Here is a 41,540-nt window from a genome sequence, read left to right as displayed (position 1 = left end):
CTGAAGACTCGTGGAGTTGACTGGTACTAATAGGCCGAAGGCTTACTTTTCAAGATAATGTGTTTGCGTTCACTGTATGGTTTTTGGATAACAATCCCGTAGGTTTGCGGTGATTATAGCGAGAGGGAAACGCCTGGTTCCATTCCGAACCCAGAAGCTAAGACTCTTTGCGCCGATGGTACTGCACTTTTGTGGGTGTGGGAGAGTAGGTTGTTGCCGCTTTATTGTTGAGTAGCCCCGGCTTTGCCGGGGCTATTTTTGTTTGGGGAAGACCTTATAGGTCTTCCCCTCTTTTTGTGTACCCAAAAACTCCTCGAGCGAAAGCCCCATAACTCAGCAGAGGTACAGAGACGCAGCAGAGAAGCAGGGGAACATGGTTGCAGAGCCAGCCCGACAGCGTGCCAGCCTACTGCAGAGGTAACGAGATGGGGAGTTCACAGATCCGCCTGAATGACGAACTAGAGAGCACAGTAGAGGAACTCTTGGTACCTTAACAACAAGAGCAATCCACATCTCTACCCGAACGAGTAGAGAATACGCAAAGGAGCATCATCATGGCTGATGAGAAGAACATCTACGAACGCTGGAGCGAAGAACGCCTCGACCCGCCCTTCCCCAAAGAATGGGGGCTGGATGAAGAAGACGAAGCCGAGTTGCTCTGGCCCATCTGGCCCCTGCTGTTCATGGGTGAATCTGATACTGAACAGTACGTAGAAACGATCACCGATTATGTGATGGACGTACTCGGTCTGGAATACGATGGGGAGAACGAAGACAGCAAGCTCTGGGAAAAGCGCGTAGAGGACTACGTGGAAGAGCTCATCAAGCGTCGTCGTGCCTTTGCTGCTGAGCTGGGCATTACCCCCGAAATGCAGAAGAACTCCAACCTCAACCGTGCCTTCGCAGCCCTGGAAGAAGAAGGAGTTATCGCACGACAGAACTTCACCTGCTGCGGTACCTGCGCCTCCGCAGAAATCTGGGACGAGATCGACGACAGCCGTGAATGGAAGGGATACATCTACTTCCACCAGCAGGACACCGAAAGCCTCGCTGAGAGTGGCGGCACCTACGTTGGGTTCGGTTCCTTCCTCGCCTACCCCAGGGACGAAAATGAATGGAACGCGCTGAGCGATGCGCAGAAGGAAGAGATTAGTGCTCTTCACAAGAAGCTCTCCGTGGAGCTCATGAAGGACACCATTATCCCCGTACTGGAGAAGCACGGCCTGAACGTGAAGTGGAACGGGAACTTCGACACCCGCCCGTTCATTGGGGGAGTGGAAATCTACAACATTCCCTAGCAGCTGGTGAGCTGAACCGGATGGGAGCCTAGCGGCATACCTAGTGGGGGAGGAACGCCTCCCAATGCTACAGAAGTTTACAAGGAAAATAAGCTGAGAGCGTGAGAATACACCTCACAGCATCTCAACCAGGGTATTAACTAGCCGATAAGGCACCCATTCGGTAGGCTAGACGGGTAACGCGGTACATCCACGAGATAGACCCCACGACAGAGCGTGAGTAGAGCCAGCCTTCACGGTGGCACCTGCTCGACATGACTTTCAGCTCTTTCAAACGGCAGGAAGCTAGACCCCTGGAACGCCCCGTAGAGAAACGGATATGCCCAGCTCAGCAGAGCTGAAGCACATCTGAAGCTCTACTCGGGTGGGTGTGTACTCCATAAGGAGTAGGCTAGAACAGTGGATGAACCGCCACCCATATTCCCAACCAAAGGAGCAGGCATGTCGACCGACGCCCGCGAAAAAGCCCGCCAGATTGCGGCACAGCAGGCCAAGAAGAGCCCCAGCCAGGCAAGCCGCCGCTGGCTCCAGCTCGGCGTACTCGCCGTGGTCCTCGTTATCGTAGGTATCATCGGTTTCGTCGTAGTCAACGGCAACAAGAACACCAAGGTAGCAGAAAGCGGCCCCGTGCCCGCCAGCGCCAACGAATACGGTGGCATTGTGCTGACCAAGGACGGCATCGTCCAGAACTCCTCCACCCAGGAGACCCGCGACTTCAAACAGCTCGCAACCTCGACCTCCTCCGTGACCCCCATGGTCAACGGAACCGCAGCAGCTGTCAACACCCTGCCCCCGGGCGTGCAGACCGCTGAAGAGGCAGCCAAGAACGGTCAGCCCGTACGTGTGACCATCTTCCAGGACTACAACTGCGTGCACTGTGCAGAGTTCGAGAAGAAGTACAGTGAGGAAATCCAGAAGCTCGTCGAAGACGGTACTATCACCCTGGAAATCCGCAACCTGACCTTCCTGGACCGCTCCTCGCCCACCGCATACTCCGCACGTAACGCGGCAGCAGCATACTCCGTGGCAAACCAGGTCAGCACCAGCGACTTCCTGAACTACCAGCGCGAAATCTTCTCGCACCAGGGTAGCGGCGACATGAACAACCAGCAGATCGCCGACATTGCTTCGAAGTACCACGCCTCCATTGGCTCCGACATGAACGATGGCAAGTGGCGTCCCTTCGTGGACGTGGTCAACGCTGAATCCGCAAAGAACGGCATTCAGGGTACCCCCACCGTTTTCGTTGATGGCGACCAGTACACCAGCAACGACTTCAGCGCTTTCCTGAAGCAGAAGATCGAAGCTAAGAAGAAGTAACCTCTTCGATACAGAAAAACCCGGTAACCTTCGCGTGAGGCTACCGGGTTTTTCTGTATGTATCCGAAGCTCTAAAGAACGAGTAAAGGAACGTGAGGGGCAGGAAGAAGACTCGGCAAAGTGCTGGACAAGGTGCCCGGGAGCCCCTGTAGCCGAGGTATTCGGAAAGGGTAAAACGAAGGAAACGAACGCATCAAACCGGCATAATCCAGAAGCATTCTCAAGCAAACCGCCAAAGAACAACTAAGCAGATTCAACCACCAGAATAAGGTACACTGGACAAGTTGCCTCCTTAGCTCAGTTGGCCAGAGCATCTGTCTTGTAAACAGAGGGTCACCGGTTCGAATCCGGTAGGGGGCTCAGAAAAATCCTGGTTCGCACCAGCCTCATAGCAGAGGTGCGAATCAGGATTTTATTGTAGCGAGTGTCCTCGAGTGTCTAAGGGACCCGCACCAACACATCGTCTACCCGCCCTGAGGAACCAAGTATGTCTGAAACCTCCGGAACCCCGCAGGCCACCGCCTCGCAGGGCACCCGTACCGCGGCGCTGCGCACCGTCAAAGCCCGCGAAACCAACGACTACCCCCTCGAAGAATTCATCGAATCGCGAGGATTCCGCCCCGAAATCCAGGGCCTGCGCGCCTTCGCCGTGCTCCTCGTGGTGCTCTACCACGTCTGGTTCGGCAAAGTCTCCGGCGGCGTGGACGTCTTCCTCTTCATCTCCGCCTTCCTGCTCTCGCTCTCCTTCATGCGCAAGATCAACGAAGGCAAACCCCTCAACCTCCTCAACTACTGGCTGCATGTCTTCCAGCGACTGCTACCTGTAGCCACCGTGGTTATTGCGGGTACCACGATTGCGTCCTTCTTCGTGCTCGCGCCCAGCCGCTGGTCGCAAACCGTCACCGACGCAACGAGCTCCCTGTTCTACTTCCAGAACTGGAACCTCGCGTTTAGCTCCGTGGACTACTACGCCCAAAACGCCTCTGTGAAGTCGCCCTTCCAGCACTTCTGGTCGCTCTCCATCCAGGGGCAGATCTTCATCATCTGGCCCCTGCTCTTCGCCGCAGTAGCCTACGTCGTGCACCGATTCCGCGGGAACCTCTTCACCACCGCGGTATTCATCTTCAACACGGTGTTCGTCGCATCCCTGACCTTCTCCATCGTCGAAACCGACACCAACCAGGGATTCGCCTACTTCGACACCCGCACCCGCCTGTGGGAATTCGCCATCGGAACCCTGCTGGCGATGCTCACCCTCAAGTGGAAGGCACCCGAAAAGGCACGAGTTGTCATGGGCTGGGTCGGCATTATCGGCCTGGTCACCTGTGGCGCAATCCTGCCTGTTGAACGAGCATTCCCCGGCTACCTGGCACTCTGGCCCGTAATCTCCGGCGCGCTCGTCATCATGGCAGGCCGCACCAACAGCCGCTGGGGCATCGATCGACTATTGGTCTCCGCACCCCTGCAGAGCCTCGGTAACATCTCCTACGCCCTGTACCTGGTGCACTGGCCCATCCTCATCCTCTACAGCAGCGCCGTCGGTACCTCCCGCGTGAACGTCATCGAAGGCACCATCATCATCCTTGCCTCCATCGGCCTGGCATGGCTGCTCATCCGCTTCGTGGAAAAGCCGCTGCGCTACCGCAAGGATCCCTTCGTACCCTGGCTCATGATGAAGATGCGCTTCAAGACCGTCTTCTCCGTCAAGACCTGGGCAGACCAGCTCGCCTTCATCCTCGCCATCTTCCTGGTCGCCGGTGTACCCCTGACCGCCGCACAGACCTGGATCGGCTACCGCAACGCCCAGTCCGAGCAGAACGCCGAACTGAAGGTACAGACCGTCACCGAAAACTACCCCGGCGCCCGCGCAATCGGCGGCGCCCAGCAGGGACTCATCGACAACCCCATCCCCTCCGGTGGCGACGTCAAAGCTCAGTTCGACGGACTGAGCGACCCCTGCACCGGCGGCTTCGCGCCCTCCGACCCGGCACTCGCCAAGTACTGCACCGTGCAGAAGTACGGCCCCGAGGATGCACCACTGACCATGGTCGTCGGTAACTCCCACGCGGAACAGGCGCTGAGCATCTTCAAGCCCATCGCCGAGCAGACCAAGACCAACCTGCAGACCTACCTGCTCGGTGGCTGCCAGTACCCGGTCCGCGCCGTCAACGCCAGTAACGAATGCTCGGAATTCAACACCAAGATGACCGAGGAAATTCTCAAGCGTAAGCCGCAGACCGTGGTGCTCATCGCCACCGTTGCCCAGGCACGATCGAACGACGAACGAGTCGACCCGAGCCTCGACGAGACGGTCCGCCGCCTCACCGAGGCAGGGGTCCAGGTCATCGGCCTGCGCGATAACCCGCGCTTCGAGTACAACATCTACGAATGCGCTCAGAAAGCCGGTGCCGACAAGAGCTCCTGTGCACGACCCGCAAGCGACAAGTACGCCGCAGAAAACCCCGCGAAGGAAATCTTCGACAAGTACCGCGACCAGGGCGCCGTCATGGTTGACCTGAAGGACGTGTACTGCCCGGACGGCACCTGTAGCCCCGTGGTCGGAAACATCTACGTCTACATCGATGACAACCATGTCTCCAAGACCTACAGCCGCACCATGGCTCAGGAAGTTTTCCAGCGTGCAGCGGAAGGCGGCTGGCTCGTCAACGGAAAAGTGAACTTCTAAAGTTCACCAATACAGCGGATCCCCCGAACTGTTCTACAGAAGTATGAACAGAGCGGGGGATTCGCTATTTTCTGACCCGAAATTAGGATAGGCTAAGTTAGGAGGCTCCCGGGAAAAGCCTTAGAGAAGAAAGGACGCCATGAAAGAAATCACCGAACGCACCCTCAAAGTTGAGAACGTCAGCCTCGGCTACGGCGAAACCACCATCGTCAAAGACCTCTCCCTCGAATTCCCCAAAGGCAAAATCACCGCCATCATCGGCCCCAACGGCTGCGGCAAATCAACGCTCCTACGCGGTGTCTCCCGACTACTCAAGCCGCTCAACGGCGACTTCACTCTCGACGGAAAATCCACCCACGAATACTCCATGAAGGGCTTCGCCCGGATGGTCGGGCTCATGCCCCAGCATCCCATCGCACCCGAAGGCATCACCGTAGCCGATCTGGTCTCCCGAGGACGCTACCCCTACCAGGGGCTCTTCAAACGCAATAGCGCCGAAGACGACGAGGCCGTCGCCTGGGCACTTGAAGCCACCGATACCATGTCCCTCGCCGAACGACAGGTCACCGAGCTCTCCGGCGGCCAGCGTCAGCGCGTCTGGATTGCCATGGCGCTTGCCCAAGAAACCGACATCCTACTGCTGGACGAACCGACCACCTACCTCGACCTGGCACACCAGGTAGAGCTACTCGACCTGCTCTCAGAACTCAACGAACAGCGCGGCACCACCATGATCATGGTGCTGCACGAACTGAACCTCGCCGCCCGAGTCGCCGACTACCTTGTGGCCATGAAGGACGGCTCCATCGTCGCCCAGGGCGAAGCACACGACGTGCTCACCCGCGAGAACCTGCACACCATCTTCGGGCTGAAAGCCGAGGTCGCCGACCCGTTCAACGACGGTAGCGTGGTGGTTGTACCCCACCCGCGGAGCGCATCCGCAGCTGCCGGTGCGACTGTCGGATCCTAAGAAACCCCCTCCATATCTGATGAAGCGCCCGTAACAGTGGGATACTGGAAAACAGGACGCACCGAAAGCTAAGCGAAGAAGCCGGTACACCGCGCTGGTGTACCGGCTTCATCCATAGAAGGGCCAAACTCTGCAGAGCCCGGAAAGAAGAACACAATGACGACCCCGCTCCTAGACTCTAACGGCAAGCTCAATGGTGAATCAGTACGCTACGTGGCAATCGGGGACTCCTTCACCGAAGGCGTGGGCGACGTTGACCGCCGCCGCCCCAACGGACTGCGCGGCTGGGCAGACCGCGTTGCCGAAGGTATCGGCGCAGTAGACCCGCAGGCGCAGTACGCAAACCTCGCTATCCGCGGCCGCCTGCTCGGTCCCATCCTGGATGAACAGCTGCCCCGAGCCCTGGACCTCTGCCCCAACATTGTCACCTTCTACGGCGGGGGCAACGACATCATGCGCCCCAACGTTGATATCGACCAGCTCATGACCCGCGTGGACGAGGCCTTCGCCGCCATGCGCGCCCAGGACATCACAATCCTGACCATTACGGGCCTGGATGTACAGGGCCAGGGTCCCTTCGCCCGCACCCGCGGCCGCACCGCCACCTACAACGAACTGCTGCGCGGCATTGCCGAAGACCACGGCGCACACATTATCGACTACTGGCGCTGGAATGACTTCCTCGACTGGCGCCTGTGGGCTGATGACCGTCTGCACATGAACGACCTCGGCCACGAACGCTTTGCATCCCGCGTGCTGGCGCAGCTCGGTCTGCCTGGCGTGGTCACCGAATCGGTACTGCCTCCGGAGGTGCAGCTGACCGCTCGCGAGAAGATTGAGCAGGAGGCGCGCTGGGTTCGTGAGTTCGCCCTGCCGTGGATTGGTCGCCGCCTGAAGGGGACGAGCTCCGGTGACGGCGTGACCCCCAAGTACCCGGAGTGGGTGCCCGCAGCAAGCCTGAATAATTAGGCTGAAGAACTAGGGCCGCGGTGGCTCACGATACGGCGTAGAACCCTAGCCAGAACCGTATCGGTAGGGGAGTGCTCTGTGCCGTATCTGCCCCATACTTGTGTCGTATCTACGCCGTAACGGGGCGGGGCAAAGCGGCCGTATCTGCACCGCTACGAGCCCTTAAACTGCCCTTTAAAACCGGGGCGGAAGCGTTAAAACGAGAGTTAAAAGCTCTTTAAACGCGTGTTTAAGCCTGTTTAACAGCCCTGCACACACCATCAGAAGCGGTGACGCGGGGCTGTTTGCGGCTTAAATCCGGCTTAAGCTGTTAATCTCACAACATGAATTTCATCGGTGTAATTTATCCCCGGTCACATAGAGAATGCCCGTTCTTAAAATTGCGGATTAACGCCTGACTAGGGGCGTTAAAGATTCCCTTAAAAACATCTGGACTTGCAAAAATACCCATTTTTGATAGAATGGATAGGTATGTTTGTCGCCTGGCGGCAGGCGTGCATCCGCGAATCGAGCGCTTCGCTTAAACGAGGCGCAATCGGCTCAGAACACCGAGATTCCGCGGATTTTTAAGGCAGAATCCGGCGTGCAAGCTTGCACGAACCCCCGTATTTACCTAGAATTTAACGCTGTTCGTAGTGGTGGAAACGCCTCTCGACACTAATAAGCTTCACCGTTTTTCCCGCGGCGGGGATCGATGCGTGGCCTCTCACCCACGTGACGATCTCAAACACTCTAGCCCGGCGAATAACCCGGTGCTTCTACATTGGTGGCGGGACGCTCACGAGTAACATCGACTGCGTACCGTCATAAAAGTCAATCAATAAAGGAGTGAAACATGGCAGCAGTCTGCCAGGTGACCGGAGCTGTTCCCGGCTTTGGACACAGCATTTCGCACTCGCATCGCCGCAACAAGCGTCGATTCGACCCGAACGTTCAGAAGAAGACCTACTGGGTTCCTTCGCTGCGTCGTAAGGTAACCCTGAACGTGTCCGCTAAGGGCATCAAGGTTATCGATGCTCGTGGCATCGATGCCGTTGTTGCAGAAATCATCGCACGCGGGGAGAAGATCTAGTAAATGGCATCCAAGGCTAAGGACCTCCGTCCTATCATCAAGCTCAAGTCCACTGCTGGCACCGGTTACACCTACGTGACCCGTAAGAACCGCCGCAACAACCCCGACCGCATGGTGCTGAAGAAGTACGACCCCGTCGTTCGCAAGCACGTTGACTTCCGAGAGGAGCGCTAAGAATGGCTAAGAAGTCCAAGATCGCTCGCAACGAGCAGCGCAAGGTCATCGTCGCTCGCTACAACGAGAAGCGTATCGCGCTGAAGAAGACCCTGATCGACGAGAACGCTACCCCCGAGGAGCGCGAAGCAGCACGCGTGGCACTGCAGAAGCTGCCCCGCAACGCTTCTCCCGTTCGCGTGCGTAACCGCGACCAGATCGACGGCCGCCCCCGCGGTACCTTCCAGAAGTTCGGTATCTCCCGCGTGCGCTTCCGCGAGATGGCACACCGCGGCGAGCTGCCCGGTATCACCAAGTCCAGCTGGTAAATCTGGTATTTTAGTTCCTAAACGGTTTTCCGTCGTCACCGACGGTCACTCGCTTTAGACTCAAACCTTAAGTCTCTGGAAGGGGCACCCTAATGGCTAAGAACCGTACCGAACTTGTTGCAGAGGTTGCAGAGAAGTCTGGCAAGAGCCAGGCAACCGTAAACGCAGTCCTCGACGCAGTGTTCCAGGTTTTCGAGTCTTCCGTCTCCAAGGGCGAGAAGATCACCATCCCCGGTTGGATGGCAATCGAGCGCACCGACCGTGCAGCTCGTACCGGCCGTAACCCGCAGACCGGCGAAACCATCCAGATTCCCGCCGGTCACGGCGTGAAGCTGACCGCAGGCTCCAAGCTGAAGGCAGCAGTCGCTAAGAAGTAATTCTTGAGACTTTGAATCTGCTAAAGACCCCCACCATCACGGTGGGGGTCTTTTGTTATGCCCGGCTGTTGTGTCTAAAGACAGGGGGAGAGGCGGAACGGCAGGAGGTGAAAGGAATATTAGGGGCGTGAGGAGTGGGTATTCAAGACCCTAACCCTTAACTCGAGCATAAGACACAGAAAGTAGCTCGGTTTCACAGGGGAAGCTATGACGGGCTACAGAAAAAATAAAGAAAATTTATTCATTCGAGCATAAAGCTATGCATAATCTGAGCGAAAACCCGCGATTATCAAACCCCGCTGAGAAAAATACTTATACATTGCCGCCCGGACACAGCTTAAACACAGCAAACTAAAGCTCAATCTTAGACTCACACCCTAAGCTGGAGTCACCGGATAAGGAAAAGCCACACACCATACACAACGGCCCCCACCCCAACCGGACAAACAACCATACAAACCCCGGACGATTGACCCTCCGGGACGCACAAGGAGAACCACCTCATGGCACGCCCCGCACTGCATACTTCCGCACAGACCACCAACCGTCGCTTCCGCACCGGCGCGGCAGCACTGTCTCTGGCAGCAATCGCAGCACTCGGCCTGAGCGCCTGCGGTGCCCAGAACACCTCTGCCTCCGCCCCGGCGCCCACCGCTACCGCGACCGCTAAGGCGTCCTCCACCGCCGACGCAGCAGTCAACGCGGGCAACGGTAAGGTCACCGTCAAGGCAAACGACGCAGCCTCCCCGAGTGCTACCGCAAGCAGCTCGCAGGGTACCGTCACCGTCAGTGAAGGCGGCGTAACCGTCAGCGGCGCTGATGGCACCGGGGTCACCGCAGACGCCAACGGTAATGTGACCGTCAACGGCGCAAACGGTACCGGTGTGACCGCAGGCGCTAGCGGCACCGCAACCGTCAACGGCGGCTCTGCATCGAACAACTCCGGTTCCTCCGCAAAGGTCGACGAGAAGGCCGGCGAAACCTCCGCCAAGAGCGGCTCGAACGGCTCTGGCACCGTGACCGTCGACAGCGGAACCGTCAGCGCAGCCAACGGCTACTCCCTCATCGAAATCAAGACCGACGGCGGCTGGTCCTACCACGCCCCCAACGGCGACATCATCGAGGTACGAGCTGACGGCTCCTGGGAGCGCGTTGGCGATGGAGGCGCCGTTGAGGTTGATGCTGACGGCTCCTGGGAACAGACCGGCGAGAACGGCGTAATCGAGGTAGAAGCTAACGGCACCTGGGAACAGACCGGCGGCAAAGGCGCGGTTAAGGTACCCAGCGTCCCCCTCAAGCCCGCCGGTGCTACCGTGGACCCCGTCAAGCCCGTCACTCCCCGTAACTAACTGATGTGACCAGCCGACAAACCGGGCAGAAACGTGGGATATCCCACCCGCTAGAATGCGGATAAACGCCCGCTGGCTCGGATAAAAGCCCCCAAACTCGATAGAATTAACGCGGTTGGTTACACCGATAATCGTTATGGAATCCCACAAGGATCCTGCGCACGACGCGAATACGTCGCAAACTAGCCGCACCATACTAACAACCACAAGGAGAAACAATGGCTATCGCCCCCGCAATGAAGAAGACCACCGCGGTTCTGTCCATCGCTTTCGCAGGCGCACTGGGCCTGAGCGCATGCGGCTCCCAGTCCTCTTCCACCACCGCGACTGCATCCGCATCCGCTTCGGCAACTGCCTCTGCGAGCGCGTCGGCTAAGGCACCCTCTGCAGCTGCAACCACCTCGGCTGCTTCCGCTTCCGCTACTGCAGACGTGAAGGTTGACAAGGACGGCAACGTCACCGTCAAGGCTAACGATGGCGAGGGCAACTCCGCAGACGTCAAGGTCGACAAGGACGGCAAGGTTTCCGTCGACGCTAAGGACTCCGAGGGTAACACTTCCAAGGCAGAGGCTGACGACAAGGGCAACGCTAAGGCAGAGTCCAAGGACTCCGAGGGTAACTCCTCCTCCGCAACCGTAGAGGGCGACGTCGTTGTTTCTGAGGACGGCGGCTGGACCATTCAGGGTGACGAAGGCCAGGTAGCTGTACAGGCTGACGGCTCCTGGAGCCGCCAGGACTCAAACGGCCAGGTCGCAGTCAAGGCTGACGGCTCCTGGAGCATCCAGGCTAACAGCGGCCTGCAGGCAACCGTGGACGCATCCGGTGAAGTAACCTCCATCATGGGTGGCGAGAAGTCCGACCTGAAGGCTCCGAAGGTTCCCGCAAAGCCCGCACAGGCTAAGGTCACCCCCGTCAAGCCCGCACAGCCCAAGTAAGCTGTAAAGAGCTAACAGCGGCTTGTGACGCTACCAGAGCGTAACAGCCCCTGACCTATAAGACGCCCCGTGCGCATCCGATAGTGATGCGTGCGGGGCGTTTTTGCGTCTTCAAACTTATGCTGAGAAGACCTAAGAGGAAGACCCGTAAGAGTAGCAGGGGAGGGGCCCGCCAGCGGCGCGGTAGTCCAGGAAGCTCTCAGGTCGCGGTGCTAGCATGATGGCGTACACCGCGGGCGTACCCGGTGTACTTCAACCACACTACGCACTGCGCCGTTGCAGAGCGGCGCATACAGAAAGAGAAACTACAGTGAAGAAGTCTATTGCTGTTCTGTCCCTGACCATTGCCGGTGCCCTCGGCCTCGTAGCCTGCGGCGGCAACTCCGGCACCAACTCCAGCCCCTCCGCGTCGGCAAGCGCGTCCGCTTCCGCAACTGCCTCCGCGCCTGCAAGCACCTCCGCAGCAGTAACCAGCAAGAGCACCACCTCTGCAGCAGCTGAAACCACCAAGGCAGAAACCAAGGCCACCCAGGGCACCATCAGCGCCCCCAGCGGTCTGCCCAGCGAAGCAACCGAAGCACTCAAGAAGGCTGAAGGGTCCGCCCAGCAGGCAGCCTCCGCAGGCTACACCGCCAGCAAGAAAGCCCTGGACGAGTTCAAGAACGAGGCCGGTGTGAAGAAGGCACAGACCAGCGACGGCACCGTCTACTACACCGATAAACTCGCTGCCTTCGAATCCAAGGACGGTGCTATTGTCACCATCCAGAATAACGGTGTGTGGACCAGCATGGACTCCAACGGTACAACCATCGTCGTGAAAGAGGACGGCTCCTGGATTAAGACCAACCCCAAGGACAACCTCTACACCGTTGTCAATGCAGACGGCACCGCATCCGTGCTGAACACCAAGACCTTCGAAAAGGCGACCGACGTCTCCACCATCGAGACCCCGAAGGCCCCCGGCCGTATCGACGGCTTCAGCGGCACCGCTAAGACCCCGGTCAAGCCCACCAAGATTGGTGACCTCTCCGAGGTTGCAGGCGCCAAGTAAAAACTAGTTCCTACCACCGGGCCGAACAGCCCGCCACAATAGGGACACCAACGCTCCGCGCGCATCTATACGTGATGCGTGCGGGGCGCTTTATATACCCACGAACCACCCGGAATATGACTTAATATGACAGGTCGTTAAGGCCCCAAGTCACAAAGCTCAACTCCCAGCGAACCACCCCCACCACGCTGGCATAATGGGGACAGCAAACCAACGCGCCCACACACGGCGCACCCAACAGGAGAGAAAACCATGAGCGAGAACACCACCCGCAACGTACGCGTGCGCGCCAGCGAACTCGAAGGCCGAGCCTGGCTCAACACCGGCGACAAAAACCTCACCCTGCAGGACCTTCGCGGCAAAATCGTTATTCTCGACTTCTGGACCCTCTGCTGCATCAACTGCCTACACGTCCTCGACGAACTACGCCCCCTCGAAGAAGAATTCTCCGACGTACTCGTCACCGTCGGCGTACACAGCCCCAAATTCGAGCACGAAGCCGACCCCGTAGCGCTCGCCGCAGCCGTCGACCGCTACCACATCACCCACCCCGTACTCGACGACCCCGAACTGACCACCTGGCAGGCATACACCGCCCGCGCATGGCCCACCCTCGTCGTCGTCGACCCCGAAGGCTACATCGTCGCCCACCTCTCCGGCGAAGGCCACGTACAGGGCCTCACCTCCCTCGTGCGCGAGCTCGTCGCCGAGCACGAGGCGAAGGGCACCCTGCACCGCGGCGACGGCCCTTACGTACCCCGCCCCAAGGCAGCCGGCACCTACGCCTTCCCCGGCAAAGCCATCGAACTGCCCGCCGAATTCGGCCCCGCAAACCTCTTCGGCAACCGCGAACGCACCTACCTCGTCGCAGACACCGCACGCCACCGCATCCTGCAGGTAGCAGCCGACCTCAACACCGTCATCAACACCTACGGCGGCGGCGACGACCCCGTGAACCACCCCGTCAAGGGCCACGTCGACGGCACCGGCACCGAAGCACGCTTCAACGAACCCGCCGGCCTCGCCCTCGTACCCGAAAACCTACGCGAACAGCTCGGCTACGACGTGCTCGTCGCCGACACCGTCAACCACCGCCTGCGCTCCCTCAACCTGCGCACCGGCGAAGTACGCACCCTCGCGGGTAACGGCGTGCAGCGCGTCATCGACGGCGACAACGCCGTCACCGGCGACCCCAACCACATCCCCGCCGGCGTGCCCGCCACCGAAATTGCGCTCTCCTCGCCCTGGGATGCGGTCTACTCCCGCGAAGCCGGCCAGTTCATCATCGCCATGGCAGGTACCCACCAGCTCTTCGGCTACGAACCCGTCACCGGTGCCGTCAGCATCTTCGCAGGCTCCGGCGTCGAGGGTCTCGCCGACGGCCCCGCCGCCGAAGCCTGGTTCGCCCAGCCCTCCGGCATCATCGAAGCCCGCGACGGCAGCCTCTGGGTCGCCTGCTCCGAAACCAGCGGCCTGCGCCACGTCACCTTCACCGAGGACGGCGTACAGGTCACCTCCGCAGTCGGCAAGGGCCTGTTCGACTTCGGCTTCGTGGACGGCGACTCCGACACCGCCCGCATGCAGCACCCCCTCGGCCTGACCGAACTGCCCGACGGATCCATCGCAGTCGCAGACACCTACAACGGCGCCATCCGCCGCTGGGACCCGGTGACCGGCACCCTCGGCACCCTCGAACGCGGCCTCGACGAACCCTCCGACCTGCTCGTCGAAGAAGTACCCGGCGAAGAACCGCGCCTCATCATCGTCGAAACCAACGCACACCAGCTCGTGCGCGCCTCCATCCCCGCGAAGGCACAGCACGTCGACGAAGGCGCCATCACCACCGCACGCCCCTCCACCAAGCTCACCGGCGGCACCCTCGAATTCACCTCACGATTCACCGTGCCCACCGGCCAGAAGCTCGACACCCGCTGGGGCGACCCCACGCAGCTGAAGATCTCATCCACCCCCGAGAACTTCATCCTGGAAGGCGCCGGCACCTCCACCGGACTGACCCGCACCCTCGTACTCAACCCCGAAATCACCGAGGCGGTCCTGCACATCACCGCCCGCGCCGCCGCCTGCGACGGCACCCCCGACGGTGACATCCCCGAGCACGCAGCATGCCACCTCTACCAGCAGGACTGGGGTATTCCCGTCATCGTGACCGGTGACGAGGTAGACGAAAGTGAACTCGTCCTGGACCTGCGCGGTATCAACTAGGAACCTATAAAAGAATCAAGGGTCAGTATTATCCTCGCTCCTACAGGGGCACCCGTCCTCGCTTCGCTCGGACACCCTGATGTCGCTACGGATAATACTGACCCTATTTCTGTTGTGCCGCCCTGATACCGCTGCGGATAGTGACGGTTCCCTTTGCACTTTTAGGATTGTGGGACGCGAAAGGGCCGGGTCATCCTCGCTCCTACAGGGAACCCGTCCTCGCTTCGCTCGGACACCCTGATGTCGCTACGGATAACACCGGCCCTTTCTCAACCCGTATAAGCTACGAGCCAGTATGCTCTTCGCTCCTACAGGGAACCCGTCCTCGCTTCGCTCGGGCACCCTGATGTCGCGTTCAGAGCATACTGGCTCTCGCTGTTCGTTCTTAGAAGGAGACTCGGACCGCCTTCGCATCCGCCTCCACCGACGCCTTCAACGTAAACGGAATCTCCTTCTGCACCTGCGAACGCGCACCCGTATACAAATCCAACTGAGTAAACGACACCTTTGCCGTACCCGACATCGGCTTCAACGACCACACACCCGCCGAACTCACACTCACCTGCGGATCTGCAACCTTCTCAACAGACCACTTCACCTCAGAATCCACACGGCCCGTAAACGCATACTCAAAAGGGCACCCACCAGGATAAAGAGTGCTCTGCTGCGTACACTTCTTCAAATAATCCTGCACCTGCTCCTTCACCGACGACAACGCATTATCACTCGGCTTCAACTCCATACGCACCGAATGATTCGCGTCCTGCGCCGTCACCACCTCATTCACCTTCTGCGCCGTATACACCGTCGAATCATACGACACCGCATACACGCCCGGATAAAACACAGGGAACGACGCCACACCCTTATCCACCGCAACCTTACGGTTATTAATCGTCGCAGCCTCCACACCCTGAATATTCACCTTCACCGACGGCAAAGACGCCTCATCAATAGCCCACTTATCAAAAAAGCCCCAATGCGTACCCGAACGGTGCAAACGAAAATCCGTATGCTGCTGCGAACCCTCCAACGTATAGGACGCACGCACCGTCGCATGCTCACCATCCTCGCTGGTCTCCACCACCTCATACGACACCTCACCCAACGAAGACACCGAACGCCTCAAAGCATCCCCATCAAGCAAAGATGCGTCACCCTCAGGAATCTGCGCACCCAACAAACCACGAGCATACGAACCATTACCCGTACGCAACGCATGAAAATACTCCCGCACCTGACCCGTCGGACCATACACCAGCTTATTCGTCATAACCAGCGCCGCAGCAGCCACAGAAACCGCCACCACAACACCGACCATCCACATTGCCAGAACCCGCTCCACGGGAGAAAAATTACGCATAGAACCAGAGTAACGCAGGTAGTCCGCTAGGTTTCACGCACCGCACACACTAAAGTTGTGTATATGGCAGAACGCGCTCACGAAGTCCCCGCCAAATACGGCGAAGTCAACGAACTATTCCACCCCCGCATGCGCTCCTACGGCAGGCGCATCGAAGCGGCACTCCCCGGCACCATCGTGCTCCTCGCCGCGCTCGCCTTCATCTTCTACAAGCGACCCGCCCTGCCGTACACCATCTTTGTACTGCTCATCGGCACCATCGCAGGCGTAAACCTCTACTCAGTCCTCAAACCCACCATCATCGTCATCACCAAAACCCACGTGCTCCGCGCACGCACCTTCGGCTGGTTCGCCGTACCCCTCGAAAACATCGACCACACCATCTTCGCCGAAAAGCTCTACCCCAAAAAAGCATACGGCCAGAAACTCAAAACCGTCGCCGGCCGCCTACGCTACCGCAGCTTCCCCGCCATGTGGGCCGTCGACAAAGACGGCAAACAGCTCATGCGCATCGACGGCCGCGTCTGGGACGGCAAAACCATGCGAGAAGTCTCCTCCAAACTCTCCGCCCAAACCACCATCTACAAGCAGATCAACGTGGTCAACATGGACAAAGAACACAAGGGACTCATCACCTTCAACGAACTGCACCCCGGCTGGCGCTCCAGCCTCATGACCGCACTCGCCGTCATCATCGTGGCAATCCTCTTCGCCGCATCCTTCATGCCCGAAGAACTCGCCCGCACCATCTACCTCATCCACTAGAACACCCATTCTTTAAAGTTCTTCTGGATGCGCTTCTTGAGGATACGCAAAGGCCCGGCACCTACCCCACACGGGGCAGGCGCCGGGCCTTTTCATACGCTTAGCTATATACGCTTAGCGTGCTCGTTTCAGATGCGAGCCTAGCTCGCCGGGCGCGACAGCACCGCCACCAAAAACTCCGAAGAACCCTCAACAAACGGGTGCATCTGCCACGACGAATACGTGTTATCCACGTTCAGACCGACCTCGCGAGCATCCGCCAAGAACTGCTCAAACGCGTAGTCACGGCCCGGACCCGAACCGTAACCCACGACAGCACGGCCACCCGGCACCAGCACGCGACGGAAATTCTCCACCACAGGCTTACGAGTCGAACGAGCCAAGAAACCCATCACATTACCCGCACACACCAGCAGCTCAAAACCATTCTCCTCCGTGGCATCACCCTCAATACCCAGAACCTCCGGCAAATCCACCAGATCAGCCGTAATCCAAGTAGCCTCCGGGCAGACGCGGCGCGCCTCCTCAATCAGCTCAGGATCAATATCAACACCCGTCACACGGTGACCCAACGCGTGCAACTGCTTACCCACACGACCAGGACCCGAACCCGCATCAAGAATCTTCGCGCCACGAGAAGCCAACGCATTCACCAGACGAGACTCACCCGCCATATCATTACCCTCAGCCTCCATCGCCTTGAAACGGTCAATGTACCACTGCGAATGATTCGGGTTGCTCTCCTTGCGGACCAGCCACAAGGACTTCTCACGCTCGCCCGGAGCGTTGAAACTCATCATTGCCATAAAAACTCCTTAGACAGGGTTGAGGACGCGCCAGCCACCAGGCAAGGTGACTACGGCGTATAAGCGGTGTGTGCGCTACGTACTAGCATAGCCCCACCCGGCACCTGCCGGTAAGGGCAGTAAGAGCCGGACGGGGCTACGGGAGGGCAGCCGCGGCAAGGGCGCGTTTAGAGGTGATCGCCACCAGTATTCGACGTACCCTCAGCAATCGCCTTACGCATCTGCTCCTGGCGCTCCTCCTCAGCCAGACGAGCAGCCTCAGCGAACTGCTCCTCAATATCGGTCAGCAGCGCCTCAACCTCCTCCTTACCAGCCACCGGGCCGCCAGCAATCAGACCATCAGCACCCAAAACCACAGCCAACGGCACACCATTACCAAAATTCGCGCGCGCACCAGCATCACGGTCAATCAGCGGAGTCAAACCCTCCGGCAACGTACCCGCATTACGCGAGGTCTGCAACGACTCCAGGCTCGAATACACCGGATGCAACGCCACCTGCGGCAGACGCTCCTGCCACGAAGACATCGTCTTCAAAAACTTCACACAACCAGCACACGTCGCCGACACAAACACCAGCATACGCGCCTGATTCTTAGCCAACGCACGCATATTCGTGTGACGGCCATTCTCCAGGTACAGCGCCGCATGAGGAATCGGCATACGAACATACTGCTCCTCGCCGTTCTCGTCATACACCGGCTCCGGCAAAATCACTTCAGCCTGCGGCTCCGGCTGCGCCAGAGCATCACCGCGGCGAACAGCCTCCAACGTCAACGCAATCAGCGCCGCACCAAAAACCCAAGTCCAGCCGCTAACGCCCAGACCCAGCAGAGTCGACACAACACCCGTGCCGCCCTTCAACGCACTCGCATGCGCGCCAGCCGCCGCCAACAGCAACGCAACATTACGGATCAGCGTGTAACGGCTCACCGGCGCAGTCGACTCAGAACCAAAACAATTACAACCGGCAGTACGACCCGTCGCCAGCGCGCGCGCAATCACCACCGTATAGAACAGCATCAGAATCAACGCCAAACCCGAAGCAATCACAACAGGCAAACGCACCGGCGACAACAGCAGGACGGCGGCTAGGGCAATCTCGAACCACGGCAGGACAAGCGACACCGCACGGGCCGGCGCAATCTTCTCCAAACCAAGATTCTGAATACCAGTCACGGTACTCTGAGGGTCCTTCGCCTTAGCAATACCGCTAACGAGCAGAGTTAGGGCGATGAGAGCCGTGCACAAAACAAGCGGCACAGTAGGGACGGTGAGCATAAAACTCCTAGAGTGAGTGTGCGAAAACAGGAGGCGGCAGGGCAGTTCTCAGGCAGAATAAACCGCGCGATGTGCCGCCGTGTTATACACGATTTTACGCCCTGCACATGGGGAAACCGTCTCTACAGTGCCGTGAGGCGCACCCCGTACTCGCTCGCCAGCTGCTCATACGCCTGCACGAAGCGCTGCGCACGCGCACCCGAGGCACAGAAAACACCCACCCGCTGGTCGCGCACCGACTCAAACAGACTCAGCAGTTCCGCGGGCACGCGGTCTGCCGGCAGTAGCGAGCCGTCAGCGTCAGCCAGCGGCGATAACGGGTAATGCAACGAGCCCTCATGCTTCACCGACTCCTCACGCTCAGGTACCTCACGCACATCCAACAGCACCTGTGGAACCTCATGCGCCGACAAATCCACCGGCACCACACGCACCGGATCCGGCACCGCCCCAAACGACGTACACGTACCCGACAAGGCATCATAGGTCAGCAAGCTACCCGCCGCCGTCGGCAAGCCGCTCACATGCTTGAGCACCTCCGTCGCCATCAGCGAACCAACCACCGCCGTCGTCGCACCCAAGACACCGGCAAGTGCGCAGGACTCCACCGTCTGCGGAATCGTCGGAAAAATATCACGCAAATGTGCACCATCCGGCTCAAAAAGACTCACCGACCCGCCAAAACGCAGCACCGTGCCCCACACCAGCGGCAGACCCGCAAGCTGCGCAGCATCCGCAATCAGATACTTCGATGCAAACGTATCCGTACAATCCACCACACAATCCGGTGCCGACGCGGCGAAAAGATCCAAAATCCAGGACGCATCCACATGCCGAATCGTTGTCTCAACCGTCAACGACGGGCACAAATCCAAGGCACGGCGCGCCGCAACCTCCGCCTTCGGCTCACCCACATCAGGCACCCCAAAAAGCGGCTGACGCTGAATATTCGACAGCTCCACCGAATCAGAATCCACAATATGCAGATACCCCACGCCAGCCGCCGCCAACGCCTGCACCACCGGACAGCCCAAACCGCCAGCACCAATCACGAGCACACGAGCCGCCGCGACCGCGTCCTGATCAAAACCGGGGAGGCGACGCTGACGGTCCGTGCGCTCGCGATCCAGACGCGCATGCTCCGGATTCACTGGGGTAGGGGAGAGGTTTACATCCACGAGACGAAACCCTCCGACGGCGACGATGCCTTCGCGTGCTCACGCACCGGAATACGGCCCGCCTCACGCGCCAACGCGCCCGCCTGCACCGCAAACTTCATCGCCTGAGCCATCGCCACCGGATCCTCAGCACGATTCACCGCCGACGCCAACAACACCGCATCACAACCCAGCTCCATCGCCAGCGCCGCGTCGGAGGCGGTACCCACACCGGCATCCAGCACCACCGGAACCTGCGCGCGAGAAGCAATCAGCTCAATATTGTGCGGATTCAAAATGCCCAGACCGGTACCAATCGGCGCGCCCAACGGCATGACCGCGGCAACGCCCGCATCCTCCAGACGGGCTGCAGCCACCGGGTCGTCAGAGGTGTACGCGAGCACCGTGAAATCCTCCGCCACCAGCTGCTCGCAAGCACTCAGCAGCTCCACGGTGTCCGGTAGCAGGGTGTCTTCGTCATGAATGATCTCGACCTTCACCCAGGAGGTGCCCAGCGCCTCGCGGGCGAGCATCGCAGTCATCACCGCATCCGCTGCGGTGCGGCATCCGGCAGTATTGGGCAGCGGCGCAATATTGAGCTTCTGCAGAAGCGGAAAAATGGGGGTGCCTGCGGCGTGACGGCGCATGGCAACAGTCGTCATTTCGGTGCCGGAGGCGATGAGTGCCTGCTCGAGCAGGTCCATGCTGGTTGCGCCTCCGGAGCCCATGATGAGGCGGGAGGTGAAGGTGCGGTCGCCGATGGTGAGCGGTGTGAGGCTCATGAGTTCTCCTCTGTGGGAACGTCTAGATAACGGGGTTTAGGTGCGTGGGCGCGGCGGTGCGCCCGGTGTAGAAAGAAAACCGAGAATGGCTGTTCTTTTTGCCGGTGGGTATTTGCCGGTGGTTTGCCAGTACAAGCTGGAGGATTAGCCACCCTGTACAGCGGTGAGGGCATCCACCCTGTCGCCCTCGCTCAGCGGCACATCCAGCCACGTGGAACGGGGCACGATACTGCGGTTAAGTGCGACAGCCACACCATTTTCGGTACCGAACTGGTCCATGACAAGGTCAAATACGGTGCGGGCGTTGGTGGTTAGCGGCTCGCCGTTGTAGGTGATGATCATGCGGAATCCTTTCGTGAGTGCGCCGGGTGCACCCGGCTGGGGTGTTTAGTGGGCGAATCGTGCCGGGTCGCACGCCTGCATGATGGGCGGAATCTCAGCCCCGCAGGCGACCTCCGCGCCGACCTTGCCGGCGAGCGCGGCAAGCAGAATACCGTGGCGGAAATAGCCCGTGGACACGAGCTGGCGGGTGCCGTCGGTGCGAGTGCGGTGCCCAAAGATGGGCAGGTCGTCCGGGGTGCCGGGGCGGGCGCCGACGTTCGCCTCCAGAAGCTCGCACTCTTCAACGGCGGGCACCAGGCGGATTGCGTCACGCAGCAGCTGGTGTACGCCGTCAATGGCGGGGAGGGTGCGGTGGTCTTCGCGGCTGGTCGCGCCGATGCACAGCTCCCCGTCGGGGCGGGGGATGAGGTAGACGGGGCGGGAGTTCACGTATCCGCGCACCACGTGCTTGAGGACGGGCCGCGGGGCACGCAGGCGCAGAATGTCCCCGTAGACGGGGCGTAGCGGGTAGTCCCCGTGCAGCGTTGCCCCTAGTCCGGTGCAGATAATGTCGCCAGCGTCCGGGTCGGTGACCCGTTCGGTGCTGAAGGTGACACCGCGGCGGGTGAGCGCGTCTTTGAGGGCGCGCCTCATGAGCCGCGGGTGCAGCTGGTGGTCGCTGGGGATGCTCACGGCACCGGCAATGCGCGGCGCCAGGAGCGGTTCGAGGGTGCGCGCCTGCGTGGGCGTGACGGGGTCTGCGGGGCGGTTCAAATCCTGGTAGTAGGTGCGGGTGCGCTGCAGGTGCTCGGCGTCGGCACGGTCGGCGGCGACGATGAGCGTGCCGGTGGTGTCATAGCCGGTGGGCAGGTCGGTGGCGCGGCTGAGCCGCTCCATGAGGGAGGGGTAGGCATCAGCGCTAGCGGTCATGAGGGGGAAGAGCTCGTCCTGCTGGAATTGCACTTCTGCGATGGGTGCGAGCATGCCGCCGGCGTAGTGGCTGGCGGCAGGGTAGAGCGCCGTGCCGTCCTCGGCGGTGCCGTAGTCGCCGGTGCCAGCGTCGATGAGGTGCACGCTTTCGCCGCGTTCGGTGAGCTCAAACGCGGTGGTGAGACCAATGATTCCGCCGCCAATAATGGTGATGGTCATGGCTATGCCTTCAGTGCGGGGTTGTCGACGAAAGCGCGGACCATGGCGATTCCGGCAACTCCGGTGGTGCGGATGGCGGGGCAGTCTTCGGGGGTGATGTCGCCGATAGCTACGGTCGGCACGGCGGACAGTTCGGCAAGTTCGCGGAGCCCGTCAATGCCCAGGGGCGGGCGGTTGGACTGCTTGGTGGGGCTGGGGCGGAACGGCCCGGTGCCAATGTAGTCGATGAGGTGCGCAACCTTGTTGGATTCTTCGACGAGCTGTCGGGTACCGGTGGTCAGGCCGATGATTGCGTCGGTGCCGAGGAGGGCGCGGGCGTCGGCTACGGGCAGGTCGTCTTGACCGATGTGCACGCCGTCAACGCGCACGCCGCGGGCACGCAACGCGAGGGCGACGTCTACACGGTCGTCGATGAGGAGGGTCTGGTGCGGCTGGATGATGCCGGCGATAGCCTCGGTGAGCTGGTAGAGCTCGCGCGCGCTGATGGGTTTGGACCTGACTTGGATGCAGGTAGCGTGTTTGGCTGCCCGGACGGTTTCGAGGGGGTTATCGCCTGTGACGAGGTAGAGGTTCAGGTCGAGGGGGCGTGCGGGGGTGGTGTAGGGGTGCGTTTCGCGGGTCATGCGGGTCTACGATTCGTCGTCGAGTAGATGTTTTTGAGAAATTCTCTCATCGAATTTCTGTGGTTAGGTTAGCACAGCTGCGTGGTGAGTTGAACATTCTTCAAGTGTTTTGATGCGTCTCGCGGGGTGTGTTCCTCGCTCATGAATGGGAAGACCGGCGCGCTATACACTTCCTTCGCTCCTGCAGGAGCTAGGAACATACCGCCTCGACCCGTCCAACCCAAGCCGCATCTCCTAAACCCTTAGCCCAACCGCCACATCCAACCCAAAAAATAAAGCCCAAACCGTGAAGTCCGGGGCTTGTGGAGCGGCTGACGGGAATCGAACCCGCGTATCAGGCTTGGGAAGCGTGCGCTCTACCATTGAGCTACAGCCGCATCTTTTTCAGTGTATCGCGTCTGCTTGCCGGGGGTGAAATGTGTCGCGGCGCTTGTTGCCGGTGTAGCCGGGGTTGAAATGTGATGTAGGACTGTGTGCTGGGGCTGGTGGATGCCTGCACGTGGGTGGTGTTTGCCAGGTATCCTTTAAGCGTGCTTATTTCAGATCGCGATATTCGTCAAGAGATTGCTGATGGGCGCATCGTTCTTGAACCGTTCGATGAGTCGATGATTCAGCCTGCAAGTGTGGACGTGAGGATTGATCGTTTCTTCCGTCTGTTCGATAACCATAAGTACCCGCATATTGATCCTGCTCAGCCGCAGGAGGATTTGACGCGCCTGGTTGAGGTGGCTCCTGATGAGCCGTTTATTCTGCATCCGGGTGAGTTTGTGTTGGGTTCTACGTATGAGAAGGTGACTCTGCCTGATGATGTGGCTGCCCGCCTGGAGGGTAAGTCGTCGTTGGGTCGTTTGGGTTTGTTGACTCACTCTACGGCTGGTTTTATTGATCCTGGTTTTTCTGGGCATGTGACGCTTGAGTTGTCGAATGTGGCGACTTTGCCGATTATGTTGTGGCCGGGTTCTAAGGTTGGTCAGTTGTGTTTCTTCCGTTTGAGTAGCCCGACTGAGCATCCGTATGGTTCTGGTGCGTATGGTAACCGTTACCAGGGTCAGCGTGGCCCGACTGCTTCGCGTAGTTATTTGAATTTTCATCAGACGATGATTCCTGCGGATAGTTCTGTGGAGTCTTAGTCTTTCCCGTTTTGGGGTGCGGGCGTGCAGGCTGTGTGTTTGTGCGCCCGCGTTGGGCGGTTTTTCCGTCTGTTGTGCTCGTGCGTTCACTCGCGTGCGGGTTTTTATCTCTCACTCTCTAAGGATTTTTGATGAATCTGAAGCCTGTTGTTCTGCGTGTTGCTGGCGCGGAAGTTTCTTTGTATCTGATTGATATGTCGGACTCTTTTGTGGAGCGTTTTAAGAAGGCGTGGGAGCCTCTTGCTCCGGAGTTTTTTGATACTCCTGATGAGGCGTATGCTTCGTTGTCTCGTTTTGATCAGGTGATGTTGGTTCATGCGCCGACTGATGAGTCGGTGATGGATTTGGCGAATCCGTTGATGGGTTCGTTTGATAAGGTTTCGACTCTGCGTGTGGCTGATGATGATTCGGGTATGCAGGATCTGACGAGCCGTATTACGTTGGCGATGATTGAGCAGCTGGTTGGTCGCGGTGTGATGTTGCATGCGGCTGTTATTGGTGACCCTGAGTCGAAGCGTGCTGTGGCGCTGGTGGGTGTTTCTGGTAGCGGTAAGACGACTGCGTCGCGTTTCTTGGGTTCGAAGTTTGCGTACTTGACTGATGAGACTGCGATTATTTCGGATGAGGGTGTTGTGTCGCCGTATCCGAAGCCGCTGTCTGTGATTGTTGACCCGAATGCGCCGAAGGATCAGCAGAACCCGGTGGATCTGGGTCTGAACGTGGTTGATCGTGATGACCGCAGCTATGAGCTGTCGCGTATTGTGTTCATTTCTCGTGATGATTCGGCTTCTGAGCCGTATTTTGAGCGTGTTCCGTTGCATGAGGCTCTGGTGTTCTTGAGTGAGCAGAGCTCGGGTTTGGCGCGTCACCCTGAGGGTGTTGTGTCGCTGGCTAAGCTGGTGGAGCGTTGCGGTGGCGTGTGGCGCCTGGTGTACTCGGAGATTGAGGATACTCTGCCGCTGGTTCAGGATCTGCTGAATGGTGGTGAGCTGCCGAATGCTGATGAGGTTGAGAAGCTGGAGAAGTACACGGTTGAGGATCACCTGCCGGGTGTGTTCTTGAACGGTACGATTGCGGTGTCTCGTATGCCGGGTACTTCGGGTGTGCGTGTGGGTGAGGACGGCCCGTTCTTGCTGCTGTGTGACACTGAGCTGAATGAGCTGTCTGATTTTGCGGCTGAGTGCTGGCTACAGGCTGAGGGCGACATTTCGTACGATGACCTGTTTGCGCGTTTGGCTGAGATCTTTGAGGGTCTGCCGCCGGAGGCGTATGACGAGAACCTGAGCGCTATGGCGGCTGGTTCGATGCTGTGGGTCCGTGTGATTGATGATCCGCTGATTGATGACGCGACCTGGGCTCAGCTGACTAGCGATGAGGTTCTGGATGAGGAAGAGCAGCAGATTGCGCTGGATTCCTCTGAGGACGCTGCCTCTGACGATGAGGACGACGTGGTGGAGGACTAGCCACTGCGGCTCTCTGGCGCGTCTATCAGGCGCGGCTCGCTGAGCTCCGTCTGATGGGCACTGCTTAAGCACAAGGGAGGGGCGGGTAGAAGATGATCTTCTACCCGCCCCTCCCTGTGTGTTTGCAAGGTCGCGTTTGCGGGGTTTGCAGGATGCTTAGCCCTGCGACGCCTCACAGGGCAAAACCTTACTGTGCTGCCTTGTCGCGGCGCTTCTGTTCACGCTTCTGCTCGCGGCGAGCCGCACGCACACGCAACGCGCCGGGCGCCTTCACCGGCAGCAGCAGGAGCAGACCCGCCACCACAACGATCAGAATACCGAGCACACCCCAAATCTGCGCGCCCATGATGCTCACGCACAGACCGAACAGCATCGGCGCCAGGAAGCTCGTGGCACGACCGGTGGTCGAGTACAGGCCGAACAGCTCACCCTCAGTGCCGGGATCAGCCAGGCGAGCCAGGAACGTGCGTGACGCCGACTGCGCCGGGCCCACGAACAGGCACAGCAGCAGGGCGCATACCCAGAACACGCCCGGCTGAGGGAAGAACAGCAGCGGGGTAGCCGCCAAAATAATGCCGACCAGCGAGATAACAATAATCGCCTTCGGGCCCAGGTAGTCATCCAGGTAGCCGCCCAGGATCGCGCCAGCCGCGGCGACAGCGCTACCGGCAATACCGAACAGAATCACCTCGGAAGTACTGAAACCGAACGTGCCCGCCGCGAGAATACCGCCGAACGTGAAAATACCGGACAGACCATCACGGAACACCGCCGAAGCAATCAGGAACCACAGGGTCTGCGGGGACGTCATCTTCAGCCGCTTAATGGTGCGCCACAGCGCCTTGTAGGAGGCGAGCAGACCGCCCTGACGGGCCGGGGAGAAACGCTCCAGACCCAGCTCCAGGAAACGCAGCTCGCGGGTGGGTAGCACCTCCGGCAGGAAGCGCTCGCGGGTGCGCATACGCACCAGTAGCGGCACGCAGAAGAAGAGGCACCAGGCGGCGGCGAACAGTGCGACCGCACGGATATTCAGGGCGTTCTCGGTGGTCAGGCCGAGCACCTCGGGGGTAAGCACAAAACCCCACAGCACCACAGCCAGCGCCAGGATGCCGCCAATGTAGCCGGCAGCCCATCCGGCGCCCGAAATCTTACCGATATTCTCCGGGTGGGAGATACGCGGCAGCACGGCGTTATAGTTCACGTACGCGAACTCGCTGAACACGCTCGCCGCAGAAATCAGGGTGACACCCAGCCACAGGTACTGCGGGGTGGGGGCCACGAAGAAGCACGCCGCCATCGAACCGACCAGCAGCATGGTGTTCACACCGAGCCAGAAAATACCGCGGCCGGACTTGTCATTACGCTGACCGGTGACCGGCGCCAGGATAGCAATCAGGAAACCGGCAATGGTCAGACCCAAAGACAGCGCCGAAGAGGTCTCTTCGGGCGTGCCGAAGTAGCTGCTGGTCAGGTACACGGTGAAGATGAAGGTCGTCATAATCGAGTCGAAGCTCGACGAACCAACATCCCACATGACCCAGGACGCGATTGAACGGCGGCTATTCGCGTGGTCAACGACCCTACGCTGAGCCTTCGTCTTAGGGCGGGGAGAAGAAATAGTCATAGTTGTGCTTTCAGGTGCCGAGGTGGCGCTTCAGCGCAGCGGCGGCATGAAACCGGCTGAAGTAAGCGGGCGTGCTGAAGAGGGAACACCAGGCGGTACGTACCGAGTGGAGATACGTACCGCCTAGTTCATGAACTTTCGCGCGGAAGGCGCAAAGTCTTAGTTGAAGAAACGACGCTGCAGGCGAGCAATACCGAAGCTCACCACAGCACCCACGACGGAGGTCAGAACGGTCCAGAGGATGACCTGACGCAGGGTGTCTTCAGACTCGTGGGAAATGGCGGGAGGCTGGTTACCGGTAGCCTTGGTCCAGGCTGCGCCCAGGCCCTTACCAACCAGGGCAACTGCGCCCATGTTGATACCCGCAATAGCAAGCTTAGCGACGGGGTTCATGTGTATCTCCTTAGCTGTATACGATGCGGCGTCTTGCCCGTGAACCCCTTCGGGGTTGGGTGAGAAAAGAGCGCCACTCCCTAGCGTATAGGGTTTAAGGCGTTCGTGCCGCCTTGGAACCTCTCCGTCCCAAAATTGTACACCGTGCAATTCTGTGATGTGGGCAGAAGAGCGAAACAAAAAGCGGTAAATTGGCACGAACACCCAGACACGCCTACAATCGAACCTGGGCTTCCACCCGCACCACAACGGTACGGACAAGGAACCCCACACGACAGGGGAGCGCCACCGAGGCGCTGAGAGTGCTAAGCAGACCCTCGAACCTGATCCGGTTAGTACCGGCGTAGGGAGTCGAATTTCTTCTCAATGCCCTCGTCCATTAAGAGGGCGAGGACATTCCCCTTCCAACGACGGAAGGACCACCAATGTCACAGAACGTAACCCCCGCCTCCCAGGCATCTACCCAGGCAGAGAAGAAGCCGAACCTGCGCTGGCGAGTCAATGAAATCGTCATCGCCGCAGTGATCGCTGTAGCTTGCGCCGTCATCTTCTGGATCTGGGACATCGCAGTCGGCCCCGCCGCCAAAACCGCACTCGTAGCAGCACCCGAATTCCGCCCCATCGTTGCCGGCGCATGGCTGCTCGGCGGCACCCTCGGCGGCCTGCTCATCCGCAAGCCCGGTGCCGCACTCTTCGGCGAAATCGTCGCAGCATTCATCTCCGTACTCTTCACCGGCGGCGCGTGGAGCGGCGAAATCCTGATCGCCGGCCTCTTCCAGGGCATCGGCGCTGAAATCGCCTTCGCAATCTTCCGCTACCGCCGCTGGAACGCAACCGTCGCCCTCTTCGCCGGTGCGCTCAGCGGCCTGTTCATGGGCGTTAACGAAATCTTCATCTACTACCCCGACATGGAACCGGTCAAGGCAATCATCTACGTAGCATGCGCTGTCATCTCCGGCGCAGTTATCGCAGGCTTCCTGGCGTGGATTCTCGTGCAGAACCTCGCCAAGACCGGTGTGCTCTCCTCGCTGGCATCCGGCAAGACCCGCCGCTAACCACCAGCAACTAGTCACTCACCACTCGGCACACTACAGCAGCCACACAAAAGGCTAAGGAACCATCATGGAAGCAACACCGCGCGGGGCACGCATCGAGCTCAACAACTTCAGCTGGCACCACCCCGGCCGCCCAGAACCCGTCATCAGCGGACTCAACCTCACCATCAACCCCGGTGAAAAAGTCCTGCTACTGGGCACCTCCGGCGCCGGCAAATCGACGCTCCTGCACGCCATCGCCGGTGTGCTCCACGATGACGACGGCGAATCCGCCGGCGGCACCATCACCCTCAACGGCCAAGACCCCGCCGAAGCACGCGGCACCGCGGGCATGATGCAGCAGGACCCCGAATCCTCCATCGTCATGGCAACCGTCGGCAACGACGTAGCGTTCGGCCCCGAAAACCTGCGCGTACCCCGCGAAGAAATCTGGGGCCGCGTCACCGAAGCCCTCACCGCAGTAGGGCTCAACCACCTGCCCCTCGACCACCCCAGCAGCGCGCTGTCCGGCGGGCAGAAGCAGCGCCTCGGCCTGGCGGGCATCCTCTCGATGCACCCCGGCGCCATGATCCTCGACGAACCCACCGCCAACCTCGATCCCTCCGGCGTGCAGGAAGTCCGCGACAGTATCCTTACCGCTGCGGAGGCGACCGGCGCGACCCTGCTCGTCGTAGAACACCGCGTGAGCATCTGGGCGCCGCACATGGACCGCATTATCGTGCTTGGCGAAGGCGGCACCATCACCCACGACGGCGCACCCGACACCGTACTCAGCCAAGCCCGCCAAGAACTTATCGACGCGGGTGTGTGGGTACCCAACTACGTGCCGCGTGCACCGCAGACCGGCGACGCTGTAACCGGCGAGGCGCTACTTCGCGCCGAAAACCTCAGCATCACCCGCGCACAACCCACCCCCAAACAACGACGCGCACGCCGCCGCACCATCAAACGCCTCGGCGACACCCCCGCACCCGCACCCACCAACCTGCCCGTCCTACGCAGCGGCATCAACCTCACCCTGCACGCCGGCGAACACCTCAGCGTGCTCGGCCCCAACGGCGCCGGCAAATCAACCCTAGCCCTCACCCTCGCAGGGCTCCTCACCGCACCCGACGGCACCCTCACCGCCACCGACGCGCTGCGCAATCATGGTGGCGAGCCCGCCCACTGGGACGTGCCCACCTGGACCCCCGCCCAAATGCTCAGCCGCATCGGCTACGTCTTCCAAGAACCCGAATACCAATTCATCCGCGGCACCGTACGCGAAGAACTCGAACTCGGCCCCCGCCGACTCGCCGCACTCAACCGCGAACCCCTCAACGAAGACGAGCTCACCACACGCACCGACGAGCTGGCGGCCCGCCTGCGCCTCACCCACCTGCTCGACGCCAACCCCTTCACCCTCTCCGGCGGCGAAAAACGCAGGCTCTCCGTCGCCTCCGCGCTCGCCACCGCACCGCGAATCCTCATCCTCGACGAGCCCACCTTCGGCCAAGACGCACGAACCTGGGCCGAACTCGTCGACCTCATCCGCGAACTCCTCGCAGGCGGCACCGCCGTCATCTCCATCACCCACGACGAAGACTACACCGCCGCACTCGGCGGCAACCACATCACCCTCGAAGCCACCACAACCCCCGGAAAGGAGAACGCATGAACACCGACTTCTTCGGCACCATCGACCGAACCAGCTACTTCAGCACCCTCAACGCCGGCGTAAAACTCATCGTCTCCTTCACCCTCATCATCGCCGCACTCATCGTGCGCGACCCCCTCACCTCCGGAATCCTCTTCGCCCTCGAACTGCTCGGATTCATCCTCGTCGGATTCCGACCCGTCAACGTCCTCGCCCGCTTCTGGCCCATCCTCATCGCCGTCATCACCACCGGCTGGTCCGTCGCCATGCTCAGCGCCAAAAGCGGCACCACCATCCTCGACCTCGGCTTCAACACCATCACCACCGACTCCGCCGCCGTCGGCGCAGCCATGATGATCCGCTCCCTCGCCATGGTCCTACCCACCCTCGCATTCGTACTCACCACCGACCCGACTGACCTCGGCGACTCCCTCGCACAAACCTTCAAACTACCCTCCCGGTTCGTGCTCGCCACCGTCGCCGCTCTGCGCCTTGTCGGTATTCTCTTCGCTGAGTGGAACGCCCTCGGCCAGGCACGACGCGCCCGCGGACTCGGCGCCGGCCAGTCCCTCATCGGACGCGCCCAAACCTTTGGCGGGCAGAGCTTCGCCCTGCTGGTGCAGGCTATCCGCCGCGGTTCCCGCCTCGCCATCACCATGGAGGCGCGCGGCTTCGGCGCGGGCGAACGCACCTGGGCGCGCGTACCCTCCTATTCGCGCCGTGACGTGCACGTGAGCATTGCCGCCGCCGTTATCATTGCTGTTGCGTACGGTGCGTCTATTGCGGCGGGTACGATCCAGTTCCTCTGGGGCTAGTTCGTTCTTGCTGTAGTTCGTTCCGGCTCTGGTTCCGCTCGGGAGAGGGCATTCGCCCTCGTTCCTACAGGGAACCCGCCCTCGCTTCGCTTCGCTTCGGGCACCCTGATGTCGCTTCAGGAAGGTACAGGCACCTCCGCACTCAGTCTGCAGACAGCATAAAGGGACCGTATTATCCTCGCTCGGATAATACCGTCCCTTTTTATGCGTTTAGCTCTGCTCGGGAGGCGGCATTCGCCCTCGTTCCTACAGGGAACCCGCCCTCGCTTCGCTTCGGGCACCCTGATGTCACTACGGGCGATACCGTCTTCCCTCGCCGGTTAGGAATGCGAACGTACAATAAAACTATGTCTAGTACCGTAATTCTTCTGAACGAGCAGAACCCTCAGGGCATCTTCGTTGACCCGTCCGTGCCCCTCATCAGCGTTGATGATCAGGGCTTCACCCGCGGCGACGGCGTTTTCGAGACCATGCTGTCCGTCAACCGTCGCGTGCGTAAGCTCGGCATGCATCTGTCCCGCCTCGAATCGTCGGCGCGCATGCTGGACCTACCCGACCCGGAACCGGAGATTCTGCGTTCGGCGGTGGAGCGCCTCATGCGCGAGGCGACCGCCGGTGCCGAGACTGCGCTGGGTGAAGAGCATATCGTGAAGATTATTATTTCGCGCGGCCCCACCCAGGCGGTGACTTCCATGCAGCCGGGCCCGTACACGCTGATTATGGCGTCGCCGGTGCCTGCGTCCATCGTTAAGCGCCGCACCGAGGGTGTGAAGGCGATGCTGCTGCCGCGCGGTCACGAGCCGATGGATAACAGCGCCTACCCGTGGCTGCTGGCGGGCGCAAAGACCCTCTCCTATGCCGTGAACATGGCGGTTCTGCGGTACGTGCAGGAGCGCGGCGCGGATGACGCTATCTTCATCACCGACGAGCGTCGCGTGCTGGAGGGCGCCACTTCTTCGGTGCTGGTTGCCAAGATTGAGGACGGCAAGAAGGTGCTGTACACGCCCGAGCCGAGCCACGGCATCCTTCCCGGAACCACGCAGGGCGCGGTGTTCGAGGCGGCACGCCAGGCCGGTTGGGAGCTGGGTTTCGGCCCGCTCTACCCGCAGGATCTGTTTGAGTCGGACGGCGTGTGGTTGGCGTCGTCAGTGCGTCTGATTGCACCGGTGACTCACCTGAACGGTACGGCGCTGGCGCATGACCCAGAGCTGACCGCAACGCTGTTGAACTACCTGGCGCAGCAGAGCTAAACGCATACGAGAAGGGACGGCATTATCCGAGCGAGGATAATACCGTCCCTTTGTGCTGTCTGCAGACTGAGTGCGGAGGTGCCTGTACCTTCCTGAAGCGACATCAGGGTGCCCGAAGCGAAGCGAGGGCGGGTGCCCCTGTAGGAGCGAAGGAAGAGTACAAGCGCCTCCCTAACCACTACAACAAATACAGCAAAGCCCCAGATGCGCAACCCCTAGCGGGTCGCCCATCTGGGGCTTTAGCTATACACAACTCAGCAACAGGCTAGTGGCCCGCCGCCGCGCTATGACTTTCACCAGCGCCGTGACCCTCACCCGCGCTATGGTCCTTACCGTCAGCCGAGTAGTCCGAATCCTTACGCGGGGTCGTCCACAGCACCAGCGCCGCCAGAATCGCGAAACCCAGAATCGAGAAGCCCATCGGCAGGTACTCATGCTCACCGGCAATCGACACCAGCGGCGCCGCCAACGCACCCAACATTGCCTGAACCGTACCCATCACCGCCGAAGCACTACCCGCCATGTGGCGCGCCTCGTTCAACGCCAACGCCGACGCATTACCAAAAATCAGGCCGCACGAACTGGTCAGCAGGAACAGCAGAATCAGCGTCGGCACCAGCGAAATACCCATCAAGAAGCTGACCGTCAGCAGTGAAGACACCACGAGCAGGCTAATCACGCCAACGTTCACAATGCGGCGCTGCGCCACACGACCCACCAGCTTCGTCGCAATCGCACTGAACAGCACAATACCGAACGAGTTCACACCGAACACAATCGTGAACTCAGTCTCGGACAAGCCCAGAATCTTCTGCAACACAAACGTCGAACCGGAAATATACGAGAACAGCGCACCAAACGCGAAGCACATCGTCAGCATGAAACCCATGTAGCGGCGAATCTTGAAGACCTTCGGCAGCTCCGAGTACACGCTCAGGGCAGTGCCCTGGTAGCGTTCCTCCACCGGCAGGGTCTCCTTAATCACGAAGATCACGCCGAGCATCATGATCGCGGTAATCACGCCGAGCACATGGAAAATATCGCGCCAGCTACCCCACGACAGCACCCAGCCACCAAACAGCGGCGCAAGCACCGGCGCGAAGCCGTTAATCATCATCATGACACCCATGAGCTTAGCGGTCGCCAGGCCCTCAGTCGTATCAGCCACCATGGAACGCGCCAGCACCGCACCAATCGAACCGGTGAAGCCCATCATGAAACGCGCAAAAATCAGCAGCTCAATATTCGGCGCAAAACCACACGCCACCGTCGCAATGAAACAGATGACCGCACCAATCAGCAGCGGCTTGCGGCGGCCCGTCTTATCCGACAGCGGACCCACAACCAGCTGGCCGAGCGCCATACCCACCATGAACGCGCTCAACGTCAGGGACGCGTTCGTGCTGGTGGTGTTCAGGTCCTCCGCAACGGCAGGTAGCGCGGCAAGGTACATGTCCGTAGCGAGCGGCGCAATAGCGGTCAGCAACGCCAGAACAACAATGAAAAGGGGCGACAGCCCAAAAGAGGTCTTAATCGACTTCGAAGACATTAGTCTTAGTTTTTCTTTCTGCGTGACGCACGTGCAACGGAGCCTGCGGCTCTAAGGGGTGGATGCGGTGGTGCCGGATCCGGGGATGAGCTTGCGCAGGCCAGAAGCACAACCTTTTCACCCTAGCAGAATCGGGGGTGGCTTCGTAAGTTAAACGTTTGACATTTTTTCGGTGCGGGAGGGATGCTCCGTTTAGTTCCTTTGTGCTTGGTCGGCTTGCTGGTTGTCTTGCTTGTTGGTTGGCTTGGAAGGCGGCGCTCGCCCTCGTTCCTACAGGGGACCCGCCCTCGCAGAGCTCGGGCACCCTGATGTCACTACGGGCGATGCCGCCTGCCTGTGCAGGTACAGCAAAGGGACGGTGTTATCCACGCTCCTACAGGGGCACCCGTCCTCGCTTCGCTTCGGACACCCTGATGTCGCTTACGGATAACACCGCCCCTTCTCGACGGTTACCGCGTGCTCGCTACTGCGCCGCGCTGTCGTAGATGAAGTCCACGGTCGCGTAGTCCTCCGGGATTTCGGCGAGCAGCGCCTCCTCCTGCGCCGCCCAACGCTCCCAGTGCGGGCGGAACGTGTCACCGTCACGAGCCATGGCGCGTTCGTAACGCACCTCGTCCGGGGCGGTGGCGAGGATACGCACCTCGCAGGCGCCCGCAATCGCGCCGACACCCTCACAGATGATGACCTGCGTAGCCGCCGGGTCGACGGTGCGCGCCTCACCGGGTGCGCCCGCCTCCCAATCCCACGGGGTGTAGGTTCCGGCAAGGCCTTCGGTCAGCTGCACGGAGAGTGCATCCCACGCCTCCACGCCGTCGAAGAGGCCGTCCCAGCCGGGGTAGAAGTCGTCCAGGTGCAGCACGTGCACGCTGTGCCCGGCGGCGGTGAGCTCCTGCTCAAGTTGTGCGGCGAGGCTGGTCTTGCCGGTGCCGCTACGGCCGTCAATGCCGATAATCAGCGGGATCTGCGCGAAGTCGGCAAGGAACTGCGCACGGAACTCGGTGAATTCGGCGGTGTCCATATCGAAGTCGTTGCCGATGCCGTGCTCCAGACGCAGCATGTCTTTGCAGAGTTCCAGGATTTCGGCGGTGCCGGTGACGCGGCGGTTCTGGTTCAGGGGAATACGCTGACTCACTACGCGTCACCTTCCTGCTTGAGGTGGTTGATGAGGCCGCGTGCGGCGGCGTCAATGAGGCCGGTGGTGTACACGAAGTCGCGTTCGCTACCGTACCAGGGGTCGTAGATGCCAAGCTGGTCCAGGTGGGTAGTGGTGACCTTCGGGTCGAAGCTGCGCATCATACGGATTTTGACTTTGTCGTCCTCGTTGCGGGCGAGGGCTTTGAGGCGCAGGTAGTGGGGTGCGTCCATGGCGAGGATGAGGTCGTTACGGTCGAAGTCCTCGACAGTGAAGACGCTGGCGCGGTGCGCGGACGGGTCGATACCGCGGGTGGTGAGCTGCGCGGCGGCGCGCGGGTCGATGCGGTTGCCTTCTTCTTCGTTGCTGATACCGCTGGAGGTGACGGTGACGGGCACGCCGGCTTCTTGGGCGTGCTGGCGGATGAGGTATTCGCCGACGGGGGAGCGGCAGATGTTGCCGGTGCAGACAGTCATGATTCGGTACATGGTTCTAGTGTATCGGTGGGGTGCCGGAAGGTTGGGCGCGGCGGGTGATTGCGAGGGCTTTGCGGGCGGCGCTTTGGGCAGCACGGTGACGGGCGGATGCGCTCGCTGGCGGGTACTCGCGGAGGCACACTCGCGGAGGGCGCGCCAAGGCCCCGCCGACGAGGGGCCGGCGGGGCCTTTAGTTTACGGGAAGGTTGTATTCATTTTATAAAAAATTATATATTGCATATTAACGGGGGGGGTGGGTTTAATTTTAATAGTGTATTTTTGATTTTCCTCATCCCAGGAATCAGGGTCGAAAAGTATACAACCCTCGGGGATTCTGAATGTAATACCGTCGGGTGCATCAATTTGGATAGTATCAAAGGCTCCAGGGTATGAGTGGTCAATCCTGAAACTATAGTCATTGGGGTTAGGTTTGTACGAGAATCCAGCAGAATCGTTTTCTTCAACATTTTTTGCATTTGCGAATTCAGGGGACTCTTCAAAGCAAGAGTTATCGAAATTTACCCCCTTATGGAAAGTTGCTTTATTGAAATGTGTTTGCGCATTAAAAACTGACTTGTAAAATGATGTATTTCCGTGAAATTTGGCGCCATGAAACGATACATAGTTAACCTGGAAAATGCTTGAATCAAAGACCGCCGAATCGAAAAGTGCATCTTCATTAAAAGTCGCGTCACTGAAATCTGCATCTTTCTTGAAGAATGCTTCTGTGAAATCCACACTACCTCGGAATGTTGCATTTAAAAAATTTGCATTTTCTTCAAAGGACGCTCCAGTAAAGTTCGTGCCTCCGTAAAATTTGGACCCGCAAAAATTTGTAATTCCGTAGAAAATCGAATTGTTGAAGTTTGCATTTTCAAGATTTATATCATTTAAACTGTAAAATATGGGTGATCTTGTGAAGTTAAACTCAAATATGCTCCATTTGCCGGGCTTAACTTTATTACTGCCATTGCATTTGCTGGATCGTTTACTTATTTCGCTAAATATAACTTTACGTATCCTTTGTTCTGTATAAAGCGCAGCTCTTTCATTCGTAAATTTATCCCCAGATTCTTCAAAGGTCTCAGTATCTTCAATAAATATTCTTTTTTCTGCTAAAGAATATGGAGACTGAATATACGAGCAAAGACTATTAATAATAATCTGACCTTCTGCCATCCTGTCTGTTTCGTCGGGAGTAGTTTTGCTGTCAGTTAGCCACTCATCCACGAGCTTGACTAGAGTATAAATGCCACCAAGGCGAACAGCAGATTTGTCATCAGCTAGCTGTTCAATTGCTTTGGCATAGCGGCTACGACGTTCAGCTTTGACCTGCCGAGCATGGTCAAGATCGTTTTTGTCTTTTTCTTGCAGATTCTTGCGTCGGGTTTCCCAAAGAGTAAGCATTGCGAGAACACCACCAGTAGCTGCCAAAATGGCCTGACGGAGCGTCGCTACACTATCACCAGGTCTGAACGGTTCTGAGATGAGCAGGGGAAGACAGAAAGCGCAGAAAGATCCGATAATAGCTACCGAGATAAGGGCAGCATAAAACCAGTTTTTGCTCCACCAGCTGCGACGCTGGGAAGGTTCTTCGAGGCTCTCGCTCGGTTCGTTCATGTTTCTATCTCCTGCCTTCGCTGATAGGGCTACTCACCTTTTAGCATAGTGCATAGCCTCCTTCCTGAGAGCTGTCGGTGGTTAAAACGAAGGCCCCGCCGACGTGGGGTCGGCGGGGCCTTCTTTAGCGGTGAGCCTTATTCAGCAGGCTTTTCTTCCTTAGTGTCTGAATTTTCAAGAGGTTTTGCGGGTTCACTAACGTGAGTATATTCCTGCTTTTCTTCGTCCCAGGAGTCCGGGTCGAAGAGTACCGTTCCTTCGGGAATTATGAACTTTTCACCATTAAATTCAGAAACTCCAAGTTCGATTTTATGGGGACTGTGTGGCGAGGCTCTGAATATATAATTCTCTGGTTTAACCTTATTTGAGAATCGGGCTTCAGCTATGCGTTTTTCATTCGTATCTGCATTATATAATTCTCCGCTAAAAAATAGGGTATCTGCAAAATGTGTTTTATCAAAGTTTGTTTCTCCTGTAAATTGAGCGTCGAGAAAGTTCGTGAATCCATGGAAATAAGTCTGGGTGAAATCAGCTTTTCCGCCTAAGGATGCTTTGAGGAAATCTCCGTCTCCTAGGAACCGGGTGTGGGCGAAATTTGCAATTTCCGAAAAGTGTACCTGAGTGAATTGTCCTGCTTTATGAAAAGTTGTTTGACTGAAATTTGCATGTCCGTTGAAATCTGCCTGGCCGAAGCTTATGCTTTCCATAAACGTGGTGCGACTGAAATCTGCTTGTTTCGAAAATTTCGCACTGAAGAAGCTGCCATCTTCTTCAAAGTGAGAAGATGCGAAAGTGACGTTTCCCTCAAAATGTGAATAGGGAAAATAAGCTGAGTTTTTGAAATTTACTGACCGGAAGTTTGTTTCTCCGATAAATTTTGCTAGGTAGAAGTTTGCATCCCCATAAAATGTAGCCTTATAAAAATTAGGATTCTCAAATGTTAATGTGTCCAGGGGGTAGAATATTAATGCTTTAATAAAGCTGAAGTCGAAATTACTCCAGGTTCCAGGAATGACCCTCATTTCTTCATCTTCATTTATTTTACTTAGACGGGTACTCATTTCAGTAAAAATAGTTTGACGGACTTCTTGTTCTTCCCTGAATTTTGATTTATCGGCTATAAAATCACCGCTATATCCTTCTGGTTCTTTTTCATATTGAATTTCCTGTTCAAAATTTTCTCGTCTTTCGGCAAGAACAAAAGGCGAACGAATATAAGCACAGAGATTATTGATAATAACCTGACCTTCTTTTTGCTGTTCTTCTGGGCCGAGGGTGTCGTCAGTAAGCCATTCATCGACGAGGCCGACCAGGGTATAGATACCGCCCAGGCGGACAGTCGCTTTCTCATCAGCTAGCTGCTCTACAGCTTTGGTGTAGCGGCTACGGCGCTCCGCATGAACCTGGCGGATATGGTCACGTTCGTTCTTCTCAGAATCCTGTTCATTCTTCATGATGTCGGCATCAATTTTGAGGCGGTCACCCTGGTTCTTCCAGTTAGTCTGCAGAAGAGTCAGAACCGCAATAATGCCGCCTGTGACGTACAGCAGATGCAAGCGCAACTGATCTGAACTGCCGGAGCTCATGCCGCAGAGTAACCACAGCATCCAAGGCAGAAGAAGCGCAATCGCTCCGCCGCCCAGGCCAAAGCCAATGAGGAGCTTAGTAAAGTGCCGGATATACCATGGCTTCTCCTGATCTTTTGGGGTTACCGGGCTCTCTGGCGCGGATGATGCTTTATCGCTGGGCACTAGATTCTCCTGTCCTCTCTGATAGGAACGTTCACATTCCAGCATAGGGTAAAGCTGCTTGCCGTGAGTCGCGCCCGGTCATCAACGAGGGGTCAGCCTGCTTGAGCTACGCGGATGGTGCTTCTGCTGTCCGCGGCAGGCAGTGAGGAATGGAAGTTTTCAAAATGACCGACATTGTTTCTCACGGTGGGTGCAATGGCTACGTAATTAGTGTTGTCGTGTTGTTATGTCTTAAGAAATGCGCTACATTATTAGGTATACGGTCATAGGTGCAGGGCTTGTCCTTATGCATAATGACCATAAAATAAAAGTGGAGCCACCAGTGATGCTGGTAACATCACCAGTAGCCCCACTCGTAAATTTCTAGTAGAGATGGGAAATAAGCAACCCAAACATCTCTACGAGAGCAAGGAACAGAGTGGCTACATAGCTGCCCCGTTCAACGAGCATCCAGAAACGGTTCTCTTCCATAGGAGTTCACCTCCTCTCTATTTATTTATAAATGAGAGACAACGCGGAATTGCGTTGTCACTGCTGATTTTAGCAGATGACACACATTCCGCGGATTTTTGCTACCCAATTTAAGTTTGTTTATCTCAGACATGGCACAATGCCATAGGAAAGCGATAAACGAATCCGGGTAGATAAGATTCGAAAAACCCCGCTAGAGCCTACAGACTCAGCGGGGTTTTTCGCACCGTTTTTATTTTTCAACGCAGCAGCTCGGCGGTGTCCACCGAGCACGCAGAGGCCCCGCCACACTTCACGTGGCGGGGCCTCAAGATAATTACTGCGCAGGCTCACTCAGGCGCATGTATTCCTTCCGCCGTTCATCCCAAGAATCCGGATCAAAGAGCACCGCCCCGACCGGGATTCGGTAGCCCACGCCGTTCAGCCCGGCTGTACCCAGCGGAATAGGCTGGCTATCCTCGTACACCACGAAATTATGCGCTTCCTGACCGGCGGTCTCCGAACCGGTAGGCAGCGCAGCGAATCGTGCCCGGCGTATCTCGCCCGAGTCAGCATCCTCAACAGCGAAGACTGGCGGGCTCTTCACGAAAGACACATCGCAGAAATCTGTAGCACCCATAAAAGACGCTCCGTAGAACTCAGCGTCAGCCTCAAAAGTAGCCTCACTGAAATCTGCACCTTGGTCAAAAGCCGCCTCACTAAAGTCAGCGGTTTGCGTGAAAGTCGTCCACTTGAAGCGCGTGCTTTGCGCGAAAGCCGTCTCACTGAAGCGGGCGTTTTGGGTAAAAGTCGCTCCGCTAAAGTCTGCGGTCTGGCTGAATGCGGCCCCGATGAAGTGCGCGTTTTGAGCGAACACAGCCCAGCTGAAGTCTGCGTTCTGAGCAAAATTTGCTCCGCCAAAACTAGCATTCTGGATGAAAGCCGCCCCAGTGAAGTTCGCCTCATGAGCGAAGTTCGCCCCGCTAAAATGCGCCTTCTGCATGAACTTCACGCCGTCGAAATGCGCATTCTGAACGAAGGATGCTCCGCCGAAGTCAGCGTTATGGGTGAAGGTCGCGTGGCTGAAGTTCCCCTCGCCAGCGAAGGTCGCGTCACCGAACCCCACGATCTCTCCGAAGGTTGCGCGGCTGAAATCTACGGTTCCTACAAAAGCTGCCCCGCTGAAATCTGAACCGTTGCAGAACTTCGCCGCAGAGAAGTCGGCGTTCTCAATAGTCAGACCGTCGAGAGGGTAGAAGACGACCGCCCGGCTGAAATCGAACTCAAAGCCGCTCCATGCGCCGGGGACAACAGCCACCTCGCCCTTCTCGTTTTCGGCAAGGGTGCTGCTACGCTTGCTCATCTCAACGAAGACGCTGCGGCGAACATCCTGCTCACCACGAAAAGCCGCCAGATCCGTAGCGAAATCACCCACGTAGTTAGTGGGCGGCGTATCGGATTCAAAAGCTTCTGCCTTGAACGCCCGCGCGAACGGCGAACGAACATAAGCGCAGAGGGCATTGACGATGACCTGCCCCTCCTTCTTACGTGCCTCAACGCTGAGCTGCTCGTCAGCGAGCCACTCATCAACCAGACCCGCAAGCGTGCTGATGGCGCTCGCACGGACTGCCGGGTTCGGATACGCCAGCTGCTCAACTGCCTTGCTGTAACGGGTACGGCGCTCGGCGTGCACCCGCTGGGGGTGTTTCAGCTTTTTCTGGGCGTTCATGCGGTGGAACTCCCCAAGAAAGAGAACACCCAGCAGGGTGCCGGTGATGAAGAAAATGAACGGCTGAACCTCAAAATTGGCGATGTCAGTATCAAAGGTGAAAGGCATAAAACCCGCCGCGACAATGCCCAAGAGAGCGATAGCCCAAACCCAGGTGTGGAAGCTCGACAGCTTCCCTTTGAGGTTGCCGAACTGTGCGGCGAGCGGGAAAAGCAGAATGACGACTGCGCAAGCTATCAGCCAAGCCCACGCGGTGCTGGGGGCCAGATGCATGTGGTTCTCCTGTCATCGTTGAAAGGGGCGGGTCATACTCAGCATAAGGTAAAGCTGCTGGGCTTGGGCAGTTGCTGGTCAAAAGCAAGAGCCCCGCCAGCGCTGGATGCACGGGCGGGGTCTGTGTGTGTGTGGGGGGGGGGGGAGCTTCCCCGACGGCGGGGGGGGGGGGGCGAGGGGTTAATTTGGAGGCGCACTAACGCGGGGGTACGCCTG

36 protein-coding genes, 2 tRNA genes, 1 rRNA gene and 1 riboswitch are annotated in these 41,540 nt (G+C 58.6%); of the genes, 22 read left to right on the top strand and 17 right to left on the bottom strand.

Annotated elements, in window-relative coordinates; translation table 11 throughout:
* Window positions 1-105 precede the first annotated feature (105 nt).
* The 15 genes from rrf (at window position 106) to RWZ58_RS07825 (ending at window position 14,732) form a co-directional block, all read left to right on the top strand.
* Window positions 106-222 (top strand): 5S ribosomal RNA (rrf, locus tag RWZ58_RS07895).
* A 332-nt stretch (window positions 223-554) separates the two neighbouring features.
* Window positions 555-1,298 (top strand): DUF6891 domain-containing protein, encoded by a 744-nt coding sequence (locus RWZ58_RS07890; protein WP_314658266.1) that lies wholly within the window; start codon window positions 555-557, stop codon window positions 1,296-1,298.
* Window positions 1,299-1,739: 441 nt separating this feature from the next.
* Entirely contained in the window at window positions 1,740-2,618 is an 879-nt protein-coding gene (locus RWZ58_RS07885) for a thioredoxin domain-containing protein (RefSeq protein WP_314658265.1), read from the top strand.
* Window positions 2,619-2,904: 286 nt separating this feature from the next.
* Window positions 2,905-2,978: transfer RNA gene (locus RWZ58_RS07880), tRNA-Thr, on the top strand.
* Window positions 2,979-3,105: 127 nt separating this feature from the next.
* Window positions 3,106-5,304, top strand: coding sequence for an acyltransferase family protein (locus RWZ58_RS07875; protein ID WP_314658264.1), 2,199 nt, complete (start codon window positions 3,106-3,108; stop codon window positions 5,302-5,304).
* A gap of 139 nt (window positions 5,305-5,443) precedes the next feature.
* Window positions 5,444-6,274 carry an ABC transporter ATP-binding protein gene (locus tag RWZ58_RS07870; RefSeq protein ID WP_314658263.1) on the top strand — a complete coding sequence of 277 codons (831 nt, stop codon included), beginning with the start codon at window positions 5,444-5,446 and terminating at the stop codon, window positions 6,272-6,274.
* A 156-nt stretch (window positions 6,275-6,430) separates the two neighbouring features.
* Window positions 6,431-7,243 (top strand): SGNH/GDSL hydrolase family protein, encoded by an 813-nt coding sequence (locus RWZ58_RS07865; RefSeq protein ID WP_314658262.1) that lies wholly within the window; start codon window positions 6,431-6,433, stop codon window positions 7,241-7,243.
* Between the two features lie 835 nt (window positions 7,244-8,078).
* Window positions 8,079-8,315: a 50S ribosomal protein L28 gene (gene rpmB, locus RWZ58_RS07860; RefSeq protein ID WP_004005966.1), complete on the top strand. Its 237-nt coding sequence runs from the start codon at window positions 8,079-8,081 to the stop codon at window positions 8,313-8,315.
* Between the two features lie 3 nt (window positions 8,316-8,318).
* A complete protein-coding gene (rpmG, locus tag RWZ58_RS07855; RefSeq protein ID WP_004005967.1) occupies window positions 8,319-8,489 on the top strand; it encodes a 50S ribosomal protein L33 in 171 nt (56 codons plus the stop codon).
* A 2-nt stretch (window positions 8,490-8,491) separates the two neighbouring features.
* Window positions 8,492-8,797: a 30S ribosomal protein S14 gene (rpsN, locus tag RWZ58_RS07850; RefSeq protein ID WP_005506731.1), complete on the top strand. Its 306-nt coding sequence runs from the start codon at window positions 8,492-8,494 to the stop codon at window positions 8,795-8,797.
* 92 nt (window positions 8,798-8,889) lie between these two features.
* Window positions 8,890-9,174, top strand: coding sequence for an HU family DNA-binding protein (locus RWZ58_RS07845; protein WP_005509029.1), 285 nt, complete (start codon window positions 8,890-8,892; stop codon window positions 9,172-9,174).
* Between the two features lie 503 nt (window positions 9,175-9,677).
* A complete protein-coding gene (locus RWZ58_RS07840; RefSeq protein WP_314658261.1) occupies window positions 9,678-10,523 on the top strand; it encodes a hypothetical protein in 846 nt (281 codons plus the stop codon).
* A gap of 218 nt (window positions 10,524-10,741) precedes the next feature.
* The gene (locus RWZ58_RS07835; protein WP_314658260.1) at window positions 10,742-11,458 is read left to right on the top strand and encodes a hypothetical protein; all 717 of its coding nucleotides are present in this window, start codon (window positions 10,742-10,744) and stop codon (window positions 11,456-11,458) included.
* A 310-nt stretch (window positions 11,459-11,768) separates the two neighbouring features.
* Window positions 11,769-12,509, top strand: coding sequence for a preprotein translocase subunit SecD (locus RWZ58_RS07830; protein ID WP_314658259.1), 741 nt, complete (start codon window positions 11,769-11,771; stop codon window positions 12,507-12,509).
* A 252-nt stretch (window positions 12,510-12,761) separates the two neighbouring features.
* Window positions 12,762-14,732, top strand: coding sequence for an NHL domain-containing thioredoxin family protein (locus tag RWZ58_RS07825; RefSeq protein ID WP_314658258.1), 1,971 nt, complete (start codon window positions 12,762-12,764; stop codon window positions 14,730-14,732).
* Window positions 14,733-15,117: 385 nt separating this feature from the next.
* On the opposite strand, the gene RWZ58_RS07820 is transcribed toward RWZ58_RS07825, so the two are convergent.
* Window positions 15,118-16,095 carry a hypothetical protein gene (locus tag RWZ58_RS07820; protein ID WP_294628223.1) on the bottom strand — a complete coding sequence of 326 codons (978 nt, stop codon included), beginning with the start codon at window positions 16,093-16,095 and terminating at the stop codon, window positions 15,118-15,120.
* 63 nt (window positions 16,096-16,158) lie between these two features.
* On the opposite strand from RWZ58_RS07820, the gene RWZ58_RS07815 reads away from it, so the two are divergent.
* Window positions 16,159-16,860 (top strand): hypothetical protein, encoded by a 702-nt coding sequence (locus tag RWZ58_RS07815; protein WP_314658257.1) that lies wholly within the window; start codon window positions 16,159-16,161, stop codon window positions 16,858-16,860.
* 140 nt (window positions 16,861-17,000) lie between these two features.
* Here RWZ58_RS07815 and RWZ58_RS07810 read toward each other — a convergent pair whose 3' ends face one another.
* From RWZ58_RS07810 to RWZ58_RS07775, 8 genes are all read right to left on the bottom strand, one after another.
* On the bottom strand, window positions 17,001-17,666 hold the full coding sequence (locus tag RWZ58_RS07810; protein WP_314658256.1) for a class I SAM-dependent methyltransferase: 666 nt from the start codon (window positions 17,664-17,666) through the stop codon (window positions 17,001-17,003).
* A 167-nt stretch (window positions 17,667-17,833) separates the two neighbouring features.
* Entirely contained in the window at window positions 17,834-18,946 is a 1,113-nt protein-coding gene (locus tag RWZ58_RS07805) for a MauE/DoxX family redox-associated membrane protein (protein WP_314658255.1), read from the bottom strand.
* 122 nt (window positions 18,947-19,068) lie between these two features.
* The gene (locus RWZ58_RS07800; protein ID WP_314658254.1) at window positions 19,069-20,124 is read right to left on the bottom strand and encodes a ThiF family adenylyltransferase; all 1,056 of its coding nucleotides are present in this window, start codon (window positions 20,122-20,124) and stop codon (window positions 19,069-19,071) included.
* Window positions 20,115-20,885, bottom strand: coding sequence for a thiazole synthase (locus RWZ58_RS07795; RefSeq protein WP_060823907.1), 771 nt, complete (start codon window positions 20,883-20,885; stop codon window positions 20,115-20,117). The genes RWZ58_RS07800 and RWZ58_RS07795 overlap by 10 nt, the downstream gene beginning before the upstream one ends.
* Before the next feature lie 144 nt (window positions 20,886-21,029).
* Entirely contained in the window at window positions 21,030-21,227 is a 198-nt protein-coding gene (gene thiS / locus RWZ58_RS07790; protein ID WP_294628211.1) for a sulfur carrier protein ThiS, read from the bottom strand.
* Between the two features lie 45 nt (window positions 21,228-21,272).
* Complete coding sequence (gene thiO / locus RWZ58_RS07785) at window positions 21,273-22,355, bottom strand: glycine oxidase ThiO (RefSeq protein ID WP_314658253.1); 1,083 nt, start codon at window positions 22,353-22,355, stop codon at window positions 21,273-21,275.
* Between the two features lie 2 nt (window positions 22,356-22,357).
* A complete protein-coding gene (locus tag RWZ58_RS07780) occupies window positions 22,358-22,978 on the bottom strand; it encodes a thiamine phosphate synthase (protein WP_314658252.1) in 621 nt (206 codons plus the stop codon).
* Window positions 22,979-23,281: 303 nt separating this feature from the next.
* Window positions 23,282-23,355, bottom strand: a tRNA-Gly gene (locus RWZ58_RS07775).
* A 153-nt stretch (window positions 23,356-23,508) separates the two neighbouring features.
* On the opposite strand from RWZ58_RS07775, the gene dcd reads away from it, so the two are divergent.
* A complete protein-coding gene (dcd, locus tag RWZ58_RS07770) occupies window positions 23,509-24,108 on the top strand; it encodes a dCTP deaminase (protein WP_314658251.1) in 600 nt (199 codons plus the stop codon).
* A 131-nt stretch (window positions 24,109-24,239) separates the two neighbouring features.
* Window positions 24,240-25,571: a septin family protein gene (locus RWZ58_RS07765; protein ID WP_314658250.1), complete on the top strand. Its 1,332-nt coding sequence runs from the start codon at window positions 24,240-24,242 to the stop codon at window positions 25,569-25,571.
* Between the two features lie 187 nt (window positions 25,572-25,758).
* On the opposite strand, the gene RWZ58_RS07760 is transcribed toward RWZ58_RS07765, so the two are convergent.
* Both RWZ58_RS07760 and RWZ58_RS07755 read right to left on the bottom strand, forming a co-directional pair.
* Complete coding sequence (locus RWZ58_RS07760) at window positions 25,759-27,195, bottom strand: MFS transporter (RefSeq protein ID WP_314658249.1); 1,437 nt, start codon at window positions 27,193-27,195, stop codon at window positions 25,759-25,761.
* A gap of 159 nt (window positions 27,196-27,354) precedes the next feature.
* The gene (locus RWZ58_RS07755; RefSeq protein WP_294631668.1) at window positions 27,355-27,588 is read right to left on the bottom strand and encodes a DUF4235 domain-containing protein; all 234 of its coding nucleotides are present in this window, start codon (window positions 27,586-27,588) and stop codon (window positions 27,355-27,357) included.
* A 266-nt stretch (window positions 27,589-27,854) separates the two neighbouring features.
* Window positions 27,855-27,955, top strand: a riboswitch (TPP riboswitch).
* A gap of 58 nt (window positions 27,956-28,013) precedes the next feature.
* Here RWZ58_RS07755 and RWZ58_RS07750 point away from each other — a divergent pair.
* The 4 genes from RWZ58_RS07750 (at window position 28,014) to RWZ58_RS07735 (ending at window position 32,344) form a co-directional block, all read left to right on the top strand.
* Window positions 28,014-28,643, top strand: a complete 630-nt coding sequence (locus RWZ58_RS07750) for an ECF transporter S component (protein WP_314658248.1) — start codon at window positions 28,014-28,016, stop codon at window positions 28,641-28,643.
* A gap of 67 nt (window positions 28,644-28,710) precedes the next feature.
* Window positions 28,711-30,300, top strand: coding sequence for an ATP-binding cassette domain-containing protein (locus RWZ58_RS07745; protein WP_314658247.1), 1,590 nt, complete (start codon window positions 28,711-28,713; stop codon window positions 30,298-30,300).
* A complete protein-coding gene (locus tag RWZ58_RS07740; protein ID WP_314658246.1) occupies window positions 30,297-31,094 on the top strand; it encodes an energy-coupling factor transporter transmembrane component T in 798 nt (265 codons plus the stop codon). The genes RWZ58_RS07745 and RWZ58_RS07740 overlap by 4 nt, the downstream gene beginning before the upstream one ends.
* 347 nt (window positions 31,095-31,441) lie before the next feature.
* Window positions 31,442-32,344 (top strand): aminotransferase class IV, encoded by a 903-nt coding sequence (locus RWZ58_RS07735; RefSeq protein ID WP_005509006.1) that lies wholly within the window; start codon window positions 31,442-31,444, stop codon window positions 32,342-32,344.
* Window positions 32,345-32,609: 265 nt separating this feature from the next.
* Here the strand turns inward: RWZ58_RS07735 and RWZ58_RS07730 are convergent, their stop codons facing one another.
* The 6 genes from RWZ58_RS07730 to RWZ58_RS07705 form a co-directional block, all read right to left on the bottom strand.
* A complete protein-coding gene (locus RWZ58_RS07730; protein WP_314658245.1) occupies window positions 32,610-33,893 on the bottom strand; it encodes a multidrug effflux MFS transporter in 1,284 nt (427 codons plus the stop codon).
* Window positions 33,894-34,356: 463 nt separating this feature from the next.
* Window positions 34,357-35,025 (bottom strand): hypothetical protein, encoded by a 669-nt coding sequence (locus tag RWZ58_RS07725; protein ID WP_314658244.1) that lies wholly within the window; start codon window positions 35,023-35,025, stop codon window positions 34,357-34,359.
* Entirely contained in the window at window positions 35,025-35,501 is a 477-nt protein-coding gene (locus RWZ58_RS07720) for a low molecular weight protein-tyrosine-phosphatase (RefSeq protein ID WP_314658243.1), read from the bottom strand. The genes RWZ58_RS07725 and RWZ58_RS07720 overlap by 1 nt, the downstream gene beginning before the upstream one ends.
* A 195-nt stretch (window positions 35,502-35,696) precedes the next feature.
* Window positions 35,697-37,121 carry a pentapeptide repeat-containing protein gene (locus RWZ58_RS07715; protein WP_314658242.1) on the bottom strand — a complete coding sequence of 475 codons (1,425 nt, stop codon included), beginning with the start codon at window positions 37,119-37,121 and terminating at the stop codon, window positions 35,697-35,699.
* A gap of 137 nt (window positions 37,122-37,258) precedes the next feature.
* Window positions 37,259-38,872 (bottom strand): pentapeptide repeat-containing protein, encoded by a 1,614-nt coding sequence (locus RWZ58_RS07710; protein WP_314658241.1) that lies wholly within the window; start codon window positions 38,870-38,872, stop codon window positions 37,259-37,261.
* 787 nt (window positions 38,873-39,659) lie between these two features.
* Entirely contained in the window at window positions 39,660-41,324 is a 1,665-nt protein-coding gene (locus tag RWZ58_RS07705; protein WP_314658240.1) for a pentapeptide repeat-containing protein, read from the bottom strand.
* Window positions 41,325-41,540 lie beyond the last annotated feature (216 nt).

Source organism: uncultured Rothia sp. (assembly GCF_963544205.1).
In the GTDB taxonomy this organism is placed as follows: Bacteria; Actinomycetota; Actinomycetes; order Actinomycetales; family Micrococcaceae; genus Rothia.
The sequence above is the reverse complement of the archived record's forward strand: the minus strand, read 5'-3'. Positions and strand labels throughout refer to the sequence as shown.

What these genes read in the sequence shown, in the direction of transcription:
- RWZ58_RS07890 (WP_314658266.1), top strand. Translation starts at nt 555, where the DNA reads ATGGCTGATGAGAAGAACATCTACGAACGCTGGAGCGAAGAACGCCTC.
- RWZ58_RS07885 (WP_314658265.1), top strand. Translation starts at nt 1,740, where the DNA reads ATGTCGACCGACGCCCGCGAAAAAGCCCGCCAGATTGCGGCACAGCAG.
- RWZ58_RS07875 (WP_314658264.1), top strand. Translation starts at nt 3,106, where the DNA reads ATGTCTGAAACCTCCGGAACCCCGCAGGCCACCGCCTCGCAGGGCACC.
- RWZ58_RS07870 (WP_314658263.1), top strand. Translation starts at nt 5,444, where the DNA reads ATGAAAGAAATCACCGAACGCACCCTCAAAGTTGAGAACGTCAGCCTC.
- RWZ58_RS07865 (WP_314658262.1), top strand. Translation starts at nt 6,431, where the DNA reads ATGACGACCCCGCTCCTAGACTCTAACGGCAAGCTCAATGGTGAATCA.
- rpmB (WP_004005966.1), top strand. Translation starts at nt 8,079, where the DNA reads ATGGCAGCAGTCTGCCAGGTGACCGGAGCTGTTCCCGGCTTTGGACAC.
- rpmG (WP_004005967.1), top strand. Translation starts at nt 8,319, where the DNA reads ATGGCATCCAAGGCTAAGGACCTCCGTCCTATCATCAAGCTCAAGTCC.
- rpsN (WP_005506731.1), top strand. Translation starts at nt 8,492, where the DNA reads ATGGCTAAGAAGTCCAAGATCGCTCGCAACGAGCAGCGCAAGGTCATC.
- RWZ58_RS07845 (WP_005509029.1), top strand. Translation starts at nt 8,890, where the DNA reads ATGGCTAAGAACCGTACCGAACTTGTTGCAGAGGTTGCAGAGAAGTCT.
- RWZ58_RS07840 (WP_314658261.1), top strand. Translation starts at nt 9,678, where the DNA reads ATGGCACGCCCCGCACTGCATACTTCCGCACAGACCACCAACCGTCGC.
- RWZ58_RS07835 (WP_314658260.1), top strand. Translation starts at nt 10,742, where the DNA reads ATGGCTATCGCCCCCGCAATGAAGAAGACCACCGCGGTTCTGTCCATC.
- RWZ58_RS07825 (WP_314658258.1), top strand. Translation starts at nt 12,762, where the DNA reads ATGAGCGAGAACACCACCCGCAACGTACGCGTGCGCGCCAGCGAACTC.
- RWZ58_RS07820 (WP_294628223.1), bottom strand. Translation starts at nt 16,095, where the DNA reads ATGCGTAATTTTTCTCCCGTGGAGCGGGTTCTGGCAATGTGGATGGTC.
- RWZ58_RS07815 (WP_314658257.1), top strand. Translation starts at nt 16,159, where the DNA reads ATGGCAGAACGCGCTCACGAAGTCCCCGCCAAATACGGCGAAGTCAAC.
- RWZ58_RS07810 (WP_314658256.1), bottom strand. Translation starts at nt 17,666, where the DNA reads ATGGCAATGATGAGTTTCAACGCTCCGGGCGAGCGTGAGAAGTCCTTG.
- RWZ58_RS07805 (WP_314658255.1), bottom strand. Translation starts at nt 18,946, where the DNA reads ATGCTCACCGTCCCTACTGTGCCGCTTGTTTTGTGCACGGCTCTCATC.
- RWZ58_RS07795 (WP_060823907.1), bottom strand. Translation starts at nt 20,885, where the DNA reads ATGAGCCTCACACCGCTCACCATCGGCGACCGCACCTTCACCTCCCGC.
- thiS (WP_294628211.1), bottom strand. Translation starts at nt 21,227, where the DNA reads ATGATCATCACCTACAACGGCGAGCCGCTAACCACCAACGCCCGCACC.
- thiO (WP_314658253.1), bottom strand. Translation starts at nt 22,355, where the DNA reads ATGACCATCACCATTATTGGCGGCGGAATCATTGGTCTCACCACCGCG.
- RWZ58_RS07780 (WP_314658252.1), bottom strand. Translation starts at nt 22,978, where the DNA reads ATGACCCGCGAAACGCACCCCTACACCACCCCCGCACGCCCCCTCGAC.
- RWZ58_RS07765 (WP_314658250.1), top strand. Translation starts at nt 24,240, where the DNA reads ATGAATCTGAAGCCTGTTGTTCTGCGTGTTGCTGGCGCGGAAGTTTCT.
- RWZ58_RS07760 (WP_314658249.1), bottom strand. Translation starts at nt 27,195, where the DNA reads ATGACTATTTCTTCTCCCCGCCCTAAGACGAAGGCTCAGCGTAGGGTC.
- RWZ58_RS07755 (WP_294631668.1), bottom strand. Translation starts at nt 27,588, where the DNA reads ATGAACCCCGTCGCTAAGCTTGCTATTGCGGGTATCAACATGGGCGCA.
- RWZ58_RS07750 (WP_314658248.1), top strand. Translation starts at nt 28,014, where the DNA reads ATGTCACAGAACGTAACCCCCGCCTCCCAGGCATCTACCCAGGCAGAG.
- RWZ58_RS07745 (WP_314658247.1), top strand. Translation starts at nt 28,711, where the DNA reads ATGGAAGCAACACCGCGCGGGGCACGCATCGAGCTCAACAACTTCAGC.
- RWZ58_RS07740 (WP_314658246.1), top strand. Translation starts at nt 30,297, where the DNA reads ATGAACACCGACTTCTTCGGCACCATCGACCGAACCAGCTACTTCAGC.
- RWZ58_RS07735 (WP_005509006.1), top strand. Translation starts at nt 31,442, where the DNA reads ATGTCTAGTACCGTAATTCTTCTGAACGAGCAGAACCCTCAGGGCATC.
- RWZ58_RS07730 (WP_314658245.1), bottom strand. Translation starts at nt 33,893, where the DNA reads ATGTCTTCGAAGTCGATTAAGACCTCTTTTGGGCTGTCGCCCCTTTTC.
- RWZ58_RS07720 (WP_314658243.1), bottom strand. Translation starts at nt 35,501, where the DNA reads ATGACTGTCTGCACCGGCAACATCTGCCGCTCCCCCGTCGGCGAATAC.
- RWZ58_RS07715 (WP_314658242.1), bottom strand. Translation starts at nt 37,121, where the DNA reads ATGAACGAACCGAGCGAGAGCCTCGAAGAACCTTCCCAGCGTCGCAGC.
- RWZ58_RS07705 (WP_314658240.1), bottom strand. Translation starts at nt 41,324, where the DNA reads ATGCATCTGGCCCCCAGCACCGCGTGGGCTTGGCTGATAGCTTGCGCA.